Raw genomic sequence first — 55017 nt, forward strand, 5'->3', positions numbered from 1 at the left:
CGCGAGCCATTGCTCTATCCTCCCCAATCTCGCCGCCTGCCCCTCAGTCAAATTGTGCTGGAGCAAGCCCGCCGGCTGAGCCGTTGCCTGGTGAGCGGTGACCTAGACTATGAGCCCATAGAGCTGCGCTGATGCTGTGGTTGGTTTGCTACGACGTGGTGGACGATAAGCGGCGACAACAGTTGGCCAAGCAGTTGGAACAGTGTTGCCAGCGGGTGCAATACTCCGTGTTCGAATGCCCACTGGACACTGCAGAGTTGGAAAACAAGCTGGAACAGTCGTGGTTGCCCCTGCTGAATCTCAAGGAAGACAGTCTGCGGGCCTACCCTTTGGATGCCGCGGCCAAGAAGCAGGCCAAAGTCTTCGGGGGGCCTCCCCCCTATGAGCCGCCGGACTACCTGATCTTCTGAGGCTCTCCACCGGGCCGAAATTGTAAAGTTTTGTGCGCGATCTGTCGGGGCGAGCCATCACCAGCCTGACTCTGCCGGCACAAGATTTTAAGGGAAACTTTAGATCTTTTGCCCCGATTGGCCCAAAAACGTGACATAATGGCCGTAGCAAGCTCAATTTCCCCGCTTGCGCTTGGCCGCGAGGACAATGTTAATATCTGTGTCGAGGAATCTCCGTACTCCCTCGCGAACGCACCTTGAAAACCTCATGAATTCAGGCTTTTCCGAGGGTAGGGTTGATCCCTACCTTTTCCCCGCAAGGGGACGGAAACTAGGCCTTCCGGTCTTTCACTGACCAAACGGTCAGCTCGTTGATCCCTACCTTTTCCCCGCAAGGGGACGGAAACCCTGGTCGTGGGCTTCGGCCAGGTGAAGTGATTTTGCCCAGGTTGATCCCTACCTTTTCCCCGCAAGGGGACGGAAACCCAGACGTGCGCGAATAAATCGCACAGCGTCAATCCAACTCACGTTGATCCCTACCTTTTCCCCGCAAGGGGACGGAAACTTAGTTGGACCTGACGCAGAGCTGCGTCAATCGTAGCTTGATCTGTTGATCCCTACCTTTTCCCCGCAAGGGGACGGAAACGGCCTGTGTGGCTTCGCAGAAGCATGAAGTGGAGTTGAGTTGATCCCTACCTTTTCCCCGCAAGGGGACGGAAACTGTGGAAGCCCCAGTCGTTATCCACCTCGGGAAGCTGTTGATCCCTACCTTTTCCCCGCAAGGGGACGGAAACAAACCTCCCTTCACTAGGGATAAAGAACACCCAGGTGAGTTGATCCCTACCTTTTCCCCGCAAGGGGACGGAAACTCTCCCACCCCGTCTCCCCGACTACCCAAGCGTCGTGGTTGATCCCTACCTTTTCCCCGCAAGGGGACGGAAACTAGGGAATACCTCCACACCCTGTGTATACCCTACACAGTTGATCCCTACCTTTTCCCCGCAAGGGGACGGAAACCCTCGGGCTTGAGCTTGGTCCAACCTAGCTAATAGCTCCTTCGTTGATCCCTACCTTTTCCCCGCAAGGGGACGGAAACGGAAAGCTTTATTCATTTCACGCTCCCTCCCTTATTCAGTTGATCCCTACCTTTTCCCCGCAAGGGGACGGAAACACACGGGGATCCCCTACGTCCCCCACGCCCACCACATGCTCGCGGGTTGATCCCTACCTTTTCCCCGCAAGGGGACGGAAACCTCTTTGATAAGGAAAGTTTTGTGGAATAACTCCACAATGTTGATCCCTACCTTTTCCCCGCAAGGGGACGGAAACCCAGGTGAAATACCTGGGTGTCTTGAGGGGGTTGGGGGTTGTTGATCCCTACCTTTTCCCCGCAAGGGGACGGAAACGTTCGTAAGATACACCAATCCAGAAGAAATTCTCCATCAGGTTGATCCCTACCTTTTCCCCGCAAGGGGACGGAAACCTTCGCCAAGGATCTCTGGCTGCGCAGCGATGCCTTTGACCTGCGTTGATCCCTACCTTTTCCCCGCAAGGGGACGGAAACCTGGCTCAAGACTTCGACGCGGAATAAAAGGTCCATGTGGTTGATCCCTACCTTTTCCCCGCAAGGGGACGGAAACCAGTCCGGTTCAGTGTTGATTAGAGAAAAGAGAAAAGCCCGAGCTGGTTGATCCCTACCTTTTCCCCGCAAGGGGACGGAAACCATTGAGTTTTAAAGTTTTACGCTGACCTTCTATTATTTTCTGGTTGATCCCTACCTTTTCCCCGCAAGGGGACGGAAACGTGGGCGTAGCGTCGGATCAGCCTGGCCGATTCGGCGTTGATCCCTACCTTTTCCCCGCAAGGGGACGGAAACGCACCTAAATTAGGCACTACCTTCTCAGCCTCATACTGCCGTTGATCCCTACCTTTTCCCCGCAAGGGGACGGAAACTAGAGAGAAGCGAGTAATGAGCAAAGAGAAGTGAGGTTGATCTCTACCTTCTCCCTGCAAGAGCATGCCTCTAACCCCCAAAACCCTGAACTTTGCTGAATTTACTGAGCTTTAGGCGGTTTGGCAAAAGTCATTGAGAGGGATATAGTAGACCAAGTTTCCCTCTGATCCTTGAGTCCACCGCAACGGTTGCCGGGAAGTGAAGGGGGAAAGCGCTCGGGGGGTATTCCTCAGGGCTTTGCGGGATACCGCCTTCCTGCTCAGAGATAGGCAGGATGCGATCGCTTCTTTCCTGAACCATGTTCAGGAGAGTTCAGCGTGAATGTATCAGGCTCAACAAAGTACCTCAAGTCATCTAGGGAAGACTGCTCGACGAGTAGTCCTGGGATCCAGACTGGAGAGAGCGGCGGGCCAGCTTGGCATAGGTCTTCACCGTCTCGTAGGGCATCTCCAAATCAGCGGCGATCTGTTGTAAGCTCTCTCCACCTTCGCGGCGGGCCAGGATCGTCGCCCACAGTTGGGCAGTTTTTTCGGCGCGGGATCCCCCTTGTCGTTGCCGCTGGCTGAGAAAGAGGGCGCTCAGCTCCTCGATCCGCTGGGCCACCTGCTCTTCCCGGGAAGGGACAGGGGAGGCGGGTAGCTCTTCGGCCAACCAACCCAGGCGGGTTTGCCCTAGCCCAAAGGGGGTTTTGTGGCCGGTGCCGCAGTAGGGGGCAAGGTGGATCAGGGCTTGGAGCTGCTGCTGCAACAGCTCAGGCGCACGGGAGGAGACAGCCAACTGCACACAGCCGATGAATCCCGTCACGGATCCCTGGCGACCTGCGGTGGTTTTCACCGATTCCAGACGGTGCCGCTGGATGATCACTTCCCCATCCACCCAATCCAGAAAAGGCTCCGCCTCGATGGGCAGACCGGAAAAATCGTTCCAACGGCGCAGATAGCTGTGGAACAGGTTGCGAGGGATCGGCAGCGGCAGATGGTGGCCCCGGTGGCGAAAGCTGGTGGGCGAGACGAAGGAAAGGCTCCAGGAGCGGGGGGAAAGAGGCTGCTCCAACAGTTGACGATAGGTGCGCGGGGGGATCGAGATCTGCCATCCCAGGATCTGCAGCGGGGATCCCCGCAATTCCAGCCAGGTGGGCAGCCGTTGGCACCACCCTCGCAGCCACTCCACCACCGGCGGGTTGAGGCCGGTGATCCACCAGCGGAAGGGGAGATGAGGCGGGATCAGCGGTCGCCCCCCCTGCTCGCGGAACGGCCCCATCAGCCGGGAGAGGGTAAAAGGTTTCTCCGATTCTCCATCGTGCAAATAGGCCGATAGCTGCGGGTCTGTCTCTTGCACCTGGCTCAAGAACCAGGCGTGCAGCCCTTTGGCATAGTGGGGATCCAGCAGGTAAGACCGAGGAGCCTGAACTTCCAAGGTGATCCCCACCAACTCGGATCCCGTCGGCCACTTGCCGTTCGCTTCTCTATCAGCAGATGGCTCTGAGAAACTCAGCATAGGCACAGCCCATTCCCAGTCCACAGCAACAATCAACACAAAACCCAACTTTCCATTGAGAAAATTTTAGAAGGGATCCCTTCTTATTGGGTTTACTCTCGAATTGCCCGTTGTACAGGCAGAAAAAATCTCACAATCTGAAGAAAGCCTTGAAATCGTCTGCAACCCATCGCACTCGATCTATACTGCTAGCAAGCTAGAGGACTGAAAACCATGAGGCGAGAGCGTTTATCGGATATGGCTGAAACAATCGGTAACCTCAATGGCATCTCTCGGCTTGATTCGATTGGTTACCCACCCAACCGGCAAACCCTTTTTTGAAGGGCTTTGGTCTTCCGCGAAGGATTAAAAATCGAGGCCAATTGCCCCCAGCCTTTAGGGATCTGTCCGTCGCAGCCGATGGAAGCCCTGTCCAAGACTTGTCTTCCTTTTTCGCATTTCGCAGGTGCTGCTCATGACCCCTACTTCTGCTCCCTCTCCCGTTCCTGTTGCCTTGGCCTGGTGCCTGGCGTGGGGAGAACAGCGGGATCCCCAGTTTGCCCTGGAGACCTTGCAGCAGATGCGGGCCGCCGTTCGCGCCGACAACGAGGCCGGGATCCCAGAAGAGCTACGGCCCATTTTGGCTCAGGTGCGCCAATTTCAGGAGAGCATGGCGGCGAAGACCTTTCCCAAAACCCCGGCGGAGCTGCAATCCCGCTACCCGGAGCTGTGGCAGCAGACAACCCGCATCGGCTTGGTTTACGGGGGGGCCACCAAGATCAAGAGCTATGTCTTCGAGTCGGCCAAGCTGTCGGAAATCCGCGGGGCCTCCGCTTTGTTGGATCGCATTAACCTGGTGGATCTGCCCGCCTTTTTCGGGGATCCCGAGCAAACCTACCTGGGATGGGAAGGTTTGGGGAAAGAGTCTCAAGCAGAGCTGAGGGCCTATGTGGCCGAGCAGATCCGGCCTTGGCTGCAGCAGCACTACCCGGCTTTGGCGCAAGCCCTGATCCCGGAGCTCATCATCTACTCCACCGGGGGCAATCTCCTGGCCTTTTGCCCGGCGGCCCATGTGGACGATCTCTGTGAGGCCATCGAGCGGCGCTACACCGAAGAAACCCTCACCGCTAACGCCTGCGCCGTGGGATCCGCCTTTCGGCTGCTAGAACTGCGCTACGGCCTGTTGCGGGATCCCATCGAACGCACCCCCTGGCTGGATTGGCTGGCGCAACACAAAACCCATCCCCTGGTGAGAGCCTATTTTGGGGATGGCAGCGAAGCCAGATTTCAAGACCGCAAAAGTTTCAACGAGTTGGTGGGTTACCTGGCCGCCCGCTTCAACCACCGCCGCAACGGCAATCCGGATCCCGGTCGCCCCAGCCGCGCCCATCCCGCCTTTTTTGAAACCCATCCCTACCTGCGCCGCGACAGCACCGACCGTCGCCCTGCCATCGCCAAAGCCGACCTGGTCGATCAGCCCTGGCTCTCGGAAGCCACCGCTCGCAAAGCCCTGGTGGGTCGCCAGGCCAAGCGCATTGAAACAGGCAAGCAAGGGTGGTTCCGCAAGTTCCCCACCTGGGATCCCGGCTTTGTGGAAAGCTGGGTAACGCGATTTGCCCGCTTTCTCAACTCTCCCGCCGGCGAGCCCTACCGGGAGCGCTATTTGCAGCCCCATCAGGGATCTGTCCAGGGGATCGGCGAGGCCCAATCTCTACGGGAAGTGGCCAACGCCAGCCTGGGCAGCCAGGGCTTTGTGGCTTACCTTTACGCCGATGGCAACGACATGGGGGGCTATGTGCAGCAGATCCAAACCCCAGAAGCCTACCGACAATTTAGCCGGGATGTTTCCGAGGCAACGGAAAAAGCCGTTTACCACGCCCTCGCCCAGCACCTGCAGGCCCATCGGCTGCACGGCCTATCCCCAGATCCGGAAACCGGCAGAGACCGCAACGGCGAGTGGATCCACCCCTTCGAGATCCTGACCATCGGCGGAGACGATGTGTTGGTGGTGGTGCCTGCCCACAAAGCCCTGGAAATTGCCGCCACCTTCTGTGAGCAGTTTGAGCAGCTCCTGCTGGACACCTCGGCAACCTATGCAGCTCAATCTTCCGGCAAGGTGCCTCACCGCTACCCGGCGGCAGATCGGAAGCTCTGTCGGCTCTCCGCCTCGGTGGGGGTGCTGATCGCCTCGGAAGACACCCCCATTTACTACGCCGAAAAGCTCACCGAACAACTGTTGAAATCCGCCAAGAGCCACGCGAAAAAGCTGAAGCCCAAAGACAAGGACTGCTCTGTGGCCACCATCGACTTTCTCTCGTTGAAGTCGGTCGCCCTGGTTGCCTCCAGCATCCAGGATTTTCGTCGGGAAGCTCTGGAGATCCGCCAGAACAGCCACACCCTCAAGCTCTACGCCGGCCCCTATACCGTCCCGGAAATCCACGGGTTGCTGAGAACGGTACAAGCCCTGCAGGAGGCCAATTTTCCTCGCTCCCAGCTTTATCAGATTCGCAGCTTCTTGGAAAAAGGCAAACGCACCGCCACCCTCAACTATCTCTATTTCCGCAGCCGCCTGGGCAAAAAGGGGCAGCCGCTGATGGAGGCTTTTGAGCGCACCTGGTGCAAGGCCAAAACCAACGACGGCCACCTTCCCCCCTGGATGTATGTTGAGCCACAGGTATCCTCGTCAACGCCAACCTATGAAACCATCTGGCGGGATCTGGTGGATTTGTACGCCTTTGTGCAAAAACAGCCCCAGGCCGAGGGTCGGCCCGTTCTGGCGGAGGTGGAGTGATGGTGAGACTGGCAGAGCTGCCCCAAGCGGGGCGAACGATCACCTCTATCCCTTTGAGGGCCACCCTCGCCTCTGCCCTGGCGGTGGGAGCCGGCGGCTCCAGCGGCTCCCTGGCGGATAAGCCCCTGCTCAAAGATGCTTTTGGCAGGCTGATCATTCCCGGCTCCCAACTGAAGGGGCGGCTGCGCCACGAGTGCGAGAAACTGGCCCGTGGCCTGGGCTGGGCCATTTGCCGCTCTCCCGACCCAGAGCGCATGTGTCCGCAGCGGGAGGGCAGCGCAGGAAATTTCCACCGCCCCGAATACCAGGTGGAGGGCTACGCCGGATCCCATTGTCTGGTCTGCCAGATATTCGGCAATCCGGCCCTGCCTGCCCGCCTGTGGGTGGAGGATCTCGTCTGCGAGGTGCCGCCAGCAGCTCTGGAACCAACCCTTCGCCCTGGGGTCACCCTCAACCGCCGCCGCCGCACCGCCGAGGATCAGCGGCTCTACCTCATTGAGACCTCTCCCGCGGCTGAGCTGACTTTTTCCGGATCCCTGCAGCTTTTGCCCGATTGCCCTTCCTGGGGCAAAACTCTCCTGTTGGCGGCCCTGCACCACCTGATCGCGCTGGGGGGCAGCAAATCCGCAGGTTTGGGCTGGCTGCACTGGGATCCTGGATCCCTGCAGGCTCTCCAGCCCACCGCAGCCGATTGGGCTTTCTTGGCCCAGGGAGGGAGCTGATGGAAGCCATTCAACTCACCCTAACGGCTCAGTCTCCCTTGGCCATCGGTCGGCAAAAGCCGGGCGGCTCCATCAGCGAGGCCCAGGATTACATTCCCGGCAGCGTGATTCGCGGTGCTCTGGCCGACCTCATGCTCAGCCAAACCCAACATCGCCCTGCCGAGGCGCTGGAAGGAGATTTGGCCGCCCTGTTTACGGCAGCTCGGCCTGCTGTGTTTACCCACGCCTATCCGGGATCCGGCAGCAAGGTCTTGCCGGCCACGGCCTTCAGCTCGAAAAACAATCCCGGCTTCCGCTCAGAGGCGGGCAAAACGGGGGTGTTCGACACGCTCCTGGATCGCTTCTGCTCACAGCGGCTGGGGATCCCGTTCGATCCCACAGAGCCGGACGGTTCCGGGGGAAGAGTGGAGCCCTTCGGGGGGTTCTACAGCCAGCAGGAGTCTGACCTGGGGCCCCGCTACGAACGAGCTGCTGTGTCCAAACGCCTGCTCACGCGGGTGGGGATCAACCGTCGCCGCGCCACTGCTGCCGACCAAATCCTCTACAGCCTAGAGGTGATGAACGAGGGCAAAGCCCGCCCCAATGGGCATCTGGAGCGCTCCCTTTTCAGCGGCTACATCTACCTGCGGGATCCCGAGCTGGCCGAGACCCTCACCCGCTACCTCAACGCCCACGCCCACCTGCTGCGCTTGGGAGGAGGGGTGTCGCGGGGATTGGGCCGGGTCAACGTCACGGCTCGGCGTCTGGCTGCTCCCCGGCCTTCCCTGGCCCAGCGGGTGGAAGCCTTCAACCAAAAGCTGCGGCAGCGCTGGCAACAATGGCAGGTGTTCGGGGATCCCTGGCAGCCCCTTCCGCCGGAGCGGCAGTATTTCTCCATTGGGCTGCAGTCGGGGGCCATTCTCAAAGAGCGCTGGCAACGCACCACCGTGCTCACCCCCCAGATGCTCCAGGAAGAGGCCAACTGCGAAGATGGATCCCTGGCTTTGGAGCTGGCCTTCAGCAGCTACGCCTATGTCTCCGGCTGGAACGCTGCCTGGGGTATGTTCAAAGATGTAGAATTGGTAACCACGCAGGGCAGCGTCTTTCTGCTGAGCACCACGCAACTGGAGCGTTGGATCCCGATTTTGGCGGAGATGGAATACTGGGGGATTGGCGAACGCACTGCTGAAGGATTCGGCCAAATCGAAGTTTGCAGTCCGTTCCATCATCATTTCTGGGAGAACCCGCTATGACCTTCGCCACCAGCGAGATCACATCGGAACAAGAGCTCAAGATCCAACGGCAAATCCGGCTGGCCGAAGATGATCTGGTCGCCAGAATTCAAGCCGCCTTGGATAACTTCAGAGGTCTCAACAGATTGGAAGAGGCCCAATATCGCAACCTATTGCACGTGGCAGCTTCCACCGAAAGCTCAGAGGTGATCAAGAACTTTTTGCGCTACCAGGTGGGGCGCGATGACAAGTGGGGGCGGGGCAAAGACTCTTTGGCAGAAGCCATCATCAAAGACATCGACAACTGGATTCATCAAAGGGCTATAGCCATCGCCAGGGAAGCCGGAATTGAAAGAGCATCCCCCAAAGTCAACGAGATCAAAATTGACTTGATTCGGCGCTACCTGGGCTATGGGGCCCGCTACCTCAAGTACAAGCGAGAGGGAGGAGGATCCTAGACCGTGACCTACAGCAGTTTTACCCTTGAGAGAGCCATTTCGACCTTTCAGCTCAGGTCAAGAATCATCCATGGCCTGTTTGCAGAGGTTCCACCGACTGAGTGCTCCGATTACTTGAAAATAACCCTAGATCGCTATCTCGGCTTGGCCACCTCGGTCAACAGCGAAAAAGCCCGCTCCGAGTTTATCATCGCCCCTGTGCTGGGAGAGGTGAAGTACCTATGTCGGGATCAAATCTCGCTGTTTTCCGGCAAGGAATTCAACGTGGATCCCGAGAGGGGGTTGGTGGGCCTATGCGACTACATCATTTGCCTATCCCCTCTCCAACTCTACATTCAAGATCCGGTGGTGATTATCGTTGAGGCCAAAAAAGAAGACTTGATCGGGGGTCTGGGCCAGTGCGTTGCCGGTATGGTGGGGGCACAGGTCTTTAACAAGAACTCCAATTCTCAAGTAGACAGTGTCTATGGAGCAGTAACCTCAGGAACCAACTGGCGATTTGCAAAACTCGAGGGTGACCAACTCTTTATCGATGACAGGGAGTACTTTATCTCAGAAATTGCTCAGATCCTAGGGATCCTCTTGAGTTTTATTAAGGGCTCCGTCTCGCTTCGGGAATGGCAAACCTCTGCAGTACAAGCCTTAACTTGAGCAGCCATTTGAGGGAACAATGTTCGACGTTTTCAAAAACCGCTTGGAAATCACCGGCACCCTCACCACCGTGACCGCTCTGCACATCGGGGTGGGCCGCTCCACCGAACCCATCGGCTCGGATTTGCCGGTTCTCAAGGATGCGCTGGGCCGTCCGCTCATTCCCGGCTCCAGTTTGAAGGGGGCGATGCGCTCTCGCCTGGAAAGTTTCTTGCGGGGCATCAACCCAGAGCTGGCCAGGGATCCCGGCGAATTGACCAGCAGCGAGCAATTTCAGATCATCAACCAAATTAAAAATGACTACAAAGGGGACGATGCGGCTCTGACTCAAAAGCTCATTGAGGCCACCGACTGGGTCTCGCAGGTGTTTGGATCCCCTTGGTTGGCCGGCAAGGTGCAGATCCGAGATTTGCCCGTGGTGCCGGAAGCCTGGTTTGGCCAGTACCAAGAGCGGGATGGCGTGGCCATCGATCGGGATACGGAAACGGCGGCAGATGGCAAGCTGTACGACTTGCAAGTGGTGCCTGCCAGCACCCCCTTCCGGTTTCATGCCGTCGTCGAAAATGCCGAGGAATGGGAACTGGGCCTCTTGGCCATTGGCTTACACCAATTGGAAACGGAACAGATCCCCCTGGGAGGGGGGCGCTCCCGTGGCTTGGGGGTTGTCCGCCTGCAGATCTCGGCAATCTATTGGTTCGACTCGGAAGGGGATCCAAGACGGCTGCTGGCCTACCTTCAAGAGCTGGTGGCCGGATCCCGACAGCCGCTCAGCCCGGAGCAGGCTGCCGCTTTGCGCCAAGACTGGGTGGAAGCCCTGGTTGCCAAATTAACAACGGCCTCTCAACGGCAATCGGTCGGCCCCCGCCGCTAGCCCTATTTCATGTCAGGAGGGATCCCGATGGTCTTCATGGACTCTACAACGGTTGGCGATACGGTCAGCGTTTTCCACCCCTATCGGTTGACAAACTGGACAGACTGCTTGCCGCCCCAAGCCCCTCAACCAAAAGCTCCTGTTCTGGTGTGAAGGATCCCAGGCTATGCACAAACGCTACGTTAACCATTGCACCCTCTGCCTCACCCTCAAGCCCGATGGCCCTGTTCTCATCAAGGCGGGCAAAGAAGGGGCTGACCCGACGAAGCCGGATATGGAGTTCGTCGAAACCTATCACGGCGGCGGGCGAACGGTCTATTTTCCCGGCAGCTCCCTCAAAGGGGCAATTCGCGCCCATGCGGAGCGCATCGTCCGAACGGTGGGCAGCGACAGACGTCCTGAGGGGGGAGGCTTCAAACTCTGGGCCAGCGATCCCCTCGACCAAAAGGCCAATCAATGGCTGGAAAAAATTGAAGAGCCCCACCAGGTTTACGCCCTTTCTTCCTTTACGGATCAGATGTTCGGCAACACAGCCATCGCCAGCCGGGTCCGCATCGAAGATGCCTATCCCAAGCCGGGAACCCCTCTGCGCCTGGAGGAACGTAATGGGGTGGCCATCGACCGCGTCTTCGGCTCAGTGGCGGTGGGGCCGTTCAGCTATCAAGTGTGCGTAGAGGGATCCTTTCAAACCAAGATCCACCTGAAAAACTTTACCCTGGCCCAACTGGGTCTGCTGGGACTGGCGTTGCGGGATCTGGATGAAGGCTGGTTTGGCATCGGCTTTGCCAAATCCCGCGGCATGGGCACCGTTCGGGTTGAGTACGAGTGGGCGGTGGTGGACTATCCGGGCTGCCTGGTGGATGAGGCAAACAAGCAGATTCGACTGCTGGGATCCCCCCTGACCTGGCCACAGGGATCCCTGTTGGGGGCGGGCGAATTTTTAACCCCCGAAGAGGCAGGCAAATACGGCTTCCCCAAACCCGATTGCCAAGCGGTGCCGGTGGGAGCGGAGCCAATGCCTTTGGGATTTGGGGCGCGGCTGACCTGGGATCAGACGTCTGAGGCCAAGGTGGAACATCTGCTCGCCACCGCCGTAAACAGTTGGGCCAAACTCCTGCAAGCGGAGGCCAAAGCCGTATGAAACCAGCCTACGTCGCCTCCCTCAAGATTCAAGATGGGGCAGAGTCCTCGCTTTCCCAAGTGCTCTCGGCTTGTTTTTCCACTTCTGAAAAAACCTACTCCTTTCTGCGCTGGCCCCATCGAGTCAGCGGCATTCAGGTGGGGATCCCGGCGGATCCCGTCTGTCCAGAGGGGCAAGTTTTCTCCCAACAAGGGGAACTGCGCTGGAAAAGCACCCCCCACGGCTGGGATCTGCTGTATCTGGGGATCCAAGCTCCCCCGGACTCCTTTATCCCTCTGCCGGGAGAGTGGCGGTGGGAGGATCACGCAGCCGACCTGTACGGATCCCAAAATCGAGAAACCCGCTTTCCCAAGCCCCTCAGCCATCCCCAAGATCTCAAGGTGGGCCAGCGCTACTTCCGAGATGAGCGAACTGCCCGCGTTCACTTTATTGCCCTGATTCCGAGGTGACCATGACCCCCCAAGGCCCTCGCCCATTGCCCAACCAGGCCGCATCTGCAAGATCGTCTGCCGGCAACAGCAGTCCAGGTGGAGGCAAACCAACCGTGTTTCCCAAACCCTACGAGCTGATCCCGTTTCCCACCCAGCGCCCCACGCTGGAGCGGCCCGCCGGCCACGCCCAGTTCCATCCCGATAGGTTGCACGGCACCCTCTTCCTCACCCTAACGGTGCAGACTGCCGTCCACATCTCCACCGGCCACTTGGCCTTGGGCAGCGATGTCGGGGTGAAAGGGATCCCGGTGCTCAAAACCATGACCACCACTCCCAACGGAAGGCTTAAAATCCAGGGCAGCTCCCTCAAGGGGGCCATCCGGGCCATGTATGAGGCGATCACCAACAGCACCCTGGCGGTGATGATGAGCCAGTACCGAAATCGGATCCCCCCAGAGCGGCACCCCTGCCGCAACAAAGAGCAGCTTTGTCCGGCCAGCCGCGTTTTTGGTGCTCTCAACTGGCAGGGATTGGTGGAGTTCAGGGATGCCATTGCCACCGGCACCGGATCGGGTGGCGGATCCCTGCCCCCGCTGTACCGTCCTCGCCCGGATCAGTGCAAAGCTTACTTTAAAAAGGAAAACGGCAAAGTCATTGGACGCAAGTTCTACTACACCCACAAAAAAGCTTTGCAGGGCAGTTCAAGGGGAACACCCACCCAGCAAGCGATGCAAAACACGGTTTTCAAAACCCAAATCCATTTCAAAAACCTCACCCCTGCTGAGCTGGGCACCTTGCTCACGGTCTTGGGGCAGGATCCCAACCATCCCATGCTGCTGAAGGTGGGGGGCGGTAAGCCCGTGGGCCTGGGATCCCTGCAGGTCACCCTCGACAAGATCGAGCGGCCCGGCAACCTAAAAGATCGCTACAGCCGCTACGATCCCCCAGAAGCCGATACCCTGGAAGGAAAACGCCTCCAAGCCTTTGTGCAAGAGCAAATTGGAGCTGCCCAGGGCTACATCTTGCCCGAACAACTCAAGCGATTGGCCGCCATCCTGAGTCCCACTGCTCTGCGCGAGCCGCCCACCGGAGTGTACTGAGGGTTCCCCCATGCTGTCAGACACTGTCGATCTCAGCCCCCAATCTTGGGATCTCGCCCACGGCATCGCCCTGACCTTGGCCAAGGAAAGGGTGGATGTCAACGAGTTGAGCAAATGCGTCGCCTATCTACGCTCGGTTGCCCATCACCCTGACGCGGGATCCCGCTTTTTCCGATTCACCGGCGAGCTGGTGCGGGAAAATGGCCTATGCCGTACCCAACAAACCAGAAGGTACCATCAGCTCATTGACGAAACCTGCAAAAGGTACTTGCAACCTCTGCAAGACAGGCCGGCGGAGATGCTGCAGATCCTGGGCTGGGCAGCCCGGCTGGCCCGCTACTACAAGGATGGAGGGATCCCCATTGGCGAGATTTCACCACCTCAGGGATCCCAACCCAACGACAACTCCGGTTGCAAGGACTCCGTTCCCCAAGGGGCGGGAAACAAATCCCAGGACGACAGACAACAACAAAACCATCAACACCAACAAGACCAGGCCCAGCATCAGGCCCGCAAAGCCCGCTTCCAGACCGGGCAAAAGCTGAAGGCCACCATCACCAACATCAAGGGCAACGAAGTCACCTTCCAGATTCTGGACACAGACACCAAGCTCACCCAGAAGAAGCCCAAACAGGCGGGATCCCTCTCGGTGGGGCAAGAGGTGCAGGTGGAAGTTCTGGATCTAAAGGAAGATGGCAGAATCCGCAAGGCCAAGCTGATTTGACCGCGAAGCGGGACGGAGCCCTTTCGCGAAGCAGGACGGAGTCCTTTCGCGGAGCGGGACGAGGTTCTTGAAAAGTTTGAGTTAACCAGCCATCCATGCAGACCATCATCATGACGGTGGGCACCTCCCTGCTCACCAACCCTGACAAAGATCTCCAACCGCAGCGTCCCTGGGTAGGACAAAAAAACATCGGGGATCCCCAGCGTGCTCTGGCTTGGATGAAAAAAGTAGACCTGGAATTGATCAGTGCCGAAACCAACACCTACTTGCGACTGGATCCCACCTCGAATGATGCCTTGATTTTGCTGCACTCAGAAACCCCCGACGGATTGGAGTGTGCCCAGATTTTGAAGCTCTTTTTTGAGCAAGAGCTGGGTCAGCAGCAGGTCTCTTTGGTTCCCCTTCCCGGCATCAACTACGAGCTAGAGGGATCCTCACTGGAGCGGATGGCCGAGCTGTTGAAACAGTTGGCAGAGAGCGCCAGGGGGATCGTCACCTTTGCCGCTACCGGCGGGTTTAAAGCCCAAGCCATGATCATGGCCGTGGTGGGCAGCCAATTGGGGGTCCCGGTTTGCTACATCCATGAGCAATACAAATCCCTGGTCTACTTGCCCTACCTACAGCCGCAAGTTCAGCCCCGGATCCCACGGGCAGATCTCCCCGATTCAGGCCGAGATCGCTCCCAGATCATCCAAATCCGAAGCGATGCCAGCCATCACCGACCCCGCAGTTGGGCCAAAGTGGAAAGACTCCTGCGAGACATTCCCTGGGTGGATCTGGTTCGATACGATCCACACGCCTACGCTGCCCCCAAAAACAGCGTCAAAGCCTCAAACCGCAAGACCGAAGATGGCCGCCACATTCTGTGGATCCACCTCCACGAGAGCCAGGACACCCACCTCGCTGTCAGAGTAGAAACCACCGGCTACACCCCCGAGCACCTAGAGCTGGCTGCCACCGAATTGCGGCAACGCTTGGGCCGTCTGCTTTGAGTGTTTCCATTAATTCCACTTCCCCGAAGGGAAGCGACTCCGCCCCATTATAACCCTTACCCAGAGCGGGATCCAGGGGCCTAGATCGACAGGGTCTCGTTTAAGGACTCCGTCCCGCTGGCGCGAACGGCTGCAATTTCCCCTTATTTTTCTCCGCCGAGGGGCCTGAAACCCTTGCCCAGAGCGGGATCGACCGGGTCAACGGAAGAATCAGGGTTTGAGGCTTGTCGCCGACCCTGTCGCTAACCATGTTGGTGTAGAAATTAACATGGATCCCTGTGTGGAGGTTGCTGGGGAGCTGCTCCTGAGACGCTGAAGTAGGGGGCCAATGGAGCGAAAAAAGGACTCCGTCCCGCTGGCGCGAAAGGCCTCCGTCCCGCTGGCGCGATGAGAGGCTAGGGAGCAACGACATAGCGATCTTGGGAGAGGCGCTCGTTACCCCGATACACGCTCACCTGCAAATGCTGGGGATCCAGCCGGTGCCCCTCTACACGGATGGGTGGGATCCTCAGGGCGTGGCGGGATCCCCGTCCCAGCACGGACACAATCAGGTTTGGGCCGCGGATCTGAACTCGTAGGCGCACCGGCCAGGGGAAAGGGTTGCGCAGCTTGAGGTCGGCCAAGCCGTACCAAACGGTGGCATCTAAGCCAGGGGGCACCGACTCTACCTGCCGGTAATGGGGGTGCCTCTCCACCACCTCCAGCCCTGCCAACAGAGCGGCATTGTAAAGGCTAGAGGACACCTGACAGATTCCTCCCCCAACCGAATCCAGGGTTTCGGCCACCATAAACACCGGCGCGGGCACATAGCCTCGTTCCAGGCTGCGCGGCCCCACCACTTGGTTGAAGGAAAAAATCACTTCTGCCTGTTCCCGTGAGCGTGTCGCAGGCATGATGTAAACTCCATCCAGGCTTTGGACGGCTCGGCGAATGTTGTGGAGTTGAGAAGGAGTGCGCTCCTGCAAAGAAGTAACGTATTGGCTTAGGGTTGTTGGCGTGGGATCCGTCCACCACAAGGCCAGAAGGGCCAGTAGCGCCCCCACCAGCACAGCCAACCTCCGCAGGTCAACCCTTCCTCTCACCTCACACCTTGCCCGTCAGAAGGGGTTTCAAGGACTCCGTCCGAGTAGCGCGAGCGGGCAGTTGGCGGGAACCGGTCGCAATCACCAGCTCTTGGGCGCGGGTACCTGCCGGCAACGTGCGGGATGGGCGTAGGGCCACCAGAGCAGAGCCTTGAGCATCCACCTGAAAGTCACCACAGTGGAGGAACTCGCCATTATCCAGCTTGAGCCAGAGGGAGTAGCGCTCCCCCGCCACCGGTTGGGGCAGATCCCGTGCGGCCAAGATAACCTCCTGCCAGTCTCCTGGGCGAAACAGCACATTGGCCGTCCCCACCTCCCCCTGCAAATGCACCAGACGGGATCCCGGCTGTTGCAGGAGATGAGACAATGCTCGCACCGGCTCTAACTGGGCTAGTTGCAGTGCTTGCCGCAGTCGCCAGTTGTCTAAGCTGAGCAGAACCAAAATTGCCGCCACCAAGCCTCCCAGCCAGCGCCACCCCACCCCAAAAGCAGGCAGTGGAGAGTGAAGGGGGACTGCCATCTCCTGCTCGCGTAAGCCGATAGCCCCCACCTCTGCCATCACCTTATCGCGCAAGCTGGCAGGCGGGAGTACTCCTGGCAATCCGTAGGGCAACAATTCCAAGGTTTCTTGCAAGGCTTGCAGTTCGGCCACCAGCCGAGGGTCTTGGGTTAGGCGTGCCTCTAGAGCACTCGCCTGCTCGGGAGACAAGTCCCCCAGCAGATAGCCGGCCAGTTCTTCCCGTTCCTCTGTTAAAGGGGGCGAGGTGGATAAGGACTCCGTCCCGCCGACGCGAAAGGACTCCGTCCCGCTAACGCGATCAGACATGGCCATCCCGACACCAGAACTCAACTCCAAACCTAGGACTCCGTCCCGCTAACGCGAAAGGACGCGGTCCCGCTAACGCGAGCAGAAACCCAGAAGGGCGCGCAGGGATCCCCGCAATTTGCAGAGAGCTTGGCGAGAGCGGGTCTTAACCGTCCCCAACGGGATCCCCAATTGGCGAGCAATGTCCGCCTGGCTCAACCCTTGGTAATAGAGCAACTCCAGGATCTGCCGTTGGTTTTCGGGCAATTGGCTGAGGGCCGCTTGCACCGCTTGCCGCCGCTCCTCGATGGAAACCTGCTCAAAAGGGAACCGAGTCTTGCTAAAGGACTCCGTCCCGCTAACGCGAACGGCGCTGAGAATGGTCTGCCAGCGTTTCAAAAGAAGTTGGTGGCTGCCCTGAGAACGCAGACGGTCAATGGCCCGCGAGCGGGTCAGGATGCACAAAAAACTGCTCAGGGATCCCCGCCGCTCGCGCGACTCGGACGGAGTCCTTGGATCACAGCCAACCTTGCGCCACAGCTCGACAAACACCTCCTGAGTCAGGTCTTCTGCCTCGGCCACGTGGCCCAGGATCTTGAAGGCCAGCCCATAGACCAAGCCGGCATAGCGATCGTAGAGCGCAGCCAGAGCAGCAGGTTGCCCCGCCTTGAGCGCTTCCATCAGCTCCCAATCGGCGCGGGATGACCAATCTCTCACCCGCTCACGCCAGCGGGACGGAGTCCCTGGTTGCTCACCCATGCTACACCCAGTTTCGCCCCACACAACTAGAGGATAAACCTGCCCGATCGCGCCAGCGGGACGGAGTCCTTAAGTCTACCCCCTCAGCCACGACGGGCCGCCCATTCCAGGCTGAGCAAGGCTGTGTTCACCAGCAAGGCCAGGGATCCCACCGCCAGGGATCCGGCCCAGATCTTGTCGTAGCGACCGGCCTGGGCAATGCCATCGAACAGCAGGGTTCCCAGTCCCCCTGCCCCAAACTTGGCGCCCACGGTGGCAATGGCAATGGCCACAATCGCCGCCAGCCGCAGCCCTGCCAAGACAATCGGCAGCATGAGCGGCACCTGCACCTGCCACCACCGTTGCCAGAGGTTCATCCCCATGCCCTTGGCCGCTTCCAGGATGGCAGGCTCGACCGAGCGCAGGCCCACGCAAAAATGGCGCACCAAGATCACCTGCGTGTAGATCACCATCGCCACCACCACCGAGCGGGCATTGAGGCCAAGCCAGGGCACCAACAAAATGATCAAAGCCAGGCTGGGCACTGTGTACAGGATGCTGAGGATCCCCATGACCAGCAGGGCCAACCAGCGCACGTGGTGAACCAGCAGAGCCAGCGGCACCGCCAGCACCACCGCCATGCCCAAGGTCATCCCCACCATCGCCAAATGCTCTTGGGTGAGCTGCCACATCAGGCCGGGGTGGTTGAGGAGATAGCTCACGCGGATCCCCCCTCCAGCATGGCCAAGCTGCGAATGTGATCCAAGGTCAAAACGCCGATGGCCCGCCCGTCTTCCCACACCGTCAGGGCTGCCGCCCCTGTGCGCAACAGCAGGGACAAGGCTTGCCGCAAAGTGGCCTGGGGCCTCACCATCGCTCCCTCTTGGATTTTGTGGTTGTGCGGGATCCCGGCCATCGCCGTTTCCACCCGCAGCACACTCAGTTGCCGCACCATGTCATCTGCCCCCAGCAGTTCCTTAACAAAGGGAGTAGCCGGTTGGGTGAGCAGCCGAAAGGGAGTGTCGAACTGCACCACCCGCCCCTTCTGCATCACCAAAATGCGATCCGCCAGGCGCAGCGCCTCCTCCACATCGTGGGAGACGAACAGGATGGTTTTTTTCAATTGCCGTTGCAGGCGCAGGATCTCCTCTTGCAGCTTGCTGCGGGTAATGGCGTCGATGGCCCCAAAGGGCTCGTCCATCAGCAGCAGCCCTGGATCCCCGGCCAGCGCCCGCGCCAGCCCCACCCGCTGCTGTTGTCCACCCGACAGTTGGGCAGGGTAGCGGTGGCGGTACTCGTGGGGGGGCAAATTAACCAAGCTGAGCAGCTCGTCCACCCGCTCGCGGATGCGCTCCTTCGGCCACCCCAAAAGTCGCGGCACTACCGCCACATTCTGGGCCACCGTCATGTGGGGAAACAGCCCCGATTGCTGGATAACATAGCCGATCCGCTGCCTCAGAGCCGTGATGGGAAACTGGCGGATATCCCGCCCGTCCAAGCGAATCTGCCCCTGGGTGGGATCCAGCAAGCGATTCACCATTTTCAGAAGGGTGGTTTTGCCGCAGCCAGAAGGCCCCAAAATGACCACCAACTGGCCCGACTCCACGGAAAAACTGCACTCGTCCACAGCCGGCTGGGAACTGTGGGGAAAGCGCAGCGACACCCGCTCGAACTCAACGGTGCTCACCTCAGGGCCTCGTGCAAGGGCAAGATTATTTCTTCAGGATGCCGGCTTCCACCAAGAAGGCTCTGGCCACCTCCGCCGGCTCCTTGCGGTTGCCGCTCACCTCGTAGTTCAACCGCTGCATCACCTCATCCGTCAGCAGAGGGGAGAGGGCATTCAAAGCAGCGGCAATGCCGGGGTTGGCCTCTAGGGTGTCCTTGCGCACCACCGGCGCCACCTGGTAGGGGGGGAAAAGCTGCTTGTCATCCTCCAGCAGCACCAGGTCAAAGGCGGCAATTTCTCCATCGGTGCCGAAGGCCACTGCCACATCCGCTTCCCCATTGACCAAGCCCTGGTAGCGGAGGCCGGGATCCACTGCTTTGTAGGCCTTGAGCCGGAAATTACCGTAGACGGCTTGGATCCCAGGTAGGCCATCCTCGCGGGCTTGAAACTCCGGCGGCCCGATCATCACCAGCTCGCCCGCTTTGGCCACCATGTCCGAGATGGTGGCGATGCCCAGCTCAGCCGCTCTAGTTCGGGTCATGGCCAGGGCCTGAGTGTTGTTCATGGGGGCGGGATCCAGCCAAATCAATCGGAACCGGCTCTCGTACTCGCGGGCCACCGTCGCGTACACCTCTGCCGGGTCGCCGCTGGTGGGCAGTTTAAGCACCGTCAGCAGGCCGGTGCCGGTGTACTCGGGGTAGAGATCGATCTCGCCGCTCAACAAGCCCGCATGGGCTACCGGTGTTCCGCCCAGGTTGAGCTTGCGCTCCACCGTGAACCCTGCCGCCTCCAGGGCTAAGGCGTACATTTCCCCCAAAATAAACTGCTCGGTAAAGTCCTTGGAGCCGACGGTAATGGGCTTGGCGAGGCCCCCTAAGGACTCCGTCCCGCTGGCGCGATGGGGAGTGAGAACAAGAACCGCCAGCCCCGACAGGGCCAGCAAAGCCAAGCGACGAGTGGTTTTCAGCATAGGCAAGGGGAGAAGGGATCCCAGGCTAATGACAAGAGGCCCTGCCGAGAGCGTTCCGGCCTGGGCCAGGAAGTTTCGACTGTTAAGTCACCATTAAACCATTATTTTCCCTGAGCCGTAACTGCAAGAACCAACCGTAGAGATCGCCAGTACGGTCACTGCAAGTTGGTTTGAAATAGCCCAAGTGTAAGGACTCCGTCCCGCTGGCGCGATGAGAACAACCCTGCTGTGTCGCTGGGGTCAAGGACTCCGTCCCGCTGGCGCGATCAGCCTCCGCTGGGGGCCGGGAAAGAGCCTGTTACCGCGCGGATCTTCTGTCTCCGCCCGGCTCGCTCGATCTCCAGCTCCAGGGTGCTGCCCACCTCAGTGCGCTCCACCTCCTGTTGCACCTGATCGGCTGTGGTTACGGCACGACCATTGATGGAGAGAATGACATCCCCAGACCGCAGCCCTGCCCGTTCCGCTGGGGATCCCTGGATGACTTCGCCAATCAGTACACCCTGATCCACCGTTATCAAAATGCGGCTATTGGGATCCTGGTTGAGGCGCTCCTTCAGCTCTGGAGTCAGCGTGAGCATGCGGATGCCCAGGTAGGGGTGATCCACCTTGCCGCGAGTGATCAACTGATTGGCCACCCGCTGGGCCGTCTCAATGGGGATGGCGAAGCCCAACCCTTGCGCTCCCTGGATGATGGCGGTGTTCACCCCTATCACCTCCCCTTGAGCGTTGAGCAGCGGGCCGCCGGAGTTGCCGGGGTTAATGGCCGCATCCGTTTGGATAAAAGATACCCGCTTGTCAGGCACCCGAATCTCCCCGCTGGAACGGCCCAAAGCGCTGATGATCCCAGCCGTAACGGTGTTATCCAAACCCAGGGGGTTGCCGATGGCAATGGCCCAATGGCCCGGCTCCAGGGTTTCCGAGCGCCCCAGCTTCACGGTCGGCAGGTTCTGGGCGTTGATCTTCACCACGGCGATGTCCGTAACCGGATCCGAACCGATTACCTGCCCATCAAAGCTGCGGGTATCCTTGAGCGTCACCGTTACCTTGTCGGATCCCTCGACCACATGGGCATTGGTGATGATCTGGCCGTCTGGGCTGATGATGAACCCAGAGCCGGTTCCCTGCTGTCGCCGCTGCCGAGGGATGGAAGGGATCGCTTGGCCAAAGAAATCCCGGAAAAAGGGATCGCTGAAAAACTCCTCCGGAAAAGGGGCAGGGGCGCGCACCGTCCGCTCAGCATCGATGCGAACCACCGCCGGCCCCACCTTTTGCGCCACATCGGCGATGAAATTCAGGTTCAGTTGGGGCGGAGTTGCCGTCGTCTGGGCAGATACCCCCTTGCCCCCCACCAGAGCCGCTCCCAGCCCAATGCCCAGCAGCACCAGCAGCACTGACGAGAGAAGAGACTTCCAAGTGGAGATGGCAAAAGGCTGGAAAGAGGATTGAGCAGGTTGGGCGGAAGCTTCTGACCCGGGAGAGGGCTGGCCCGGCATGGATGTTCTGCGCTTCATAGCTACAAGAAGAGGGTTGGGATGCTGCAAGACTTCGGCCCCACGCAGGGGGAGAAACCTAGGGCCTAATCTAACATGGACAGCAGGGATCCCAGAGTGGGCAACCCTAGCGTTTTTCCGTACTTCTATCTGGAGCGAAGAGCAGCGGAATCTGCTCACCTGAGGTAGCCCATTTCCATTCAGTTGGCTTTGATCAAGATAGGTAAAAGATAGGTAAGGCCCGAAAGGCTCCCGGTTTTGTCCGGTTTGCAGCTAGCGTAGGAATGATGAATGGGGGTAAGACCATGACCAACCCAGCCAGCCGCCTGTTGGCTCCTCTGCTTGGCGGATTGCTCTCAGCGCAGATGGCCGCCCCAGTTTTGGCCCAAATGGGGCCCTTGCCACCACCGCCTGCCGGTGAGGGATGGCGTCCTGTGAATCCTCGCCCCCTTCCCCCTGGCCCTCAACCCCTGCAACCTGGCCAGCCCTTTCAACTGCAAACCACGTTGCTATTGCGCTCTGGGGATCTGATCCAGGCGGTGCATCGCTCCCCAGAAACCCTCTTGATTGCCCCTGGGGAAACCCGCGCCGTCAGCCTTAGCTTGGATACCCCTCTGCGGGACATCTACGGCAACACGGTCGTCCCGGCGGGGGCCGTTTTGGAAGGCCAATTTCAGCCGGTGAGCGGCGGCACCCAGTTTGTCTCGCGGGCTTTGATTTTCAACGGCCAATCCTACCCCCTCTACGCTCAGAGCCAGGTTATCCCGCTGCGCAAGGATCCCCGCCACACTTCCGGGGAAGCGATTGTGCAAGATGCCTTGATTGGGGCAGCCGCAGGAGCGATTTTGGGGGGCCTCTTCGGCGACCGGGTGATCTCGACGGAGAAAGTGCTGGGCGGAGCGGCGGCAGGGGCTGTCATCGGCAATGTGACGGCACCGGAAGTGGCGGTGATCGACGCCAATGCCAACTTGACGCTGACGGTCACCCAAGATTTTCAGCCCTACCTGCCCTAGCGAGCTTCTGAAAACAGCTCTGGCCAGGGATCCCTTTCTAGGGACTGGCCGTGAGCCGATCCAAAATCTCCTCGTGGGAGAGGCCCTTGCGCACCCATTCCTCGCAGTGGTGCAGCCGCTGAGCCGTGCCGATGAGGAAGCGGTTGAGGTCGGCCCCTAGGGATTCGCAGGTGGTCTGCACGCAGATGAGATCCCGCCCCGAAAGCAATGAGAAGAGGCTGGCCAGCATTCCCGCCTCCAAATATCCGGCAGGCTCTCGCCGTGCAGAAGGTTCCTCCGGGTTGAAGCTGGCGCGAGCGGCCAGGGCAAACCCGGAATGGCGGATCCCGGCCTGAACCAAGCCGTGGTCGGCGGCGGAAAAATCCAGCTCCAGGCGTCCCCAACCGTGGGTGGCCCAGAGGTCGCTGAGGGCATCCAGGAAGATCCCCATCGGCAATTCCTGCAGCGGCTGCTGGTAGTAGCCGGAAAGCTCGTCTTCAATACGGCGGAAAAACGCCTCTCCCCAATCGCGGCCACAGTTGTAGAGAATGACGCGGGTGGCTTGGCCAGTTTCATAGCGCAGGCCGGAGTAGAGAGCTTCCAGCAGGGGCATGGGAAAGGCCGCCAAGCGGTATCCTCCGCGGCTGTAGAGCAGTCCGGTGTGGATGTCAGGGCGGATGTAGTAGGCAGGGCTAAAGCAGTGCCCAGGCAAGATCTGGTCTTGCAGAATCTCTTGCAGGGTAGTCATGGCTATCTCACAGGGGGATGGACGGATTTGAGGGCGGCTGGAACTTGGCCTTTTGGAGTGAAGGGATGAATGTCCGGTGGATTGGCAAAACTAGGGAATCCATTGAGGGCGAATGGACTCAGTTAACCAGCATGGATTTGGCCAAAAGCAGATAAGGGCGGATCATTTCGCTCTCTTCTGCTCCAAAGATGTGGGTCAGGGAGTCGAGCATCAACTTGTAGGCGGGCTGGCAGTGGTCGCGCATCTTGAAGGATTTCAGGATCGTCTCCAGCCAGTAGAGCAATTTATCCCTCAGGTAGTCTTCGTCGTTGAGCAGCATGGCCATGCAGCAGTAGCGCCACACCATGCTCAGATCCCGGCGGCAGCGCTCCCAGGCCAGGTGACCATGCTGGCGGATTAAATTCGGCATCATCGGCTGAAACTTCTCCATCACCCGATCCAGCAGCTCTTGTTCTTTGGCCTGCAGAACCTGGTAAAGGCGGACCCGCTTCGGGATCCCTTCCACGTAGGCGTGTAGAGTTTTCAACTCATCTGGGCGCAGATAGCGGCCTTCGCTTTGTTGCATCAGCTCGGCAACCCTTGAATTCATAGATAGAGCCTCCTTCAGTGGGCTTCACACAAACATTTCCGCCAAGGTGAGAGCCCTCTCCGGCGGAACTGTGGGCAGGTCAACCTCCATCTCAGAAGAAGAAGGGGAAGGAGATTGGGCCTGAGAAGTGGCGCAGACAGCTTGTAGCTCTTGCCAGTAGGGGGCAAGCAAACCCTGCTGATCCGCCGGCAGGGATCCCTGAACCACTGCCCGTAGCTGAGCGAGCGCTTGCGGCAACCCTAGGTACTGTTCCATCGCACCAAGAGTTACCTGCTGCACAGGGGTGGGATCCCCTATCAACAGGCTCAGGCCCAGGGAGCGCAAGCAAAAGGCCAATTGACGAGCCAAGAGGCGCTGAGCCGGGGTTAGAGAAGGTTCTGCCCCCTCTCTGGCGGGATTGCTGCTGGGCAACGCTGTCGCGACGGGGGTTGGCCCCTGCTGTTGCAAAACCTTTTGGATCCAGGTCAGCTCTTGCTGTTGTAAGACTTGGTAGAGCTCCAGCCGTTCTTCAAAAGAGAGCGAGTAACGAATCAGGTCTTGCAGATCGTCGGGTGTTAGGTAACCCCCTTCTCGATCGGCAATGCGCTCCGGCCAAGAGTGAAGGTCATCCATGGGTGAAGTCTCCTTAAAAACAGAGGGCAAAACAAAACCGAGATCCCTGAACAAACCAGAGCTAGAGCAAAGCTCCGCCAAACAAAGCGGCAAAATCCTCAAGAGTAAAGGGATCCTCCGCTGGCAATTCCGGCAGCGGCTCTGAGCGTGGGCGGATGCCCGACCAATTGAAGCCGGCAAAAAACTGTCCCACCGATTGGGCAAAGAGCATGGGGGACTGCGGCGGCGGCTCTTGAGCAAAGGGAGCCTTGGCCGGGGGTCGGTTATCCCAGTTCAACCCCTGCAAAAAGACCGCCAGGGGCTGGGTTAAGTCCAGATCGGTGTCTAAGTTGAAGGTGACCATGGGCGTTTCTCCAAAGTGTCGAGGGATCCCAGAGAGCCTTCAAAAGCCACAAGCAAGCCTCACAACTGGTGCAAACGCTGCTCGATCTCGCGGGCGCTGGCCCCTTCGGTGATCCAAAAATTGGCGGCATCAATGCGTTCTTGCCCGCCCAACAGGAACTTGCAGTAGGTTTCCCCCATGGCGTAGCACTGGATCTCGATGCAGGCCAGCTCGCGGGAAGTCATAGCGGTGAAAAACCCGGCAAATAGCCCGGCATAGAGATGACAAACCGGCTTGCCCACATCCCCAAGGGTGCGAGCCACCATCGAGTCAAACAAGTTGATAAACAGGAAGCCTTTTTGTTTGGATTCGGTTTCCACCTCCCACTTGCCCCAGCCCTGAGCCGTAAAAGGCCACCACCAAGTCTCCAGCAAAAACAAAAGGTTGGACTGTTTTACGCCAATCCCATACTCCCGCTCGTACCACTCGGAGAAGTGCTTGGCATCGCGGATGCCCCAATCTCTGCCAATGGTGTACATCACCGCCGCCGAAGCATCTCCCACTTCCCGTTCCAGGCCTGTTTGCAAGCCCACAATAAAGTCTTCGCTGAGCAGGAGATTTTGCGTGTTGTTCCAGTCGATGATCGTGCCCTGATCTCGGTTGAAGCGGAAGAAATCGCGGTAACTGTAGTGGGCATGCTTGTCGCGGCCCACAGGCATGGTGACTGCAGGACGGGGATCCGGTCGAGATGTGGTGGCCATGGCGCTCTCCTGACAAAAAACAGATGAGTCTAGATCGCGATGCAACAGGATTCGGTGGGATTTAAGGGATCGATAATCGAGTCAGACGATGCAAATGGGCCAATGAGCCAATGAAATGAATAGCTAAACATTTGATAAACTTAGTCGGCTATTCGAGGGATCCAACATTGTTCAACTCTTGTTTGATTGTTTATAAAACAACACCTGCCGAGCTCAAGGGATCCCTGAACATCGACAATCCATCAAACTTCCCGAGTTTGGGCAAGTGTACTGCCGATGATGCGGAAATCTTCATTTTCTAGCTGCTTAACGGTAGAGCGAGTGATGATCTTGCCCTGCTCCACCAAAACCCTCCCCGTCCGTGGGTGCAGCAGGTCTTGTTCGGCCCGCCGACCGATGAGCACTTCGATATCCCTCAGCGAGTTCACGTACATCCCCGGCGGCAGCTCCACCACCACGCCATCGGAAACCACCCTGGCCTGGCAGGCCAGACGAGAATTGCTGCGGGCGCTGGTGATCACTTCCAGAGTTTTTGCTTCGCGGGGGGTGATGGGGGTGAGACTATCCATCCCCTCTTTCACGTAAACATGACAGGTGGCACAGATGCCGCGACCACTACATTCCCGCGAGACATGCAGCTCCTCCGACAAAATAGCCGACAGAAGATTGCTGTAGGTATCGACCTCTGAGACGCGAGATAAAGGCTCTAGCCGGATTTGTTTAACCATAGATGGGATCCAAACGCTAAGGGCAGGCAAGAAACCCCGGCGGGCAAGATCTACTGCAAAAGCAACGCAAACAAATCACAACAATTAACTCCCTTCCCTGCAGTCCTTCTGCAGGTCTACGGCAACACCTGATTTCCCAGTCGATTAAAGTTAAATGTAGGTCACCTCAGATGATGAGTCCCGCACAAGCAACTCTGGGGAAGGCTATATTCTTTACTTTATTTTGGATTTGGATGAGGTCATCTTGGATGAAAATGTCATAATCCTTAACTACGGATAAACACGGAATCTTTTTATCGCCCAGAAAGCCACAAAGTGAAATCACGTAAATCAGAGCCAACGACAATCCTTTTGTAAATATTTATCGCGGATCTACGTCGGTTGTTCTATCGTCAAGGTAAATCTCAAGTAGGCTCTTCATAGTCTTTTGTTGGCAGTTTTGTTGCAGAGGGATGTGCTGAAGTCCGCCGTAAAAGCGTATCGAGCCATTTGCTATTCCCTTCATAATTTCTTTAAAGTAGTCCCCCATTTTGTCTGTAAATCGATCTTTTCTGTTTTTGTTGGCTTCGTCGATTGGGAGCTAGGGTTATGGAATCGCGCCAGCGCCGGCAGGATCCGCAAACGTTGCAAAACCTGTTGCGGGCCGCCTATCAGCAGCTTTTGGAACGCCAGCCCTACCAGCACGAGAAAGCGGGAGAACTGGAGAAAATCGAGCAGGACTTTCTCCGCGGGCGGATTGGGATCAAACGTTTGGTTCGTCAAATCGGGGGATCCTGTCTTTATCAGCGGCTGTTTTTCAGTGCCGGCTGCAACACCCGCTGTGTAGAGCAGGGCTTCAAGCACTTTTTGGGACGGGCCCCGGCCAGCAAAGCTGAGGTGGCCACCTACCACGATATTCTGGTGCATCACGGCTTTCAGGCCATGGTCAATGCCTTTATCGACTCGGAGGAGTACCGCCACCAGTTCGGCAACGACCATCTGCCCCACCCCCGCCAACGGCTGAGCGGCCACCCACCTTTGGCCTACTTGCTGACAAACCAAATGCACCGGCGCCACGGGCTGGGGATACAGGGATCCCCGCTTTTGCACAGTTTGGCGGCGATGGAAGTGGGGATCCCTTAGGCAGTGGGGCCGGGGAGGAAGTCGAGGGTATAGGCTTGGCGAACCTCCAGACCCGCTGCGCCGATCCCCAGGGCCACCATCTCCTGAAAGTAGGTTTGCCAGCGCTGGTGGGTCATGGCGCCGATCCCCAGCGTGGCGGCATCTCCACTGGTGAGAAGGCCGTAGTCTTTTAGGGCTTGGTGGGCGTAGGCCAGGAGGGCCTCGCTCATGTTGGGGTTGTCTTGGCGGATGAGGCGATTGCCGGGGCGGGGATCCTCTAGGTAGCTCTGCCAGCCCTGGATGGAGGCAGCTACAAATTTTCGCACCTGCTCCGGGTGCTGTTCGGCAAAGGGGCGGGTGGTCTCCAGGGTGGTGGCGTAGGGGGAATAGCCGTAGTCGGCCAGCAGAAAAACGACGGGATCAAAGCCCCCCTCCTGGCGCACGCGGAAGGGCTCGGAGGTCACATAGCCCTGCTGGGCAGAAGACTTGTCCAGCAAGAAGGGCGTGAGGCTGAGGTTGTAGGGGCGCTTCTGCTCGTCGGTAAAGCCAAATTTGGCCCGCAAAAAAGGCCAGTAGGTGAGGTTGGCCCCCGGTGACACCCAGATGGGCTTGCCCCGCAGGTCTTCCAGGCGCTCGATGCCCACCCCTGGATGGGCCAAGAGACACTGGGGATCCTTCTGGAAAAAGGCGGCCACGGTGAGAACAGGGATCCCAGCTTGCAGAGCCGCCAGAGCGTCGGGGCTGCCGCCGAGCACAAAATCTGCCGCTCCCCCGGCTAGCAGTTGCAGCACGTTAACCGCCGTTCCCCCCATGCGGATTTCCACCTGCAGACCGTAGTCGGCGTAGATGCCGGTGGCCAGGGCTTGGTAAAAGCCGCCGTGTTCGGCCTGGGCGTACCAGTTGGTGACCAGTCGCAAGGGCCCGGATCTGGCCGAAGAGGGGCGGGAGCCCGCTCCTACTGCTAGCAGAGCAGCTCCACTGGCCAAAAAACGCCGCCGCGGCCAAGGCTCTGGAGTTACACCGGACATAGGCAGGGATCCTCAGGCGGCCACGCTTTCAGTATCTCGCAAGTAGACCAGTTTTTCCTCAGGCTGGCCACCCCTTGGAAGAGGAGCTGTTGGGAGGCGTCTTCGATTTATATTTGCAAAGCAAGCGGGATCCCCTTCTTACAAGGGGCAAGATCGACATTCCAAGGGGTAGGGCATGGGCAAGGTGTATCTAGTGGGGGCAGGGCTGGGCGGGCGGGCGGGCCTGACGCAGGGAGCACTGGAGATCCTACGGCAGGCTGAGGCTATCTGGATCGACGAGCTGGTGGATGAGCGCTTGTTGGCAGAGTTGCCGCCGCAGGCGCAGGTGTGGCGACGCTCTGGGCCAGGAAGCCTCCAGGAGGGCATCCACTGGCTCATCCAGCGCTGCCGAGAAGGCAAACAGGTGGTTCACCTCAAGTCAGGGGATCCCTTGATCTTTGGCCGCGCTCGCGAGGAGATCCAAGCCCTTAGGGAGGCGGGCTGTCCCTTTGAGATTTGGCCGGGGTTGTCGTCGGCCCTGGCTGGCCCCCTCTGGGCAGGGATCCCCCTGACCGATAAGCACTTAAGCCGCGTTTTTGCCGTGCTGACTGCCCACGATCTAGAGGCCTTGCCCTGGAGCGCCCTGGCCCAGTTGGATACTTTGGTGATTTTGATGGGATCCCGGCAGCGACAGCACATTGGCGCACGGCTGGTGGAGTCTGGGATCCCGGCAGACCGACCGGTGGCCTTGATCTGGGGGGCGGGGCAAGCAGAGCAGCAGGTGTGGGTGGGCACCTTGGCCGAGCTGCAGCAGGGGGAGAGTCAGGCAAAGTTGCCGGGCCTACTGGTGGTTGGGGAGGTGGTGCGGCTGCGGCAGGACTTTTTGCCGGGGATCCCACCCTTGCCGCCACCGGCTCCTTTGGCAGGCAAGACGGTGCTGGTTACCCGTTCCGAGGGGCAATCGCCAGCTTTTTGTGAGTTGCTGCAGGCCCAGGGGGCGCGGGTGCTGGAGATGCCGACCCTGGTGATCCAGCCGCCCACGAGCTGGGATCCCTTGGATACAGCCATTGCCAACCTGGAACAATTCGACTGGCTGCTGCTGACCTCTGCCAATGGAGTGCAGGCTTTCTTTGAGCGGCTGCAGCGGCAGGGGCGAGATAGCCGAGCACTCCACTCCCTGCAAGTGGCGGTGGTGGGATCCAAAACCGCTTCCGTGCTGGCCCAGTACGGCATTCGCCCGGATCTGATGCCCTCCGAGTTTGTGGCCGAAGCCCTGCTACCCATTTGGCCGCAGCCAGTGCAGGGGCAGCGCATCCTCTTTCCCCGCGTTGAGTCAGGAGGGCGGGAGGAGCTGGTACAGGGGTTGCGGCAGCGAGGAGCAGAGGTGGTGGAGGTGGCCGCCTATCAGTCCGCCTGTCCAGCAGCAGCGGATCCCCAGGTCCTGGAAGCTCTTAAAGCCCACCAGGTGGACATCCTCACCTTTGCCAGCTCCAAGACAGTACAGCATTTTGCCCACTTGATCCAGCAGGCAGGGCTAGGCCCTGAGATCTGGGATCCACCCGTGCAGATTGCCGCCATTGGCCCCAAGACGGCCGCAACCTGCAAGGCTGCATTTGGTCGAGTGGACATCGCAGCCCAGGAGTATACTTTGGAAGGATTGGTGGAAGCCCTCATCCAAGCGACCAACCGTTCTACCTAGCCTTTTCAGGCCGTTCGCGGTAGCGGTGCAGAGTACCCAGGTGCTCCTCATAGTGAGCCCCCATCAGCCAAACGGAACTCTCCTGGCCCGGCATCCCAAGCAGATACACCCAGACACCATGTGGCAGACGGCCAAGCTCTACGAAGACATTCTTTACGAAAAAACGGATGGCATTGCCAAGATCACCATCAACCGTCCCCACAAGCGCAACGCCTTCCGCCCCAAGACCATTGCCGAGCTGATTGATGCGTTTGCCGATGTGCGAGAGGATCCCAGGATTGGAGTAGTGCTCTTAACAGGCGCCGGGCCCCATACCGATGGGAAGTATGCCTTCTGCGCCGGCGGGGATCAAAGCGTACGGGGCGAGGCCGGTTACCTGGATGAGGCCGGGATCCCTCGTCTCAATGTGCTGGATCTGCAGCGCATCATCCGCTCTTTGCCCAAGGTGGTGATTGCCCTGGTGGCAGGCTACGCCATCGGGGGTGGCCATGTTTTGCACCTCATCTGCGACCTGACCATTGCCGCCGACAACGCCATCTTTGGGCAAACCGGCCCCAGAGTAGGCAGCTTCGATGGGGGCTTTGGGGCCGCCTACCTAGCGCGGGTGGTGGGGCAAAAAAAAGCCCGCGAGATTTGGTTCCTCTGCCGCCAATACACCGCAGCCCAAGCCCTAGAGATGGGTCTGGTCAATGCCGTGGTGCCGGTGGAAGAGCTGGAAGCTGAAGGGATCCGCTGGGCGCAAGAGATTCTCCAGCACAGCCCCTTGGCCATCCGCTGCCTCAAAGCCGCCTTCAACGCCGACTGCGATGGGCAGGTGGGGCTGCAGGAGCTGGCCGGAGATGCGACGTTGCTGTTCTACATGACCGAAGAAGCTGCTGAGGGCAAACGCGCCTTTTTGGAAAAGCGCCCACCTAACTTTCGCCAGTTTCCCTGGCTACCTTAGATAGTTTCCATTAATTCCACTTCCCCGAAGGGAAGCGACTGCCTATCTACTCTTTTTACTCCTGCTCTTAGCCTTCCCGTTTCTCTGGTTGGTGGTTACCCTAGATGCGGTTCAAGTTGCTGTTGCAAAGCTCGGATTTTCTCCTAACCTATCTCTTGTGCTGCTGACCCTAGTAATTATTGGGAGTACGATTAATATCCCCCTTTATGAGAGAGTTTCCAAAGTAGCTATGGTACCTGATTTGGATCGATTGTGGACGATGCGCTTCTTTTGGGGTATTCCCTTAAGGCGAATTGAACAGAAAACGATTGTGGCGTTGAATGTCGGGGGTGGTCTGATTCCAACCCTATTGGCCATTTATCAGTTTACCCGTGTTTCGCCAATTTTGATTGTGCTTGTCACGGCTGTGGTGACAATAGTTAGTTATTATTCTGCCCAGGTGGTGCCGGGGATTGGGATTCAAATGAATGCCTTGATTGCTCCCCTAACGGCGGCGATGACTTCTGTGCTATTAACGGCGGGGTCTGATGTTGTGGCAGCACCGATTGCCTTTGCTGGTGGTGTATTGGGAACACTAATTGGGGCTGACCTGTTACACCTGCCCCAAATTGAGCGGATGACTCCAGGCATTCTTAGTATTGGTGGGGCTGGGGTTTTTGATGGTATTGCGCTGTGCGGTTTATTCGCCGTTTTGCTGACTTAGAAATTACTCAGAAATTCCAACAATTCACTTAATTGGTACATTCGGTTGGCTCGTAATTTATTCTGAAAAACGTTCTGAACAACACGACTTATCCCTAAAATTGATCCCCCATTAAGGTGGTTTTTCCACCAACTCATATAGTTCTAAATCCGTTGGCGAACAGGAATGACAGCCCCCACACTTCCGCTGGTGTACGGGGCGCACCCGCCCTTTGCGAATTAATACATCCAGGATCGGACGGAGGGCATCGGCATCCATTTGCCAGTGTTGACATAATTTGGTCAACGAAACTTGCCGGTGCGTTTGCAGATAACGTTGTAGGTCTTGCAAGAGCATCCCTTACCTCCCGGAGGGTACCCGCCGCAAACGGGGGCTACTGACGGCACGCAATCCCCACAAAACCCCCAACTGTACCAGCATGAGTCCCAATACCCACAACAGGGAACGTGCGGGGTGTTCATTAAAAGTCATGAACTGGTAATAAAAGGTGGCAACCCAATAGGCTAGCCCGGTTGTCCAGCCAGCAACAAACACCGTCCAGCCCAGATTGGTTTCCCGATAAATCGCCGCCGTTGCCGACACACAGGGGAAATACAGCAGGACAAACAGCAGAAACGCAATTGCCGCCGTGGTACTGCCAAAACGGAGAGCCATTTGACCAAAGGTAGTCGTCTGCACCCCCAATTCCTCCGCCACTGCCTCCTCATCCCCACTCCTGCGGACTACCCCCATCCCCAGCGGGTCCAGCAACTGCTCCCCTAGGGCGGCAAAATTTTGGGGAATGCTGGTCACTGCTTCCTGGAGACCCCCCCACAGGTCAAACTCTGCCGGTGGTTCCCCAACCTCTGCCGCTTCCGCCTGCGCCAACTGCCCATAGAGGGAATTCATCGTCCCCACCATCACCTCCTTGGCAAACATCCCGGTAAACAGCCCCACCGTCGCTGGCCAATTCTCCGGTCGCACCCCCATCGGTGCAAATACTGGCGTAATCTGCCGACCAACCGCACTGAGCAGGGAATCGGTACTGTCCTGTTTCCCAAAGGAACCATCCGTTCCCACCGAATTTAACAAGCCCAAAATCATCACCATCACGATAATCATCCGCCCCGCTTTGGTAATAAACGCTTGCAACCGTCCCCAGGCGTGGATGGCTACCCCCTTGAGCGTGGGCAAATGGTAGGGCGGCAATTCCATAATGAAGGGAGCCGCTATCCCCTGTAGCAGGGTGCTTTTCATCACCAAACCCGTAAACACCGCCGCCCCAATGCCAATCAGGTAGAGCAGAAACACCACATTTTGGGCATTTTTCGGAAAAAACGTCGCCCCAAACAGGGCATACACGGACAGCCGCGCCCCGCAGGACATAAACGGGTTCATCAGAATCGTCATCAACCGATCCCGCCGATTTTCCAGGGTACGGGTCGCCATAATGGCGGGGATATTGCACCCAAACCCCACCAGCATCGGCACAAAGGACTTCCCTGGCAAGCCAATCCACCGCATCAGCCGGTCCATCACAAACGCCGCCCGCGCTAAATACCCCGAATCCTCCAACACCGATAACAAAACAAACAACAAGCCAATTTGGGGAATAAACGTCGCCGTTGTCTGAATGCCACCCCCCACCCCATCTGCCAACAGCCCAATCAGCCAGCCGGGAGCGTGGAGTTGTTGCAACACATGCGCCGTGCCGTCCACCGCAATCGTGCCCACCCCTATATCAAAAAAATCAATAAACACACCCCCCACGTTAATAGCGATGAAAAACATGACATACATAATCACTAGGAAGATGGGAATTCCTAACCAACGGTGCAACACCCAGCGGTCAATCCGCTCCGAAATGGTTTGGCTGACCTGCCCAGGCAGAGTAACTGTCGCCGTCACCACCTCCCGAATCCAGGTGTAACGGACATCAGCAATCAATAGGTCAATCTCTTCCCCCAGGGTTTGGAGCATCTCCTGCCGGTACTGCTGGAAACGGCTTGGTAATGCCGGTGAGTCGTTCGCCCTATCCGCCGATTGCAACCAGTACAGCACTGCCCAAGGGGAACCCAGCCCTTCCTCGTGGGACAGTTCGGTAAACGCCTGCTCTATCAGCGGGGGATAAACAGGGCGCACCCCCGCCCCCTGCGGCTGGGTCAATGCCTGCCGGATGACTGCCTTAAGTTCTGCCACCCCCCGCCCCCGATGGGCACACAAAGGCACGACCGGACAGCCCAACCGCTGTTGCAAACCAGCCACGTCAATCCGTATCCCCCGCCCTTCCGCTTGATCCATCATGTTCAGGGCAATTACCAGCGGCACCCCCATTTCCAAAAGCTGGGTCGTCAGGTAAAGATTCCGCTCCAGATTGCTGGCATCCAGGATATTCACCACCAGGTTGGCTTCACCGCTGAGCAGGTAATCCCGTGCCACCTGTTCATCCAGCCCCGTGCCCCCCGCTGCCACATCCAGGGAATAAATCCCCGGCAAATCCACCACCGTCACCGTTTGCCCCTGATCCCGGTAGGTGCCCTCCTTGCGTTCCACCGTCACCCCGGGCCACTTCCCCACCCGTTGGCGCGCCCCCGTCAAAGCATTAAATAACGTCGTTTTCCCACAGTTGGGATTTCCCACCAGAGCAATCGTCTGCTTGCTCATTTCCCATCACTCCCTACAGGCACTACCTGTAATGCCGCTGCTTCCCCTTTGCGCAGACTCAGGGCAAACCCCCGCACCTCAATTTCCGTCGGGTCTCCCAAGGGCGCATGGCGTTTCACCTGCAGGATCGTCCCCGGCGTTAAGCCCATCCCCAGCAATTTCCGCTTGTAATCCCCCGCTCCCGGCGCATAGCCCACCACCCGCACCCGACTGCCAATAGTCGCCTCCCCCAAGGTCATCCTGGGCATTGCCGCCTCCCATCGCTCGACACCAATCCGTTCCGCCATACCCGCCCCCAACCCCCACCGCTGACCTTGACATTCCACCAGCACCGACCCGGAATCCAGATGGCTCAGCACCGTCAGCACCGCCCCCTGGGTGATGCCCATGCCCACCAACCGGGGATTGGCATCATCACAATCCACCCGCACCACCCGCACCCGTTCCCCTGCCCGCATTTGAGATAGGGGCATTATTTGCAAATTACCTTCACTAGCAATTCCCGGCTTAGCCCGGCTCACTGCCGCCTCGTTGACATAGGTAAAACCCAGTTTTTGACCGTTATTTCCCGGCTGACTCCCTGAATGTGGCACCAGAACCTCCTTGATTATTAGTGGCGTTTGTAATAACTTTAGACCTGAACATAATAAATATTATTCTCAATTCAATTAAACTAAAACACAAAGGCAACCCGACGGCGCCCCTGCCTTAAGCAAGTTTTAATGCTCAGGACGCCAAATTGTTATCAAATATTACGGATGGGATGGATTATAACTGGGAGGATTCTTGGGAGCGATTGTTTTGCAATGTACTGCCAATACCCTGCAAAATCCCCCGCCCAATCAAGCCCAAGCCCCGCCCAATGATCCGGGTGAGCAGGTAGGCACTGGTACGGCCAATGTAATTTGCCACCGCCCGCAGTATGGGTGCCACCGCATCTTGAAACTCCAACCAGAGGGTGACCAGCCAGGGAATGCCCCGGAGTTGGGCCAGTTCCGCCGTGCGCCCCGCATACACCGGGTACAGGACAATCGCCTGGTCTTGGATACGCAAAAGTTGATAACAACTCTCAAAAATCGCCCGGGGTTCGTCCCAGTAGCGTTGCCAGCGGTAGCGTTGGGAAAGTTGGTTGCGGAGCCGTTCGGTTTCCCGGGTAGAGAGCAGGTTGCGGCGATAAAACCGTTGCTTCACCGATTCATGGTGGGGAAAGCAGTTGAGCAGGGGTTGCACCACCCCGTTGGCGACCTGGATCACCAGATTTTCCAGGAGGATGGCGGCGTGGTCGCTGGCGATTTGGCTGTTGGCCGCATACAAGACCCCATCAATGCCCAGGGGCGTTTGAAAGAGATGAAAGCTAAAAAGGTCCTTGACCAGGGGAATTTTGTCTAAAATCAGGGCGCGCACCGTGTCCCGTTGTGCTAGGAGGATGTCAATCACATCCTGCCCGTCAATGGTGTAATAACGTCCGACAAAATCCGTCAGGGCTTCCTGCCACAGCCGTTCCACCAACTCGGGGCAACGGGGGGTCAGTGCCTCGGGGGTGATGCGGGCTTCGAGCAATTCCGCCAGCAGGGCTTCCCACCGATTGAGAATGGTATTCCACAGTTCCCGTTGTTTTTCAAACCGGAGCAGGTCGGTTTCCAATAATAGATTGCTGGTGTTGGTCAGGGGTTGGTTGAATTTTTGCCGCACCTGGCTCAATCGTTCCCCACTGGGGAGGGCAGGGGGGGGAGTCGCCACGGCGGGGGGGCCAACACGGCTCCCGGTCGCCACAGCCAGGTGATCAACCGGCGGGCGGCGTGCAATTCCCGGATGCGCCCCCGGGTGATCTGGGTTGCCAGCCAGGGACGGGGACGTTGGGCCCATTGCTGGCATTGCGCCAGGGCCGTCTCAATTTGCGCCAAACCCTGGGTATACAACTCGGAACGCCAGCGGGGGGTGAGGATGGCCGGTTGCAACCAGGGGGAATAGCCCCCCAAAATGGCCTGCATCCATTGCCAGAGGGTCGCCGCCGGGGTGTACCGTTCCACATACGCCGCTAGCCCCAGTTGTTGAAATTGTAAAAGCTGATCCCGGCTCACCGGGGGGCCCAGGGCGAGGATGGGCAGGTGGGGGTAACGGCGGCGCAGGGATTGGCACAGGGGAATGTCCACCGGTTCCAAATCCACCACCAGCAAATTCACCAGGGGTTGGGTCTGTTGCAACCGTTCGCTCAAGAGATTTTGCAAATCCCCCGGTTGGTCGCTGGCCAAAGTTTGGATCCGCTGCATTAATTCTCTGGAATCTAAGGAATTATTTTCGTTAACCAGTTGTCCCAATAAAGAAGTCCAGACAAGAACTGTTCTCTGTCTTACTTTACCCTCTTGAGCATTGGACTGGTTAACATATCCTATGGCCGAGAGTAAGCCAAAAACTCTCAGGTGCTGGGAAAGTCGGAGCACTGCGTTGAGATCTTCCTGAGAAAGAGACTGTTTCCCCTGAGATTTTATGTACTGTTGGATGTGTTTATAGGCTAGCAGGCTGATATGCTCCGGGCGCACGCCTGTTGGTTGTCGCTCAGACGACGTAGGAACAGGGGATCTGTCTATTGGCGGGTTGGTTAGCTTTGCTCTCCAATTTGGGATTTGGAGGAACGGGCTTAGGAGAGCTCTTGGCGTACTTGTTTTTCGACATCCTTAAACTCCTGCGGTGTTTTCAGATTTGGCTTGTAGAGCGGGCGGAGAAGCATTGGAGACCCATCCTTGAACCCAGCCTCGTCCAACGTTGGCTTGTCCTCCTACTTGGAACAAACCTTGAAGAATGTTGATCAAAATCTCATGTTCTTGGGTGAGATCTTGCTGATAGGGCAGGGGGCTATATCCCCAAGTAAAATAAAGAATCGTGTCACGAGGGATGCACACATCTGTCCAAAACACTTCTGCCGAGCCTACTTGGTTAGCTCCTTCAGGATCTTCCTGAATCTTGTTACGGATCTGCGTCCAAAGGGAGTGCTCCATCAAGATCTGGAAATCGCTGTCGGGAAGAATGATCCGATTGTGTTTCCAGGTTTTTTGGGTATCCCCCTGTAAAACAGTAGGCCATTCCCCGGCCAGTGAGAAGGTCTGCCCTTCAGGGAGTTTCTCAACACGCACTTCTGCGTCTGCCACAACATAAACGCCAGGTTTTGTTCCTACAGGGGCTTTGGGCAGAACTGGAAGAGGCTGACGGCACAGCAAGGCGTGATCTCGCAGTAGAGAATGACAACTTACCCAACAGAAAACGGAATCGGATCCTTTTAGAGACATGGTGCGCATCGGCACCCACAATAAACGGGCATCTCCAAACCAGACTTGGTGAACCCCCATTTGGCCATCTTTTTGGAGTTCTCGTCCAAAGAGAGTATCGGCAATTGTTGGATCTTGAAGTGTTACCTCGTTCCGCAGGCTTCCTCGCAAAGAAGAACCTGGGATGTAAGGAAAGTTGGTGTGAGATTCACGGGCAATTTCCAGGATGTTGCCTAGGTCGCCTTCTCCACCGCAATGGATGGGGGCAAGGCTGTAAAGATAGCCAACGCGAAAGTCAGGTTGAATCATTTCACAATCCCCCACAAAAGTGTGCCGTAATTCAACGATGCAAAAGTCTGCAACTGGGCGCATGGGTTACCCACAAGCTGCCTTGGCGGTGGCGGATCCTCCTTGAAGTGATACACTGTGCCGGCGGGGATGAAAGCCCGTTGAGGTAGCAGCGCAAAGTCTAATCGCTCACTGCCCTGTCGCCGAACCGCAGAAATTCCACCCCATAGCAAGGCCCGATCCGTGGCGCATCCCGCCAGATAAGGCTGCCACTGGGAGGGATAGGCCTGATAGATGCGGGGATCCGCTTCAGGCTGCGCTAAGCCCGGAGTGAGTAGATAAGCCACCCGACCCGTCCCCTGCCGAAACCGCTCCCAATCGATGCCGGGATCCCAATCTTCCAGAGGCGTGACCAAGGCGCGATGCCCCTCTCCCCCCAGGCGAACGGTGGTGGTCGGGATCCGAGCACTGATGGCTGCCGCCAATCGCCATCCCCACCGCAGCCGGGTTGCCACCTCGGTAAAGTAGCCCGCCTCCTCTTTCACTTGGCGAGTGTCAGATTTGATGTCGATGTGAGGTAGTACCTGGGTATCCCAGGGATCCTCATGAAAGTCGTCGGCCTGGGGCAAGGATCCCTGTAGATAGGCACTCAGCGCCGAGGCCCGCATCCAGGGATAGGGACGACCTTTGATGTACTCCCCTTTTTTGAGAGGCGGAGGCACCAGGGGCGGGAGTTTTTGATCATCCCAGCCGATAGATTTTCAAGGATACCCCTCGACCGGCTGCAGACGAGAGTACTTGTCTCCCCGGATTTTCTCCTCGAAGTTATCTTCTGGGATAGCGTCTGGATCAGCATGGGGATCCGATTGACCCGTAGCCAGGAGATCCTTGGGAGCGGGTAGCCAGAGCGTATCTTGCTCATCCAGGAGAAATGGCCCCAGGAACTTGAGATTTCGAGCCTTGTCTGAGGTGTAGGGCAGGGCGGAGCGTAGCGCTTGAAAGATCGTGGTGGGCATAGGGGGAAATAATCCTTTCGCCCAGGATCCCTTGCCAGGAGAAAAAGGTTTGCTCTCGCGAAAGAGCAGCACATCCATAGGCTCTAGGGCGTACCAGTACAGTTGAGTTTCAGACATAAGAATTACCTGCCTTGTGGAAATAAATCTTCGACACAGAAGGTGACCTCAGAGAAAGCCAAAGGAGAGAGGCAATCACGCTCTTTAACCACTTGCACTTCTTGATAAAAACCTTCCGCAAGGTGTGATAAAGAGCGCTCTCCTTGGCCTTGACATCAACAACCCAGTCATCCCAGATCCCGGCTTTAATAACTCCACCCGGTCGGCATCGGTCAGCACACCGTTTTCGATCATGTGATGGTAATCTTCAACTCTCCAGGGGTGAATATTTCGTAACTTGGCTTTGTCTTGTAACCGCATCTCGATCCTCTTACTTTGCCTCAATTTCCTGAGGTTTTTTGATCCAATCATCTCGTTGTTTTTTCTTGTCTATCCAAAAGGCTGAGAATCTCAAGAGATTACCCAAATCTCTAGGAGTGGTGCCCAGAGCCTCTGACTTGCCTTGAAACTCGAATGCCCAGCTTTCCCAGGCATTGATCCAGTTCACCAAAAGCTCCCGAACAGGTTCCAGCTTCTCAGCTCGGTCTAGTCGCGCCAAAATTGTGGTGGTGGCCAGCTTAAACAGCTTGTTATTTGCAGAGATCACACAGCGCAGCGGCAGTTCTTCGGCCAAACGATATAGCACTGGCCCCAGATCCAGTTCCGGCCCTTGCTTTAACCAGTCCCACCATTGCTCCAGCAGTTTCCCTTTCATGAGAGCTTCCAGGGTATTCCCGGATTGGTAAATGACCCGGAAGCAAAGACCATCCTTGCCAGGGATCTTCTTGGCTCGATGCTTCTCAGCTTCCCAGAGATTTTCCAGGACGGTGGGCAGAGGGATCCCTTTGTTGGCGATCACCACGCCGATGCTCATGGTGGCTCCTTCGCCCATGGTGAAAAGGGGACGATTGGGCAGGCCGGAGAGATCTTTACCCGGCTGGGGATGCCAAAATCCTCCTTCAAATCTGAACTCGTCTTTGGGATCCCGTTTCCCACACCAATTCCCACACCAAGCTGCGCGCAGGAAGAGGAGATATTCGGGCAGATCTTCTAAGGGCAAGAGAGCCATGACATCGTCTCCGCCACTGTAGACCACCCGACCACAGAAGCGTTTCTCCGTCAGGTAAGGAACTAGTCGATTGGAGAAATCCAACAAGGCCCGATTAAGCCCCACGTGGGTGGCTGGCCCCATGCGCTTTTTGACATTTTGCAGAAGCTCCTGCCACTCCAAGCCATTCTTCTTCAATTGATCGGCAACATCTTCAGGCAGGTAGGTCTCATAGGGGTGTAGCCTGGAGCCGCTGACATACTTGCCCATGTTGTCTCCATCCGCCAGTACAATCACCCACCAGTCGGAGGGACTGCCCCCGGTTAGACCCACCTGTCGATGGGCTTGATCCACGGCTTCTCGCAATAGGGCAATATCTTCAGGATCCTGGAGCCCCAGATCGTCCACCAGCCATCTGCTGGAAAACATCACTCCGTTGTAGGGTGCTTCTCCCCTCGTCCGCTGGGAGAGGGGTTGGGGATCAGGAATCATTTGCTCATCCGTCTTCGGCACCTGAAAAGGGCGGCGCGTCAGGGATCCAAATCGATCCCGATATTCCGGCAGAACTTGTCGGATCTGCTTCTCCAACACGTGCCAATACTGTTTCACCTTTTCGGGAGCATCATGGGCAAAGCGGGCTGCTGCAATGGAGCTGAGGTTGGGAAACCGGATCAGGTTTTCCAGATCGTCCTCTTCTTCGGCTACTCCCAGAGAGTTGGCAATGCCCCCATACTTCCAGGCCATGCGTTTGGTCAGTTCCACCGCGTTCAACATCTCCGAGCCGTTGAAAAGCCCCGGATAAACTTCGGCCATCAGTTTCCAGAACATGCGCAGGGATCCCGCCGGCAACCCTGCCCCTTCACGGAATCGATCCCGATAGAGCAAATTGGGGTGAACCGCGCTGTACATGCCTGAGAGGGTAGACCGCTCCCCAGGGGCCACCGGGATCTGCCAGGTGCGGGTATTTTTAATAGCCTGAATCGACTGACCCAAACGCGCTTGCAAGCTGCCCCACCAGGTGTCCACATTCAAATTCCCATAGGCTTTTTCTTCAGGGTTGGTCGGCAATTCAACTCGGCTTTGGGCTAGAGTTTGCTGGGATTCTTTCCAGGACTTGTAGTCGGGATCTTTAGTTTTAGCTTGCAAAGGCTTGTCGGGATCCCCCAGCGGAACCAGAGTCCAATAGCTTTCCCAAGTATGATCTAGCTGAGCCTCCCAAAGCTTATTCCATTCCCAATTGGATTGGTGCTTCCATTTCTCAAACTCTCTTTCGTAGTTGATGTGGGATCCTTCGGTAGTTCCCATGGTTGGGGCAATTTTTTCCCATATTTCCGATCCTCTATCATTGAGAGTTTGTACACATCTCTCACGAATATGATCTCGGACTTTAGTTCCAACCTCTTTCCAGATTTTGCGCATCTCCTGCGTGATTTTTTCTGCAAAGGCTTTGGCCTCTTCTCTGGGCACCAGAGCCGTGATCACGTTGGGAAATCCGGCAGTGCTTAGACTGGTGGGCACGTGATCGTTGAATCGAGTTATGGGAGTGGATCCCTGGGCATCTCCATGGCAGTTATCAAGCCGGTCAATCTCTCGGAAATAGCACTCAAACTCCGGGAACTTCTTCAGGATCCAGGCATCGATGATCTCTTGACCCCACAGAGAAGGGGTAATCACGGCATCCGGCCCGTAGCGCTCAGCAATGAACCAGCAGAGGCGGGCACTCAGGTAGTGCAGCAGATAGGATCCAGACCAAAAGTCCAATAATTTCCTGGAAGATTTGATAAACTCTTGCACTGGAGAGAAGGTGAACAACATAAAGATCAGCGCGAGAGATCGGATCCGAGGGTTGCCACTCACGCGGGAACAAGGCCCCGGCCAGCGCCGAGACAATACTGTTGTGATCGTGGATGGGACAGTCTGGGATGCGAGTGTCGGCAGGCAACAAAAGAGCGGCGGGAGTGTTGATCCCAGTTTCTTGAACCACCAACTGGGGATAAAACCGCCAGAACCACCAGAAGGCTTTTTCCGGATCTGCATGGCGCACCTGCTCATAGGGGATGATCCGATTTTGAATCTCTTCCAGTTGTGCTTCGGTTAGCTGATTCCAAATCTGGATATCCTGCTTTTCTCCAGACAGAGGGTGACGCACTTCCACTTGAGTAAGCCCGCCCAGTTGCTCCGCATCTTTATAGATGTTTCTGATGGTCAATCGATCTGAGGCAGCAGCAATATGATCCGAAATCACCCCCTGATGAGACTGCCACCACTCCTCCAACTCCGCCCCGTGATGATACAACTCCGCCACCTGCTGCCAAGGGCCTTTGCCGTTTTTGTACTGATACAAAGACTTGAGCTGGGGATCGTGTAGCAGGGCAAACAGTTTTCGACGAAAATAGGCTGTTGTTTCCACCGATTTTTCCATTAGTTCCACTTCCTCCTGAACACTTGAACAACAGCATAAATGGGTACCTATATCCTGCTGCCACCGGTAACGCGAACGGCAAAATAGTTCATATTGCTAAACAACAAGGGATCCCGGCGGGGAGAGCACCCCTGGCCCACCCCAACTTTCCACCTTGGCCAGGGTGTGGTCGGTGAGGGGATAGAAACGAACGTGGTCTTCCGGCAAACGGAGACGAGGTTGAAGTCGGCGTTTCAAGTCTTGGTACTGATGCTGCTCCAGTCGGCATTCAAAGACGCTGTACTGAACCCGCCGGCCATAGCCTTCAAGCAAGTCAGAGACTTTCTTGCGTCGTTTGTTGTCGGGGATGTCGTAGGTGATGACGTAGAGCTGCATGTGGGATCCCCTCAGCGGATGAGGAACGGCAAGTAAACAGGGATCTGATCATTTACATCATTTACAAACTGCTTGTAGGTCTGCACCTGCCGGTTGATGACGGCCCAGCACAGTACCCCATGTGGGAAAGATAGGCGATGGGGATGTTGCGCTCTAGGCAACTCTGGATCAGTTGGGTTGTGACTTGGGCATGGCCAAAGATCAAAATCTGATCCAAGTGGGGCAATTGAGCCTGTTGAAGAACAGCTCCAGCCCGTTTGACAACCAGGCGTTCCTGGTCGAGGCTGAGGTAGCAATCCTGTTGGGACACATAGAGTGTTCTACCCATGAGGCCACTCCCAGAAGCCTAAAATTGAAGCTGAGGTGGGAACAAAACGGGGTCTTCTTCAAGTTAAAAGTCAGGCCCAAAAATGCTGTAAGGGAAGATGCGAATGGCGAAAAAGCAGAGCAGGGTTTCTGGTGTGGGATCCGTTCGTGACGGTGCGCTCCTGATGTAAAGATCTGCAAACCCTGAGACACTACGGCATCCTTGGGGATCTGGTGTATCGTTGGGGCTACTATCTCGGCTCTAGCACCATGACCGAAGTGGAGTTCAACACCGCCCTCAGCGAGGGGATCCCAAAGCCCAAGAGGTCTTTCAGGCCCAAAAGCCGCGGTTCGGTTGACGCAGACGAGACAGAGCAAATCAGGGCACTGAAGGTCTCACTCTGGCAAACGAGCAAAGCTGACCCCTCGGTAGTAGTAGGCCAAAATTTGGCGGTAAGTCCAGCCTCGGCGGGCCAATTCTTGGGCGCCCCACTGGCTCATGCCAATGCCATGCCCAAACTTGGGATAGGGGCTGACATCCGGTAAGCTCATCAAATAAGGGATCCCACTCACCCCGACGGTTTGGCCGCCGCTGCTGGCGCTGTACATGGCATTGACAAACTGACCCCCATACACCATGACCACACCACGGGTGGCTTGTGTTGCTTCCAGGGCGGCTGCCGACCGCTGGGAAAGCCCTCGGTACACCTGGGAGCGAGTATCGCTAAACACATCAAACCAACCGCGGGAATTGCGATGGTAAAGAACGTAGCTGCGGGCTGCCACCGCTTGCGCCTTCAGGGCTTCTGGGAAGAACCGGGATCCCATTTCTGCATCCACCACACTGGCCACATAGTCTTCTAGATCCACGTAGTTGATGGCCATCACCATGTTGTAGCCAGTCAAGAGCACCTTGCCGGAGTACCAGCGGCCATTCACTGCCACCAGGCCACCCTCCTGAGGTTCGATGAACAACGCCGGGTCAACCACCCCATGCAGACGCACCCCTTGAGGGCTGGGCTGAGCCAAAAACCCTTGCATAGGGGGCAGATCTGCCAGCACCTCTCCCCGACCGTTGATCAGTTGGGCAGGGAGAGAAACGCCTACCACCAGAGGGGCAGTGGTATCGGCCAATTGCACTCGCACCGTCACCCCCCAGACGGCTTCCACCCATCCCCAGAAGGTACTGACCACCAGGGATCCCATCAGGGCCAGCCAATGCCGCGCTTCCATAGCCCGTGCCCAGAGTTGCTTTTTGTACACCAACTCCAGCTTAGGATAAGGCAAGTTTCCAGAAATGGGCCGGTTGGTTGGCAGCAACTGCAGAGGGCTTGAGCCTCAGTTCTTGACGGGGTGTGGGGGATCTGAGTATGGAACTATCTATGAACGGGATCCCGTTTCCAGCGGAGCGGGCCGATCCGGCGGCTCCAGAGGGTCGGGTTCTTGCGACCCAAGCCGATTGCGGCCGCCCTCTAGATGGACCGAAGAGCTATCCGGCCCCAGGCCCAAGGCAAAGCGCAGCGAGTCCCCCGGTCGCCCATTGGAGAAGAAGAGAAAAGAACCCAAGGAAGCCAAGGAAAGAAGAGCCGCATAGCCAAACATGGCTCGATAGCCGGATCCCGCTGCTAAGGTGCCCAAAAGGGGCCCCGCCAGGCCAATGCCCAAATCAAACCCGCACATCACCAAGCTAAACAGGCGACCCCGCTCCGCCGGCTCCGAGCGATCGGCCACGAGGGCAGAGATGAGAGGGATCAAAGTACCAAAACCGCAACCCACCACGATCCCAGCAGCCAGAAAAGCGCCGGTGCTGTTGGCAACAATCAGGATCCCCATTGCCAAGGCATAGGTGGCCAAGCTGAGGGAGATAAATGGCCCCCGCCCATAGCGATCGGAAGCGCGACCGGTGAGCAGGCGCACTCCAAAGCTGGCAAAGGCCACTGCCGTATAAAAAAGACCTGGATTCAGGGGAGCTCCGGCTTCTTGGATTAACAAGGCCACAAAGGTGGTCTGGGTGCCGAAGGCCAACCCCACCAAAAACATCACCCAAGCGAGGGAGCGCACCTTCGGGCTGCCCAGAAAGCTCCAGAAGGCCCCATCCATCGGCAGGGATCCCCAATGCTCACGCCGCTGTTCTCGAACCAGTTGGGTACAAAGAAAGCCCACCAACCCCAGCAGAGCAGAGAAGAGAAACGAAGGGCCATAGCCGGCAAACTCCTGCAAAAAGCCGCCCAAAGCAGGGCCAATGGCTGCGCCGATCGGATTGACCAAACTCATGTAGCCCAGGATCTCACCCCGTTTTTCTTCTGGGGCAAAATCCACCACCAAAGTCACATAGGCCGTGGCAAAAGCGGCGATGCTAACCCCATGAAAGGCTCGCACCAGCGCTACCCATGGGATCCAATCGGAGAGCCAGTATCCTATGGGGGCCATCCCCACCACCCCCATGCCGATAAGCAGCACGATCTGCCGGCTGTGGCCATCCGCCAGGCGACCCAACGCAGGGCGAAAGGCCAGCAACCCAATCGAAAAGGCCCCCATTACCCAGCCCACTTGCTGGCTGGTGCCACCGGCATCTCTGACGTAGAGAGGCAACGTGGGCAGCAGCGAGGATAAACTGGCCCAAAAGAGCAGCCCAGCCACAAACAAAATGCCCAAGTTGCGCCGCTGTGCCGGCTGCAGCTGCCCGAATACCCTCACGCCAACTCCTTATGCAAAATGGAACTCAAAGCGTTCTCCCAGAACCGCGCCCTAGGATAAGCCCACCTTCGCCGGATCCCTCAGCCCGAAATATTTAGGTGCTAACCTTTCTGATTGTAACCGTATGGTCTGGGGCTGGGAACCGGCCCTGCTCGCCTTTGCAGGCGCCTCCAGTCTGGGATAACAGCTAACCTCAAGTTACCTAGAGATGCGCTTTTTGGACTCCGACCCATGCCTGAACGATCGGATCCCCTCACTCGCAGCTTGATTGCCCTGATCCGGGGTTACCAGGTGGGTATTTCTCCTTGGCTGCCGCCTGCTTGTCGCTACTACCCCACCTGCTCCCAGTACACCTTGGAAGCGGTGCGGCGCTACGGTGCCCTACGTGGGGGTTGGCTGGGGCTCCGTCGCCTCTGTCGCTGTCATCCCTGGCACCCAGGGGGCTACGATCCAGTTCCCGATTTGCCGGGATCCGCGCCGACCCAGAAACCATTCCACTAGCCGGACTCAGGAGACATTTAGGTCGATTGTGGGTAGCAGGCCACAACCTCGATTTCTACTCGGGCATTGAGGGGCAGGCGAGCCACCTGCACGCAAGAGCGGGCCGGAGCCGGATCGGTGGCAAAAAACTCTCGATAAACCTCGTTCATGGCCGCAAAGTCCTCCATATCGGCCAGGAAAACCGTTGTCTTCACCACATTGGCGAGAGTGGTGCCCCCCGCTTCCAGCACTGCCTGCACGTTCAGCAACGCCTGCCGAGTTTGAGAAACAATGTCCTCCCCCACCAGTTTGCCGGTTTTGGGATCCAGGCCCACCTGTCCGGCGGTGAACAGAAACGGCCCCAGAGCAGTAACGCCCTGGCTGTAAGGGCCGACAGGAGCGGGGGCAGCCTCAGTTTGCACAGCACAAGGGCCTGGCCCGATTTGGCCCTGCTGGTGGCCGATCTCTGGCTTGGCCGGCTTCGTCTGCTCCATAGAGGTTTGCCCAACTCTGTCGCTACGCTACCACAGGTGGATTGCCGAAGAGCGGGGCTGAGAATGCCAAGATGAATTTCAAGATGAATTTGTTGATAGGGTGTTGATAGGGAGAGGGATCCATGCCTTTGATCAAGCTGCAAACGTCTGTGCAACCAGAAATCGCCGCAGTAGAGGAACTGCTCAAGGTGCTGTCTGCTGCTCTATCTGAACAGTTGGGCAAGTCGGAAGCCTACGTGATGACTGCCTTTGAAGGTGGGATCCCGATGACCTTTGCCGGCAGTGGGGATCCCTGTTGTTACCTAGAAATCAAGAGTATCGGGCAATTTTCCGCCCAACAAACCCGAGCCATGAGCGAGTTTTTTTGCGGCACCATCGAGGCCCGATTGGGGATCCCCAAGAAGAGGATTTACATTGAGTTCAGCGATGCCAAAGGCTATCTTTGGGGATGGAACGGCACGACTTTCGGGTAAAGATACTTCCCCCACTCCAAGAGCTGTCTACTCTGGCTTGCCCTAGCTCGCCTCACAAGAACTTTGTAGGAGTTTAGCCAATGGAAGAGCTACCTCAACTCAACACAAATCCCCAAAAGCAGCGGATTTTGCTTAAGCTTGCTACCGGCTTGGGCTTGGCCATTTTTATCTTTTGGGCAGCCCATCGATTGGGATTTTTTGGAGTTATTCAAGACTGGCTCGCCGAAGCTCTGGCTTGGATTGAAAGCTTGGGGTTGCTGGGGCCAATCCTCTTCATTGCCATTTACATTGTAGCGACGGTGCTGCTTCTACCAGCCTCGGTGCTGACCTTGGGGGCAGGGGCCGTGTTCGGGTTGCTGGCCGGAACTGTGTACGTGCTGATCGGGGCAACCATTGGAGCCAACTTGGCTTTTTTAATCGGGCGCTACTTGGCGCGGGAACAGGTGGTGAAATGGATTGAGGGAAACGCCAAGTTTGCGGCCATCGATCGAGCGTTGGGACGTGAGGGATGGAAAATAGTCGGCCTGATTCGGCTGTCGCCTGCGTTTCCCTTCAATGTGCTCAACTACGCCCTGGGGCTGACCCAAATTTCTTTTCTGGATAACTTGCTGGGCACCGCTGGAATCGTGCCGGGCACTTTTATGTATGTGTACATCGGCTCGTTGGCGGGATCCCTGGCCGACATGGAAGGCGCGGAGTTGGATCCTCAGGCTCAAACCGCCCAATGGGTCGTTCGCCTCGTGGGGCTCATCGCCACCATAGCCGCTACCGTCTACGTCACTCGCATTGCCCGCAAAGCCCTACAAGAAGCGGTGGAGCCTGCCTAGGGAATTGCATTTTAAACAAGAATGAAATCTGTTGCATTGCTTCCCAACTCCTCTCTCTCTGGGAGAAGGACTGGAGGTGGTCGCGGAAGCGGCGCGGAGCGTTTGGGCAGCAGTAGGAGTGTCTCAATCCAGTTTGAAATGACTATAAGTTGGCTCGGCGAGCTAGTGTGTAGAAAGCACCGGGTTGAGAACGCTCACCGTTGGGCAGAGGCTTAGCCGACAGCTTGACAGAGAGTTTCCTGCCTCTCTCGGTCTTGTTCGGCCAGCTCCTGGATGGCCTGTTGGTACACATGGGCAGGTGTGGATCCCTGGTTGACTTGCTTCAGCCAGCGTTGGGCCTCATTGCCCTGGTGGAGCAGAGTTTGCAAGGGAGCTAGAAAACAGCCCAAGCCTTGAGGTTGGCCAATACGCCAAGCTTCGGTCAGCAGCTCTTCGATCCACTCTTGGGCCGCCCGTTCCCGGCCTGTCTGCCAATCGACCAAACGAGATTGCAGCGATTCTCGGGCAGCAGCCTGCTCGTTGGCCTCGCAAAGGCTCTCCAGCTCTGTCGGGGTAAAGGGCCCCCGCAAGGGATCCAGCGCTTCCGGCTGGGCCAGCAACTGCCAGAGACGGGCTTCCACCAAGGCGGTAATCGCCAGAACCATTACCGGATCCCCCACCAGATCGCAAATGCGCAGCTCCACGCGGTTGAGGTGGTAGGGCCGCTCCGGGCCGTTGGGTCGCACCGAGGCCCACAGGTGGCGCACATTCTGCATGGTGCCCAAGGCTAGCTGCTCCTGGATCCAGGCAATGTAGTGGGCGTGATCCCGGAAGAAGGGCACCTGAGCCGGCGTTTTGGGGAACACCTGCCAACGGCTGGAGTGGGATCCCGTCACCCGTCCGTCCAGAAAAGGAGAGGAAGCGCTCAGAGCTAGGTAGAGAGATGCTTCCGCTCGCAGCAGGCGACAGGCCCGGAAGATGGCCTCGGTACCTGGCAGGCCAACATTGATGTGAATGCTAGCAGTTACCACCCGCGTGCCATAGGTGCGCTCGATGTAGTCGTGGTAAGGGTTGCCGGGATCCGACCGCTCGAAGTGGTCGCTGCCGCCCAAAGCTAGCGTGCTCCCTGGCAGAAGGGTGTAAGGGCCAAGACGGCGCAAAAATTGCCGCAACTGTAGGCGAGGCCGCAACAAGGCACAGAGCAGGTCTTCGTAGCGGCGAAGGGGAGGGGTGATATACTCCACGTTGCGCCGATCCGGCTCCCGCACAAACCCTGGCAAAGCCTGGCAAATGCGATCCGACAAGCCCACCACTTCCCCGGCGGCGGTGCCGGTGTACATTTCCACCTCAAAGCCCTTGGTTAACAGCACAGGCCAGCCTCCAGCCGCAGCCTCACCAGTCTAACCTTTCTCTTCTCCCCTCATTGTCCTGGGGTTTGGCAGGGAATTGGCCGATGGTAGGGAAGTTTCTCGACCTGTTTTAGAGCCGTTTTATAATATTTACACTCTCACTCTTAGAGGGTGTCAATTGAACCAAGCGGTATCTCAAAAGTCCTAGACTTTGGCAAGGAATCCACAGGGCCTTAGGGTGGAGATCAAAAAGGAACCACGACCTCTGGCAGGTGAACCTTGCCGATGATTACCAAGATGATTACCAAGAAGAAATCGAAGTGACATCTCCGTCTTTAAAGATTCAGCGATGAGCTTTCCTCTCAGTCATCTGTTGCAGCGAGGTCGGCAGTACCTTGCCCCTTTCTTAGGGCAAATCTTGTTGCCCAGTTTGGCCTTGACAGTGCTGCAGATCTTTATGATCTCCCTCTGGAGTGAGGAGAGCGATTATGTTTCCATCTTCAAGGGCCTAACTCAGTGGGATAGCCATTGGTATCTCGGCATCACGCGGCGAGGGTACCAGTTTGTGGGCTTTGACAAGATTGCCTATGAGCAGAGCAACGTGGCTTTTTTCCCCGGCTATCCCCTGGCGGTGGCCGGAATCAGCCGCCTTTTGAGAGTTGACCCTGAACTGGGGCTTTACCTAACTGCTCAGCTCTTTTGCTGGCTGATGTGGGTTTACCTTTTCCTGTTTTACCGCAGGTGGCAAGTCTCCCCGCTCTGGCAAATTTTGGCCAGTTTGCTCATCTTCTTTTATCCCACCAGCTTTTACCTGGTCGTGGGCTACAGCGAACCTTTGTTTATGGCCAGCCTGTTGGGCTTTTTCTACTGGTCAGTTTATTTGGACTCCCCTCGGCGAATGCTCTTAGCTGGGATCCACGGCCTCGCTATGAGTGCTACTCGTATTTTGGGTTTGCCGCTGGCATTGCTCCCTTTTCTGAATCTTTTGAATCCGGTGAAGAGAGCTGGATTCCGCTGTTGGTTTTGGACAGGTATTGTAGTGAGCTTGGCTCTGTTGGGTGGCCTGGGCTTTTTCCTCTATTGTCAGCTTCGCTTTGGCCGCTGGGATCTCTACATGGAAATGCAGTCCTATCTTGGCCCCAGTTCTCCCAATTACCTGGCCATTCTTCAAGCTCACACTTATACCCACCTCTTTTCCCCTGGCTATTGGCAGTCCCTATTCTCTTCTTCTGCTGCTTTGAGAGATGGAGGATGGGGAATTTCTGCCAGTCAACTGTTTGTCCCTCTCACCTTGGGATCCCTGCTTGTTACAGGCTTGATGGATGCGGCAGGAGTTATGGTGGGTAAAAGCCAATGTTGGCGGGAGCGGTTGGGATTTCACCTGGCTGCTTGGGCCATGTTTTACATCACTGCGGCTGCCATGAGTTCCCTGGGCCAGCGAAGCATGAGCCGCTATTGCCTGCCGGTTCACATCGTGCAGGTGCTGGCGTTGGTGCATTGGGCCAAACACACCGATTTCAGCTTCATCCCCCAGCGGATGCGGCCCTATCTTGGTGTCGCCTTGAAGCTGGGATATGGGCTGCTGGCTTTCATTTTTTTTGCCCTAAACCAAATCCTCACTTGGCGCTACGCCCAACATCTTTGGGTAGCTTGAACCGGCTTGGCTGGGGATAGGATGTGAGGGATCCCAACTTCTCACCGGCTGAGAGCTGTGGCCTTCTCTTCTCCCCGCAAGTTTCCCCATCGAAAATCAACCCCGCGTGTCGCTCAGACCCTTGAGCCCACCAAAATTTACCCCTGCCCGTGCTGCCACCAAGGTCAGTTGCGCCTGATCACCCTAACCGAAGCCTTCGGGTGTAGCCGCTGCCAGCATATTTTTGCCATCACCCCCGACCGCCTGTACATCGAGCAACTGGCCGTTTCTTATCCCTATCGCAAAATGTGGTTCTGGAACGGCTACCAATGGGTGTTGCGGCGGGAAAACACCCTACAGGGATCCGCGCTCTTGGGCCTCACCCTCAGCTTGGGCATTGTCTTGGCGGTTGGGTTCATCGGCGCAGTGCTCTTCCCAAACCAAACCCAGTTGCTCAGTTGGTTCATGATTCTCGGCTTGTTGCTAACGCTGCTGATGGTAACGGCGATCCTGCTGCTGCGGCGGCCCTGAGGTGAGTGAGATTTTCTCCAGCGACTGGTCTCCAGAATTGGCAGCCCCAGCACTTGTGGATCCAACCATTTCTTGTTAGCAGTGTTAGCAGTGGTCTGGAGAAAGCGGCGGATCTGTCTCTAATGGGCTAGGCGGGAGAAGTTCAAGTGACAGATTTCGGTTCAGACTTTGACTTAGGTACCACTCTGCGACAGGTACGCCGCTTACTACCGCAGATGCAGCGGTTGAGCAGCCAAACCAAGCGCCAGGCCCTGCTGGCTCTCTCGCGGTGTTTGTTGGAGCGCTCCGATCTGCTCCTGGAAGCCAATACCCTCGACCTGGAAAGTTGCCGCGAGCAAACCGTACCAGAGTGGATCCTCAACGGCCTGAAGCTCACCCCTGAGCGTCTACAGCGATCCGCCCAGTTGCTGACTCTCCTGGCCCAGCAGCCGGATCCCATTGGCAAGCTGGAGAAAGGGCACCGCCAGGAGAATGGCCTGTTTATTGGCCGCTACCGCGTCCCGTTGGGGTTGATTGCTCTGGTCTACGAAATCTACCCCGAGTTTGCCTTAAATGGCATTGGCATGTGCCTAAAAACAGGAAATGGCGTGATTTTGGCCAGCAGCGGTCCCATCCAGAAAACCCACCAGGCTATGGTCAACCTGTTGGCAGAGACGGCTTATGAGCACGGGATCCCGGAAGGGGCCATTCAAACCTTGCCCGCCCAAGACCAAACGGCGGATCCCCAAGCAGATTCCCCACTGTTGCCGTTGCTACAGCAAACCCGCTACCTAGACCTGGTGATTCCCTGCGGTCGCCCCGGCTGGGTGGAGTTCCTGTTGCAGGCCAGCAAAGTGCCGACTCTGGCTACCCATTTGGGCTACGGCCACATCTATCTGGATCGCACCGCCCCTTGGCCTTTGGTCAAGTCGGTTTTGTTGGATCCCCTCGCCCAGTATGGCTCAGAAGGGATCCCCATCTATCAGCCTCTCACCCTCTGGCTGCTGATCCACACCGATTGGGCCACCAACCATCTGACCGCCTTGATTGAGGACTTGCTGGGTCACGGGATCGATATCCAGGCAGCCGCCTCCATTCTGGAACAGTTCCCGCAGCTCCAGCCGCTTGGGCAAGGCTTTGACTCGACGGAACGACCTCATCTGCGCCTGCAGCCCATTGCCGACCTGACGGAGGCGATCGCCTGGATTAACAAAAATGGTTGCCGTCAATCGGAGACGATCCTCACCGATAGCCAATCGGCGGCCCAGCGCTTTCTCCAGGAAGTAGATGCCGCCCTGATCCACATCAACACTTCCCCCCTCTCGGCAGGCCGGGGAGCTGGGATCCCCACGTTGGGAGCGTTTCGCGACCTGTCTTTGGGCATTTCTACCCAGCGGCTGCACGTGCGCGGGCCCATCGACGTGGAAGCTTTGACAACGGTGAAGGTGGTGGCTCAGGGCGATCTGTAGAGCCGGGCAGCAACCCAACTGATGCGCCAAGGTTGGCCGGTCTGCCCAAGATCCAAGAGCTGGGATGAGGCTGGAGAATGAGAATGTAGATCGCCATCAGCTCACCATCCAACTGAGCCCAAAGGGAGGACTTTTTTGGGGATCGACCTTCGCAGTTACGTGTTTTTGGATCGGCTGCAACCCCAGTATGCTGCTTATCTGGGCACAGTAGCCTACGGCTTTTTGCCCCTGCCTGGGGACACTTCTTTGTGGGTCGAGATTTCCCCCGGCATCGAGATCAACCGCGTTATGGATATTGCCCTGAAGGCCACCTCGGTGAGGCCGGGGCTGCAGGTGGTGGAGCGGCTCTACGGCCTTTTGGAGGTACACTCCAGCAACCAAGGGGATACCCGCACCGCCGGACGGGCGATTCTGGCTGCCTTAGGGGTGAGTGAACAGGAGCGCCTCAAGCCCCGCATCATCTCCAGCCAGATCATCCGCAACATCGATCCCCACCAAACCCAGTTGATTAACCGTTCCCGCCGTGGCCAAATGCTCCTGGCTGGCCAAACCCTCTACATCCTGGAGGTGCAACCGGCAGGCTATGCCCCCCTGGCTGCCAACGAGGCAGAAAAATCTGCCCAGATCAACATCCTAGAAGTGATGCCTTTCGGTAGCTTTGGCCGCGTGTACTTGGGAGGGGAAGAGCGAGATATTCTGGCCGCCTGCCGCGCTGCCGAAGCCGTTTTGGCGGGGGTTTCCGGTCGGGAGCCCCTCTTGTTGCCTGAGGAGGTGTAGCCAATGGCAGACTCCGATCCCAAGCCAAGATCGCCCCTGTCGCAGCGGCGGGATCCCTCTTCAGCAGAGCAGGTGAGGCTGTTGACGGAGCTGGCCGCTCCCTACCGCAGCTTGCGGCGCTTCATCTACTTGGCGGTGGGGTTCTCGGCTACCATTGGGGCGTTTGTGTTTTTCTTTCAGGCCCTGGCGGGACGGGACTTGAACACCACCTTGCCCAGCTTGGCCTTACAGTTGGGGATCCTGGCCGGCGCCATCGGCCTGAACAGGCTGGAAAACCGCTCTCACCAGAAGGTGATCAGACAGGTCAAACAACGCTTGGGCATGCAGCAAGACTCCCAGGAGCCCCAACGGTCGGCGGACAGTTAGCCCGCCCATTCCCCGCAGCCCCTTTCTCAATCCAGATCAAAGTCATCATCATCCGCGTCAGCACTGCGCAGATAGCGGCGCTGAGTTTGGCGAGCGGGATCCCCTTGTGACCACTTTTGGACAATTTGGACACCCAGAAAGGTCAGAAAGGCCCCCAAAGCCACAAACGTGAGAAGTGGGATCGCCAGGATCACCACTGCGCCCAGGACATAGATAGCCACCTTGGGCAGAGACGGATCCACCCCCCAGCGGTGGCTGCGCACCCAGTCGGTGAGCTGCTGATCCCAGCGGCGTAGGCGAGGGACGTTTTCCTCGAAGATCTCCAGCAAAATTGGCCCCAGACGACGCAGATTGCCCTGAGTTTGCCTTCGCCAATCTTGCACCGAGCGCCCCATGTTCGGGATCCCTTGTCCTGTCATCTTCAGGCCGATCCTAGCCCAACCCCAGCAACCTTCCCATTGGCCCACCGGATGTAAATTTGTTTGAACATTTGGATCGGAGATTTTGGAGGCTTCCCAGGACTACTGTACACTGAGGGCACTTGCGCAGCGATGCTGCTGCCCTGCCGATTCGGTAAACCTCTTTTTAACGTTTCAACCTGCTCGACTGGAGAACGCTAATGGCTCACTCGGTCAAGAT

59 protein-coding genes and 1 CRISPR repeat array (2 of these 60 cut by a window edge) are annotated in these 55017 nt (G+C 57.6%); of the genes, 27 read left to right on the forward strand and 32 right to left on the reverse strand.

The features are described 5' to 3' along the window. Positions 1-132, forward strand: partial view of a CRISPR-associated endonuclease Cas1 gene (gene cas1 / locus NW805_RS01640; RefSeq protein ID WP_414344134.1) — the end only. It extends 894 nt beyond the left edge of the window; only the last 132 of its 1026 coding nucleotides appear in the window; the start codon falls outside the window, past its left edge; it ends in the stop codon at positions 130-132. Beyond that, positions 132-410: a CRISPR-associated endonuclease Cas2 gene (gene cas2 / locus NW805_RS01645; RefSeq protein WP_414331218.1), complete on the forward strand. Its 279-nt coding sequence runs from the start codon at positions 132-134 to the stop codon at positions 408-410. Before cas1 ends, cas2 (NW805_RS01645) begins: the two co-directional genes overlap by 1 nt. 274 nt (positions 411-684) lie before the next feature. Beyond that, positions 685-2342: a CRISPR direct-repeat array (repeat unit 37 nt; unit sequence GTTGATCCCTACCTTTTCCCCGCAAGGGGACGGAAAC). A gap of 355 nt (positions 2343-2697) precedes the next feature. Here the strand turns inward: cas2 (NW805_RS01645) and cas6 are convergent. Next, complete coding sequence (gene cas6, locus NW805_RS01650) at positions 2698-3879, reverse strand: CRISPR-associated endoribonuclease Cas6 (RefSeq protein WP_011432245.1); 1182 nt, start codon at positions 3877-3879, stop codon at positions 2698-2700. A gap of 415 nt (positions 3880-4294) precedes the next feature. On the opposite strand from cas6, the gene cas10 (NW805_RS01655) reads away from it, so the two are divergent. The 11 genes from cas10 (NW805_RS01655) to NW805_RS01705 all read left to right on the forward strand — a co-directional run bounded on the left by cas10 (NW805_RS01655) (position 4295) and on the right by NW805_RS01705 (position 14911). After that, on the forward strand, positions 4295-6610 hold the full coding sequence (gene cas10, locus NW805_RS01655; protein ID WP_414421430.1) for a type III-B CRISPR-associated protein Cas10/Cmr2: 2316 nt from the start codon (positions 4295-4297) through the stop codon (positions 6608-6610). Beyond that, positions 6610-7332: an RAMP superfamily CRISPR-associated protein gene (locus NW805_RS01660; protein ID WP_011432243.1), complete on the forward strand. Its 723-nt coding sequence runs from the start codon at positions 6610-6612 to the stop codon at positions 7330-7332. Before cas10 (NW805_RS01655) ends, NW805_RS01660 begins: the two co-directional genes overlap by 1 nt. Next, on the forward strand, positions 7332-8564 hold the full coding sequence (csx10, locus tag NW805_RS01665) for a CRISPR-associated RAMP protein Csx10 (protein WP_414421431.1): 1233 nt from the start codon (positions 7332-7334) through the stop codon (positions 8562-8564). Before NW805_RS01660 ends, csx10 begins: the two co-directional genes overlap by 1 nt. Then, positions 8561-9001: a hypothetical protein gene (locus NW805_RS01670; RefSeq protein WP_414344023.1), complete on the forward strand. Its 441-nt coding sequence runs from the start codon at positions 8561-8563 to the stop codon at positions 8999-9001. Before csx10 ends, NW805_RS01670 begins: the two co-directional genes overlap by 4 nt. Before the next feature lie 3 nt (positions 9002-9004). After that, positions 9005-9652, forward strand: coding sequence for a hypothetical protein (locus NW805_RS01675; RefSeq protein ID WP_414329367.1), 648 nt, complete (start codon positions 9005-9007; stop codon positions 9650-9652). 19 nt (positions 9653-9671) lie between these two features. Beyond that, a complete protein-coding gene (csx7, locus tag NW805_RS01680; RefSeq protein ID WP_011432239.1) occupies positions 9672-10523 on the forward strand; it encodes a CRISPR-associated RAMP protein Csx7 in 852 nt (283 codons plus the stop codon). A 166-nt stretch (positions 10524-10689) separates the two neighbouring features. Beyond that, complete coding sequence (locus NW805_RS01685; RefSeq protein WP_414356026.1) at positions 10690-11664, forward strand: RAMP superfamily CRISPR-associated protein; 975 nt, start codon at positions 10690-10692, stop codon at positions 11662-11664. After that, the gene (locus NW805_RS01690; RefSeq protein WP_011432237.1) at positions 11661-12113 is read left to right on the forward strand and encodes a hypothetical protein; all 453 of its coding nucleotides are present in this window, start codon (positions 11661-11663) and stop codon (positions 12111-12113) included. The genes NW805_RS01685 and NW805_RS01690 overlap by 4 nt, the downstream gene beginning before the upstream one ends. 95 nt (positions 12114-12208) lie before the next feature. Next, positions 12209-13195, forward strand: coding sequence for an RAMP superfamily CRISPR-associated protein (locus NW805_RS01695; protein ID WP_414421432.1), 987 nt, complete (start codon positions 12209-12211; stop codon positions 13193-13195). Between the two features lie 10 nt (positions 13196-13205). Then, positions 13206-13919, forward strand: a complete 714-nt coding sequence (locus NW805_RS01700; protein ID WP_414421433.1) for a hypothetical protein — start codon at positions 13206-13208, stop codon at positions 13917-13919. A gap of 95 nt (positions 13920-14014) precedes the next feature. Next, a complete protein-coding gene (locus NW805_RS01705) occupies positions 14015-14911 on the forward strand; it encodes a putative CRISPR-associated protein (RefSeq protein ID WP_414344031.1) in 897 nt (298 codons plus the stop codon). Positions 14912-15306: 395 nt separating this feature from the next. Here NW805_RS01705 and NW805_RS01710 read toward each other — a convergent pair whose 3' ends face one another. The 7 genes from NW805_RS01710 to NW805_RS01740 form a co-directional block, all read right to left on the reverse strand. Then, positions 15307-15960 carry a VanW family protein gene (locus NW805_RS01710; RefSeq protein ID WP_414421491.1) on the reverse strand — a complete coding sequence of 218 codons (654 nt, stop codon included), beginning with the start codon at positions 15958-15960 and terminating at the stop codon, positions 15307-15309. 34 nt (positions 15961-15994) lie between these two features. Continuing rightward, complete coding sequence (locus NW805_RS01715; protein WP_414421434.1) at positions 15995-16819, reverse strand: anti-sigma factor domain-containing protein; 825 nt, start codon at positions 16817-16819, stop codon at positions 15995-15997. A 72-nt stretch (positions 16820-16891) separates the two neighbouring features. Further along, positions 16892-17557, reverse strand: coding sequence for a sigma-70 family RNA polymerase sigma factor (locus NW805_RS01720; protein ID WP_414421435.1), 666 nt, complete (start codon positions 17555-17557; stop codon positions 16892-16894). A gap of 83 nt (positions 17558-17640) precedes the next feature. Continuing rightward, positions 17641-18258: an ABC transporter permease gene (locus NW805_RS01725; protein ID WP_414421436.1), complete on the reverse strand. Its 618-nt coding sequence runs from the start codon at positions 18256-18258 to the stop codon at positions 17641-17643. Beyond that, on the reverse strand, positions 18255-19223 hold the full coding sequence (locus tag NW805_RS01730; protein ID WP_414421437.1) for an ABC transporter ATP-binding protein: 969 nt from the start codon (positions 19221-19223) through the stop codon (positions 18255-18257). The genes NW805_RS01725 and NW805_RS01730 overlap by 4 nt, the downstream gene beginning before the upstream one ends. Before the next feature lie 25 nt (positions 19224-19248). Beyond that, complete coding sequence (locus NW805_RS01735) at positions 19249-20172, reverse strand: glycine betaine ABC transporter substrate-binding protein (RefSeq protein WP_414421492.1); 924 nt, start codon at positions 20170-20172, stop codon at positions 19249-19251. Between the two features lie 266 nt (positions 20173-20438). Next, positions 20439-21683, reverse strand: a complete 1245-nt coding sequence (locus tag NW805_RS01740) for an HhoA/HhoB/HtrA family serine endopeptidase (protein WP_414421438.1) — start codon at positions 21681-21683, stop codon at positions 20439-20441. Between the two features lie 284 nt (positions 21684-21967). On the opposite strand from NW805_RS01740, the gene NW805_RS01745 reads away from it, so the two are divergent. Then, positions 21968-22675: a hypothetical protein gene (locus NW805_RS01745; RefSeq protein WP_414407806.1), complete on the forward strand. Its 708-nt coding sequence runs from the start codon at positions 21968-21970 to the stop codon at positions 22673-22675. A gap of 37 nt (positions 22676-22712) precedes the next feature. Here the strand turns inward: NW805_RS01745 and NW805_RS01750 are convergent, their stop codons facing one another. The 6 genes from NW805_RS01750 to NW805_RS01775 all read right to left on the reverse strand — a co-directional run bounded on the left by NW805_RS01750 (position 22713) and on the right by NW805_RS01775 (position 26414). After that, positions 22713-23402 (reverse strand): V4R domain-containing protein, encoded by a 690-nt coding sequence (locus NW805_RS01750; protein ID WP_414421439.1) that lies wholly within the window; start codon positions 23400-23402, stop codon positions 22713-22715. A gap of 118 nt (positions 23403-23520) precedes the next feature. Then, positions 23521-23991, reverse strand: a complete 471-nt coding sequence (locus NW805_RS01755; protein ID WP_414421440.1) for a phycobilisome protein — start codon at positions 23989-23991, stop codon at positions 23521-23523. Positions 23992-24015: 24 nt separating this feature from the next. Then, positions 24016-24603 (reverse strand): hypothetical protein, encoded by a 588-nt coding sequence (locus NW805_RS01760; RefSeq protein ID WP_414421441.1) that lies wholly within the window; start codon positions 24601-24603, stop codon positions 24016-24018. A gap of 61 nt (positions 24604-24664) precedes the next feature. Next, the gene (locus tag NW805_RS01765; protein WP_414421442.1) at positions 24665-24946 is read right to left on the reverse strand and encodes a hypothetical protein; all 282 of its coding nucleotides are present in this window, start codon (positions 24944-24946) and stop codon (positions 24665-24667) included. A gap of 59 nt (positions 24947-25005) precedes the next feature. After that, a complete protein-coding gene (locus NW805_RS01770; protein WP_011432222.1) occupies positions 25006-25686 on the reverse strand; it encodes a V4R domain-containing protein in 681 nt (226 codons plus the stop codon). 242 nt (positions 25687-25928) lie between these two features. Then, a complete protein-coding gene (locus tag NW805_RS01775; RefSeq protein ID WP_414421443.1) occupies positions 25929-26414 on the reverse strand; it encodes a 2Fe-2S iron-sulfur cluster-binding protein in 486 nt (161 codons plus the stop codon). 588 nt (positions 26415-27002) lie between these two features. On the opposite strand from NW805_RS01775, the gene NW805_RS01780 reads away from it, so the two are divergent. After that, positions 27003-27536 carry a phycobilisome rod-core linker polypeptide gene (locus NW805_RS01780; RefSeq protein WP_414421444.1) on the forward strand — a complete coding sequence of 178 codons (534 nt, stop codon included), beginning with the start codon at positions 27003-27005 and terminating at the stop codon, positions 27534-27536. Here the strand turns inward: NW805_RS01780 and NW805_RS01785 are convergent. Beyond that, positions 27533-28543 carry an ABC transporter substrate-binding protein gene (locus NW805_RS01785; RefSeq protein ID WP_414421445.1) on the reverse strand — a complete coding sequence of 337 codons (1011 nt, stop codon included), beginning with the start codon at positions 28541-28543 and terminating at the stop codon, positions 27533-27535. The genes NW805_RS01780 and NW805_RS01785 overlap by 4 nt on opposite strands. A gap of 175 nt (positions 28544-28718) precedes the next feature. Between NW805_RS01785 and cobA the strand changes: the two genes are divergently transcribed. The 3 genes from cobA to NW805_RS01800 all read left to right on the forward strand — a co-directional run bounded on the left by cobA (position 28719) and on the right by NW805_RS01800 (position 31867). Next, positions 28719-30221, forward strand: a complete 1503-nt coding sequence (gene cobA, locus NW805_RS01790) for a uroporphyrinogen-III C-methyltransferase (protein ID WP_414421446.1) — start codon at positions 28719-28721, stop codon at positions 30219-30221. Positions 30222-30339: 118 nt separating this feature from the next. After that, positions 30340-31164 carry a 1,4-dihydroxy-2-naphthoyl-CoA synthase gene (gene menB / locus NW805_RS01795; RefSeq protein ID WP_011432215.1) on the forward strand — a complete coding sequence of 275 codons (825 nt, stop codon included), beginning with the start codon at positions 30340-30342 and terminating at the stop codon, positions 31162-31164. 91 nt (positions 31165-31255) lie between these two features. Further along, entirely contained in the window at positions 31256-31867 is a 612-nt protein-coding gene (locus NW805_RS01800) for a DUF1614 domain-containing protein (RefSeq protein ID WP_414421447.1), read from the forward strand. Positions 31868-31978: 111 nt separating this feature from the next. Here the strand turns inward: NW805_RS01800 and NW805_RS01805 are convergent, their stop codons facing one another. The 14 genes from NW805_RS01805 to NW805_RS01870 form a co-directional block, all read right to left on the reverse strand. Further along, the gene (locus NW805_RS01805; protein ID WP_414421448.1) at positions 31979-32203 is read right to left on the reverse strand and encodes a FeoC-like transcriptional regulator; all 225 of its coding nucleotides are present in this window, start codon (positions 32201-32203) and stop codon (positions 31979-31981) included. A gap of 3 nt (positions 32204-32206) precedes the next feature. Then, positions 32207-34510: a Fe(2+) transporter permease subunit FeoB gene (gene feoB / locus NW805_RS01810; protein ID WP_414421449.1), complete on the reverse strand. Its 2304-nt coding sequence runs from the start codon at positions 34508-34510 to the stop codon at positions 32207-32209. Further along, the gene (locus NW805_RS01815) at positions 34507-34983 is read right to left on the reverse strand and encodes a ferrous iron transport protein A (RefSeq protein ID WP_414421450.1); all 477 of its coding nucleotides are present in this window, start codon (positions 34981-34983) and stop codon (positions 34507-34509) included. Before NW805_RS01815 ends, feoB begins: the two co-directional genes overlap by 4 nt. Positions 34984-35278: 295 nt before the next feature. Next, positions 35279-36250 (reverse strand): DUF3685 domain-containing protein, encoded by a 972-nt coding sequence (locus NW805_RS01820; protein WP_414421451.1) that lies wholly within the window; start codon positions 36248-36250, stop codon positions 35279-35281. After that, positions 36208-36780 (reverse strand): hypothetical protein, encoded by a 573-nt coding sequence (locus NW805_RS01825; protein WP_414421452.1) that lies wholly within the window; start codon positions 36778-36780, stop codon positions 36208-36210. The genes NW805_RS01820 and NW805_RS01825 overlap by 43 nt, the downstream gene beginning before the upstream one ends. Positions 36781-37185: 405 nt before the next feature. Next, on the reverse strand, positions 37186-38082 hold the full coding sequence (locus NW805_RS01830; protein WP_414421453.1) for an RAMP superfamily CRISPR-associated protein: 897 nt from the start codon (positions 38080-38082) through the stop codon (positions 37186-37188). Beyond that, the gene (locus tag NW805_RS01835) at positions 38079-38783 is read right to left on the reverse strand and encodes a type III-B CRISPR module-associated Cmr3 family protein (protein WP_414421454.1); all 705 of its coding nucleotides are present in this window, start codon (positions 38781-38783) and stop codon (positions 38079-38081) included. The genes NW805_RS01830 and NW805_RS01835 overlap by 4 nt, the downstream gene beginning before the upstream one ends. 39 nt (positions 38784-38822) lie before the next feature. Beyond that, the gene (locus NW805_RS01840) at positions 38823-39194 is read right to left on the reverse strand and encodes a type III-B CRISPR module-associated Cmr3 family protein (RefSeq protein WP_414421455.1); all 372 of its coding nucleotides are present in this window, start codon (positions 39192-39194) and stop codon (positions 38823-38825) included. Positions 39195-39504: 310 nt separating this feature from the next. Further along, positions 39505-41982, reverse strand: coding sequence for a type III-B CRISPR-associated protein Cas10/Cmr2 (cas10, locus tag NW805_RS01845; RefSeq protein ID WP_414421456.1), 2478 nt, complete (start codon positions 41980-41982; stop codon positions 39505-39507). Continuing rightward, positions 41915-42643: a hypothetical protein gene (locus tag NW805_RS01850; protein WP_414421457.1), complete on the reverse strand. Its 729-nt coding sequence runs from the start codon at positions 42641-42643 to the stop codon at positions 41915-41917. Before NW805_RS01850 ends, cas10 (NW805_RS01845) begins: the two co-directional genes overlap by 68 nt. A gap of 96 nt (positions 42644-42739) precedes the next feature. Further along, a complete protein-coding gene (gene cas2 / locus NW805_RS01855) occupies positions 42740-43018 on the reverse strand; it encodes a CRISPR-associated endonuclease Cas2 (RefSeq protein ID WP_414421458.1) in 279 nt (92 codons plus the stop codon). A 61-nt stretch (positions 43019-43079) separates the two neighbouring features. Further along, positions 43080-43346 (reverse strand): CRISPR-associated endonuclease Cas1, encoded by a 267-nt coding sequence (locus tag NW805_RS01860; protein WP_414344071.1) that lies wholly within the window; start codon positions 43344-43346, stop codon positions 43080-43082. A gap of 374 nt (positions 43347-43720) precedes the next feature. Next, a complete protein-coding gene (locus NW805_RS01865; protein WP_414381226.1) occupies positions 43721-44611 on the reverse strand; it encodes a SpoIID/LytB domain-containing protein in 891 nt (296 codons plus the stop codon). Positions 44612-44704: 93 nt separating this feature from the next. Continuing rightward, on the reverse strand, positions 44705-46021 hold the full coding sequence (locus NW805_RS01870; RefSeq protein WP_414381229.1) for an MFS transporter: 1317 nt from the start codon (positions 46019-46021) through the stop codon (positions 44705-44707). 231 nt (positions 46022-46252) lie between these two features. On the opposite strand from NW805_RS01870, the gene yidD reads away from it, so the two are divergent. Beyond that, positions 46253-46522, forward strand: a complete 270-nt coding sequence (yidD, locus tag NW805_RS01875; protein ID WP_414421459.1) for a membrane protein insertion efficiency factor YidD — start codon at positions 46253-46255, stop codon at positions 46520-46522. A 17-nt stretch (positions 46523-46539) separates the two neighbouring features. Here the strand turns inward: yidD and NW805_RS01880 are convergent, their stop codons facing one another. After that, positions 46540-46923, reverse strand: coding sequence for a RidA family protein (locus NW805_RS01880; RefSeq protein WP_011432209.1), 384 nt, complete (start codon positions 46921-46923; stop codon positions 46540-46542). Between the two features lie 194 nt (positions 46924-47117). On the opposite strand from NW805_RS01880, the gene NW805_RS01885 reads away from it, so the two are divergent. Next, entirely contained in the window at positions 47118-47468 is a 351-nt protein-coding gene (locus NW805_RS01885; protein ID WP_011432208.1) for a phenylpyruvate tautomerase MIF-related protein, read from the forward strand. Between the two features lie 80 nt (positions 47469-47548). Next, positions 47549-48295, forward strand: coding sequence for a TVP38/TMEM64 family protein (locus tag NW805_RS01890; protein ID WP_414350142.1), 747 nt, complete (start codon positions 47549-47551; stop codon positions 48293-48295). Between the two features lie 212 nt (positions 48296-48507). Here NW805_RS01890 and gshA read toward each other — a convergent pair whose 3' ends face one another. After that, on the reverse strand, positions 48508-49644 hold the full coding sequence (gshA, locus tag NW805_RS01895) for a glutamate--cysteine ligase (protein ID WP_414421460.1): 1137 nt from the start codon (positions 49642-49644) through the stop codon (positions 48508-48510). A gap of 328 nt (positions 49645-49972) precedes the next feature. Here gshA and NW805_RS01900 point away from each other — a divergent pair, with 328 nt between their 5' ends. The 5 genes from NW805_RS01900 to NW805_RS01920 all read left to right on the forward strand — a co-directional run bounded on the left by NW805_RS01900 (position 49973) and on the right by NW805_RS01920 (position 54378). Further along, positions 49973-51277 carry a mannosyltransferase family protein gene (locus tag NW805_RS01900; RefSeq protein WP_414421461.1) on the forward strand — a complete coding sequence of 435 codons (1305 nt, stop codon included), beginning with the start codon at positions 49973-49975 and terminating at the stop codon, positions 51275-51277. 57 nt (positions 51278-51334) lie between these two features. Continuing rightward, positions 51335-51787, forward strand: coding sequence for a hypothetical protein (locus tag NW805_RS01905; RefSeq protein ID WP_414421462.1), 453 nt, complete (start codon positions 51335-51337; stop codon positions 51785-51787). Positions 51788-51933: 146 nt separating this feature from the next. Next, positions 51934-53235 carry a gamma-glutamyl phosphate reductase gene (locus NW805_RS01910; RefSeq protein ID WP_414421463.1) on the forward strand — a complete coding sequence of 434 codons (1302 nt, stop codon included), beginning with the start codon at positions 51934-51936 and terminating at the stop codon, positions 53233-53235. 135 nt (positions 53236-53370) lie between these two features. Continuing rightward, the gene (locus NW805_RS01915; protein ID WP_011432202.1) at positions 53371-54012 is read left to right on the forward strand and encodes a hypothetical protein; all 642 of its coding nucleotides are present in this window, start codon (positions 53371-53373) and stop codon (positions 54010-54012) included. Between the two features lie 3 nt (positions 54013-54015). Continuing rightward, the gene (locus NW805_RS01920) at positions 54016-54378 is read left to right on the forward strand and encodes a DUF3493 domain-containing protein (RefSeq protein WP_414421464.1); all 363 of its coding nucleotides are present in this window, start codon (positions 54016-54018) and stop codon (positions 54376-54378) included. A gap of 26 nt (positions 54379-54404) precedes the next feature. Here NW805_RS01920 and NW805_RS01925 read toward each other — a convergent pair whose 3' ends face one another. After that, the gene (locus NW805_RS01925) at positions 54405-54797 is read right to left on the reverse strand and encodes a hypothetical protein (protein WP_238376872.1); all 393 of its coding nucleotides are present in this window, start codon (positions 54795-54797) and stop codon (positions 54405-54407) included. Between the two features lie 200 nt (positions 54798-54997). Between NW805_RS01925 and psaC the strand changes: the two genes are divergently transcribed. After that, positions 54998-55017 carry the beginning of a photosystem I iron-sulfur center protein PsaC gene (gene psaC, locus NW805_RS01930; RefSeq protein WP_011432199.1) on the forward strand. The gene runs 229 nt beyond the window's last position, so 20 of the gene's 249 nt are visible here — the first part of the coding sequence; it begins with the start codon at positions 54998-55000; the stop codon falls past the right edge of the window.

Source organism: Synechococcus sp. W60.1 (assembly GCF_047461575.1).
Lineage (GTDB): Bacteria > Cyanobacteriota > Cyanobacteriia > Thermostichales > Thermostichaceae > Thermostichus.

What these genes read in the sequence shown, in the direction of transcription:
- NW805_RS01660 (WP_011432243.1), top strand. Translation starts at nt 6,610, where the DNA reads ATGGTGAGACTGGCAGAGCTGCCCCAAGCGGGGCGAACGATCACCTCT.
- NW805_RS01815 (WP_414421450.1), bottom strand. Translation starts at nt 34,983, where the DNA reads ATGCCCCTATCTCAAATGCGGGCAGGGGAACGGGTGCGGGTGGTGCGG.
- NW805_RS01805 (WP_414421448.1), bottom strand. Translation starts at nt 32,203, where the DNA reads ATGCTCTTGCAAGACCTACAACGTTATCTGCAAACGCACCGGCAAGTT.
- NW805_RS01885 (WP_011432208.1), top strand. Translation starts at nt 47,118, where the DNA reads ATGCCTTTGATCAAGCTGCAAACGTCTGTGCAACCAGAAATCGCCGCA.
- NW805_RS01860 (WP_414344071.1), bottom strand. Translation starts at nt 43,346, where the DNA reads ATGGGTAGAACACTCTATGTGTCCCAACAGGATTGCTACCTCAGCCTC.
- yidD (WP_414421459.1), top strand. Translation starts at nt 46,253, where the DNA reads ATGCCTGAACGATCGGATCCCCTCACTCGCAGCTTGATTGCCCTGATC.
- NW805_RS01700 (WP_414421433.1), top strand. Translation starts at nt 13,206, where the DNA reads ATGCTGTCAGACACTGTCGATCTCAGCCCCCAATCTTGGGATCTCGCC.
- NW805_RS01670 (WP_414344023.1), top strand. Translation starts at nt 8,561, where the DNA reads ATGACCTTCGCCACCAGCGAGATCACATCGGAACAAGAGCTCAAGATC.
- NW805_RS01745 (WP_414407806.1), top strand. Translation starts at nt 21,968, where the DNA reads ATGACCAACCCAGCCAGCCGCCTGTTGGCTCCTCTGCTTGGCGGATTG.
- NW805_RS01690 (WP_011432237.1), top strand. Translation starts at nt 11,661, where the DNA reads ATGAAACCAGCCTACGTCGCCTCCCTCAAGATTCAAGATGGGGCAGAG.
- NW805_RS01785 (WP_414421445.1), bottom strand. Translation starts at nt 28,543, where the DNA reads ATGTCCGGTGTAACTCCAGAGCCTTGGCCGCGGCGGCGTTTTTTGGCC.
- NW805_RS01850 (WP_414421457.1), bottom strand. Translation starts at nt 42,643, where the DNA reads ATGGAAAAATCGGTGGAAACAACAGCCTATTTTCGTCGAAAACTGTTT.
- NW805_RS01920 (WP_414421464.1), top strand. Translation starts at nt 54,016, where the DNA reads ATGGCAGACTCCGATCCCAAGCCAAGATCGCCCCTGTCGCAGCGGCGG.
- NW805_RS01890 (WP_414350142.1), top strand. Translation starts at nt 47,549, where the DNA reads ATGGAAGAGCTACCTCAACTCAACACAAATCCCCAAAAGCAGCGGATT.
- NW805_RS01715 (WP_414421434.1), bottom strand. Translation starts at nt 16,819, where the DNA reads ATGTCTGATCGCGTTAGCGGGACGGAGTCCTTTCGCGTCGGCGGGACG.
- cas2 (WP_414421458.1), bottom strand. Translation starts at nt 43,018, where the DNA reads ATGCAGCTCTACGTCATCACCTACGACATCCCCGACAACAAACGACGC.
- csx7 (WP_011432239.1), top strand. Translation starts at nt 9,672, where the DNA reads ATGTTCGACGTTTTCAAAAACCGCTTGGAAATCACCGGCACCCTCACC.
- NW805_RS01765 (WP_414421442.1), bottom strand. Translation starts at nt 24,946, where the DNA reads ATGGTCACCTTCAACTTAGACACCGATCTGGACTTAACCCAGCCCCTG.
- NW805_RS01825 (WP_414421452.1), bottom strand. Translation starts at nt 36,780, where the DNA reads ATGCAGCGGATCCAAACTTTGGCCAGCGACCAACCGGGGGATTTGCAA.
- cas10 (WP_414421430.1), top strand. Translation starts at nt 4,295, where the DNA reads ATGACCCCTACTTCTGCTCCCTCTCCCGTTCCTGTTGCCTTGGCCTGG.
- NW805_RS01900 (WP_414421461.1), top strand. Translation starts at nt 49,973, where the DNA reads ATGAGCTTTCCTCTCAGTCATCTGTTGCAGCGAGGTCGGCAGTACCTT.
- NW805_RS01925 (WP_238376872.1), bottom strand. Translation starts at nt 54,797, where the DNA reads ATGACAGGACAAGGGATCCCGAACATGGGGCGCTCGGTGCAAGATTGG.
- NW805_RS01740 (WP_414421438.1), bottom strand. Translation starts at nt 21,683, where the DNA reads ATGAAGCGCAGAACATCCATGCCGGGCCAGCCCTCTCCCGGGTCAGAA.
- NW805_RS01735 (WP_414421492.1), bottom strand. Translation starts at nt 20,172, where the DNA reads ATGCTGAAAACCACTCGTCGCTTGGCTTTGCTGGCCCTGTCGGGGCTG.
- NW805_RS01760 (WP_414421441.1), bottom strand. Translation starts at nt 24,603, where the DNA reads ATGGATGACCTTCACTCTTGGCCGGAGCGCATTGCCGATCGAGAAGGG.
- NW805_RS01770 (WP_011432222.1), bottom strand. Translation starts at nt 25,686, where the DNA reads ATGGCCACCACATCTCGACCGGATCCCCGTCCTGCAGTCACCATGCCT.
- NW805_RS01750 (WP_414421439.1), bottom strand. Translation starts at nt 23,402, where the DNA reads ATGACTACCCTGCAAGAGATTCTGCAAGACCAGATCTTGCCTGGGCAC.
- cobA (WP_414421446.1), top strand. Translation starts at nt 28,719, where the DNA reads ATGGGCAAGGTGTATCTAGTGGGGGCAGGGCTGGGCGGGCGGGCGGGC.
- cas2 (WP_414331218.1), top strand. Translation starts at nt 132, where the DNA reads ATGCTGTGGTTGGTTTGCTACGACGTGGTGGACGATAAGCGGCGACAA.
- csx10 (WP_414421431.1), top strand. Translation starts at nt 7,332, where the DNA reads ATGGAAGCCATTCAACTCACCCTAACGGCTCAGTCTCCCTTGGCCATC.
- NW805_RS01685 (WP_414356026.1), top strand. Translation starts at nt 10,690, where the DNA reads ATGCACAAACGCTACGTTAACCATTGCACCCTCTGCCTCACCCTCAAG.
- menB (WP_011432215.1), top strand. Translation starts at nt 30,340, where the DNA reads ATGTGGCAGACGGCCAAGCTCTACGAAGACATTCTTTACGAAAAAACG.
- NW805_RS01775 (WP_414421443.1), bottom strand. Translation starts at nt 26,414, where the DNA reads ATGGTTAAACAAATCCGGCTAGAGCCTTTATCTCGCGTCTCAGAGGTC.
- NW805_RS01705 (WP_414344031.1), top strand. Translation starts at nt 14,015, where the DNA reads ATGCAGACCATCATCATGACGGTGGGCACCTCCCTGCTCACCAACCCT.
- NW805_RS01780 (WP_414421444.1), top strand. Translation starts at nt 27,003, where the DNA reads ATGGAATCGCGCCAGCGCCGGCAGGATCCGCAAACGTTGCAAAACCTG.
- feoB (WP_414421449.1), bottom strand. Translation starts at nt 34,510, where the DNA reads ATGAGCAAGCAGACGATTGCTCTGGTGGGAAATCCCAACTGTGGGAAA.
- NW805_RS01755 (WP_414421440.1), bottom strand. Translation starts at nt 23,991, where the DNA reads ATGAATTCAAGGGTTGCCGAGCTGATGCAACAAAGCGAAGGCCGCTAT.
- NW805_RS01840 (WP_414421455.1), bottom strand. Translation starts at nt 39,194, where the DNA reads ATGTCTGAAACTCAACTGTACTGGTACGCCCTAGAGCCTATGGATGTG.
- NW805_RS01720 (WP_414421435.1), bottom strand. Translation starts at nt 17,557, where the DNA reads ATGGGTGAGCAACCAGGGACTCCGTCCCGCTGGCGTGAGCGGGTGAGA.
- NW805_RS01830 (WP_414421453.1), bottom strand. Translation starts at nt 38,082, where the DNA reads ATGATTCAACCTGACTTTCGCGTTGGCTATCTTTACAGCCTTGCCCCC.